Here is a 57,671-nt window from a genome sequence, read left to right as displayed (position 1 = left end):
TACCAGTACACATGACTGACGCTAACGCTTTAATGATTTTTCGTTTATAAAAATTTGAACAAACCACTCATCTGTTTAGACATCAGCGGTCTCACTCTTTAGTTGAGCCCGCCAGGGCAGACAGGCGTCCTGTCTCACATCCTATTTAGTCGGGTTCGAGTCTCCAGAAAGAACTGCGTTTCAGATTAAGTTGTAGCTGACTTCGCCATCTACTGCCTTAATCTTCCAACGTTCCTTTCTTGACGTCGACTCTCACACCCTATCCTATGACGTCGATGTTCATTTCTTCTGCTTCTTCTCTTGTGACTGTTGGTTTTTCGTCTTCGTCAATTCCAGATGAGGATACTTTGTCGAAGAGGATTTTAATGGTTTGTAATAAGATTTTGAAGTCCAAGAACATTGAGTATTGCTTGATGTAGATCAAGTCAAAGTTCAATTTAGAGTTAAAGTCAGTGGCATATTTACCGTAGACTTGTGCGTAACCCGTAATCCCTGCTTGTACGTTGTGACGTAAGTAGTAGTGTGGGTTTTCTTCTTGGAATTGGTTAACAAAGAATGGTCGCTCTGGACGTGGTCCAATCATGGACATGTCCCCACGCAACACATTCAACAACTGTGGTAATTCATCAATACGTAAGGCACGAATATATTTACCAACTGTTGTGACACGTGCGTCATTTTTCGTTGCAATCATTGGCCCTGATTTCACTTCAGCGTCCGTTGTCATTGAACGGAATTTCAAGATATCAAACTCTTCGCCACCTTTAGTTATACGTACTTGGCGGTAGAAGACTGGTCCTTTAGAAGTTAATTTAATAATAATCGCTGTAATCAACATGATTGGTGACGTTAAGATTAAACCAACTAAAGCCATCATAATATCTAAACCACGTTTGATTAAGGCTTGGTCCGCTGGAATCGCAAAGTCTGAGGTTTCAATAATAGATTCATCTTCAAAATTCATAATATTTGGATTTACCATGACCAGGTTTTCAAATTTAGAATTCAAGAACAGTTTTTTATTGGCACGCATCAACAAGTCATAAATTTTTAATTTTTCGCTTTCATCAATTTGCGATGCAAGATATACAATATCATATTCATCTAAACGACTCTTCACATTGCGGTAGTAATCTTCTAATACCACATGCGTTACGATATGACGAGTACTTTTCGAATTTTTGAAATTATATATTGCCGGAAAAACAGCTTCTTCAGATCCAACGATCATTACCCGTTTTGTAGACGCATAGCGTCGGTAAATATCGAAGACTAAGGCTCTAAAAATGTAGAGCATCACAACACTTACCACGAAGTCGATTAAGACGACTGAACGCGGAAAGGCTAACCATCTACCAGCAAAACTTAAGACCATAGCAACGACTGCTAAGATTCCTTGACTGATGATGGTGATGAAGAAGAGGTCGCCTTTGGTTTTATCATAAAGTATATAAACCCCAAATAAAATATTGATAAATACAAAGATAATTAATATCCAACCAATTGCCCCTTGGAAAGCTTCATAGTTTTTCAAAGGTACATATCGACCATACCGCAAAAAGAATGAAACAAGATAAGAAAGGAACAAGATTAACGCTTCTGTTGCCACGATAACAACGCGGTACCAGTTCGTCCATTCTCCGTTTTTTTGCATTTTTTCACCCATTTCATTATATCTATACTATAAGTAAGCACCTATAATCCCTAATATTCTACCATAACCCGACTGGATTATAAGCCTATTCTAGTTAAAAAAACTTTAAATTACCCTAGAAAAACTGAAAAAGCAGCTAGCTTTTACCCTAACTGCTTCAAACCACTTTAATTATTCTGGTGATCCATATGGAATTTGACTAGATTCAGTAACTGAATCACTTGCAACAGATGACTGAGGTCGTTCTGTTGTTGTTGATTCAACTGTTGATTGTTGTTGGGTGCTTGACGATGCACTTTCTTCGATAACCGAACTGCTTGATGATGATTCAGTTGATTCTGTCATTTGGCTGGATTCATTTTCTGACCCGTCTTCAATTTCTGAGTCATCACGTGATGATTCTGATTCACTTGATGATGTCGAATCGCTTGAAGTAGATGTTGATGCACTAACACTTGAACTACTAGTTGAATCACTTGAGCTTGCAACACTTGAACTTGAACTAGATACACTTGATGCATCACTCGATGATGAACTTGCTGAAGAAGGGATTTCTTCACTTGAGCTTGCGTCGCTTGAGGTGCTACTTGAAGAGTTGTCATCACTAGATACTGCACTCGATGACGAACTGCTTGATTCAGATGACGACGATCCGTCCGCTAATGAACTAGATGATACTGGTCTTTGTGACGATGAAGATGAACTTCCTCGACTTGATGACCGAGATGTACTTTGTCCAGATTGTTTAGCAGCTAAAACGCCTGAAGTAACGTTGGTATTTACACCAAATGATGGTTTATCAGATGTTTGACGTAATGTTAAGGTTGCTGAAGCATCGTTAGATGCCATGATTTCTTCACGTATGGCTGTTAAATCCGCAACGCGGCTCTTTGATGCTTTAATTGCCGCTTGACCTTCTTCACGAATTTTCGCTAATACCTCATCAGATTGATTAGCTGCCTCTGCCTCTTCTACCAAACGGTTGAAGATAGCTTGAGTTGCTTTCTCGTCACTTTTTGCGATCATTTCTAGTAACCGATCTTGAATACATGGGTTTTCGATTTCATTCACACGTTCAGTAACTGTCGTTAATTGATCTTCCAAAGTATCATAAGTCAGTGTTGTATCATTTTCGATTGCTGTTAAATCACTAGCGTATTCACTAATTAAATTGATTTGGCTTTCTGCCTCATCAATTAAAGTAGTGGCCGTGTTGTAGAAACCATCGTCTTCATTATCCAATTGATCGGCATAATTCTCACGAATTAAATCCAATTCATCGATAGTGACATCGTCGTCTACTAAGACATACTCTTGGATGGTTGCCCCGTTAATCACGGCTTGTCCGGAACCATCATCGTCTTCATCGAATAGTCCATTTAACTGACTTTGTAGGTCAAACCGTTGTTGGACTGATGTGATTCGTTCTTCAATAACTGGTTTTGCTTCACTGTCTCGTAAGTTGTCTACTTCTTCAGTTAATTCGGAAATTTCATCTTGTTGAATATCCGTTTTTAGGAAAGTGTAGGAGTTATCATAATAAAGCGCATTTACTGATGACGCCACTGCTTCAGTTTTCTCTTCTGCAGACATGCGGTTCGTATTGGTAAACGCACGAATGATGACAAAGGCTGCCACACACGCCACAATAGCCATTAATACATAGGCAATTTGTCGATTGTCTTTAAAAAAACGTTTGTGCACCTTTTCTCCCTCCCTTTTCTAGTTTGTCGATTGCTTGGTCTTAAGATTATCATGCAATCGCCCAAAAATAACCACCTGTTGTACTTTATCATATAATTTTTATATTAGTCATATTGATGTAATCATTCTGTAACAGCGTCAATAGTAGGATGCGAGAGCCGACTAAATAGGATGTGAGACAGGGCGTTTAGACAGGAGATGATGGAAGATTAGTTTGTAACACACAAGGTGTGCCGCAAACTAATCTGAAGCTGACACCTGTCTGCCCTGGCGAGCTCAACTAAAGGGTGCGAGTGGCGATTTTAAAAGCCAGCTTGAACGAGACCCTTAAATCTCTACAATACCAATCCTTTTTAACCATATGCCTCTTTCCCAAATGGCACTTTCTATACTTACCCTAATGATAACTGACATTTTCTCAAAGCCGAAATAATACCGATTAGAATTAAAAAAAGAGCCGCAACCAATCGTTACGACTCAAAAATTTATTGTTATTGGGCGTATCTCTCGTTCATCCGGCGTTCGTACACGTTCAACAATTTGGTTAATGTGAAGGTTAGGATGAAGTAGATCGCCATTGAGATGATTAATGGGATGATCCCGTTGAAGGTAATCGTTGATACGTTACGGGTTTGGAAGGTTAATTCCGCTACCCCGATGGTTGAAACGATTGACGATTCTTTGATTAAGGATACGAATTCATTCCCTAGTGACGGCCAGATAGACCTCAATGATTGTGGGAAAATGACTTTCCGCATAGTTACCCAGTAGCCTAGACCAAGTGAACGTGCGGCTTCAGCTTGCCCCTTATCAACCGATTTGATCCCACCACGGATGATTTCTGCGATATAAGCACCCGAGTTTAGGGACACGGCTACTAAACCAGAAGTCAAGGTTGACCAACCGAACGTGCCGGCGAAACCTAGGTAAATGAACAATACTTGAATCATCAATGGTGTCCCACGAACGATTTCAATATAAGCTTGCGCAATTAGATCGATTAATTTGTTTCCCGATAAACGCATTAAGGCTAAGGCTGCCCCTAAAATTAAACCGAAGAAGATAGCTGTTGCGGAAATCACTAAGGTTGTTTTCACACCATTCACAAAGTAAGGTGCGTAAGCTAGCCAAGTGGACTGACGGTTGTCTTCAATAATTTGGTAAGATTCGTCTAACCATTGGTCAATTAATCCTTGTTCTTGAGCGTCCGCAATGGATTCGTTGACTGCTGCCTGTAATGTAGGTTGGTCTTTTGGCATTGCTGCTGCCTTACCAGGATCTTGGATTGGTAAATTGGCTTCAATCACTGTTAAATTAGGATTTTCTGCCGCATACGCGCCGGCGACGTCCTCATCCAATAATACCCCGTCAACTAAACCAGAATCTAAAGCTGATATCGAATCAGTTGTCGTACGCATTACTTGTACTTCGGAATTAGGATAATATTCTTCAACTAATAACTGTTGTGTGGTCCCTTCTCCAATAGAGATTTTCCCACCTTCTGAAAAGTAGCTATCATCTGTAATTTCACTCACTTTGCTTTCTTGAATAACAAATGATTGACCAGAAACTTGGTAGATATCCGAGAAGTCCACTGACTTCGCTCGTTCTTCCGTTGCTGTCATTCCTGCTAATACAATGTCAATTTGACCAGTATCCAATGAGGTTAATAGGTTTGAGAACTCCATATCAACAACTTCAAGTTCAACCCCTAAGTCATCTGCGATTTTTTGTGCTAAGAAGATGTCTAGTCCAACAACCTGATTTTCCCCATCTTTTAAGATAGAAAATTCAAAAGGTGCGTACGTCGAGTTAGTCCCAACCCGTAGTACCCCTCGGTCTTGAATATCTTGGTATAAAGTATCTTCCCCTGGTGCTGTTGCTTCACTGGCATCAATGGTAGATGCCGCTGATTGACCACTTTCAGTTGCCAAAACGGGACTTTGACTCAAGCCAACCATGGCTAGAACAAGTGTCATACAAACCAACATGATTTGTTTCATATATTTCATGATTCTGCCTCCTTTAAAGCATTTTTCTGCTATCTCAATATTTGCTTCTAATCAACTATTTAATTAGCCAAACTCAACTAGCTAACTTCAACTTTTACTATTTTAGGCAATAAAAAAATCCCCGCCTCTATAACAGAGGCGGAGATCCACGGTACCACTCTAATTTTAGGGGCGGCCTTCACCTCCCCTTACTTGAAATGGTAACGTCATTAGCGAAATGACCTACTAACAAAGGTTCAGTCATTTTTCTCAACAATGCGGTTCAATTATCTATTCTGTAAGGCCTCACACCAACGCCCCTCGCTATACCAGTCGATAATTTACTCTTTGTTTCATTGAATATTTATTAAAATAGTATGTGGTTTAACCACGTCCACTACATTATATTGACATGACCGTGTATTTGTCAATCACTGTCGGTTGAAATGTTGAAAAAGTGTCAGTCGTTTTCAAACAGCAGAAAGCTTATCTGGTCTAGGTTTCCTTGCTTATAGCAGTTTTGCAGGTATTTTTTACATGAGATTTTCACGCAAAAAAGCTGACAAATTGAACGATCAAGTCAGCAATTATGCGTTTGGTCATCTATCACCGCGATGGCCTACAAAGAAGAGGAAGATGTTCCTTTCCAATAAAAAAAGACTAGCACGGGGCTAGCCTTCTTGGTTTGATTTATATATAAATTAGCCTACGAATTTAGCTGCGTATTCTGCGAATTGCGCACCAGCGCTTGCTAAGAATTGTTTAGAGTCTTCGTTAGTTACTTCACCAGTCTCCATATCAGAAATTTCAGCAGAGTTGATGTAAAGTTCTGGTTGAGCCATAGTTTGTAAGTCTAAGAATACTAGTGATTGACGTAATGAGTGATGCGCTAAAGTACCAGCAATACCAGAGATAGATTGAGATGCTACTAAAGCAGGTTTACCAGCCCATACGTTTTGACCCCAAGGACGAGAAGCTACGTCTAAAGCATTTTTCAATGCAGCTGGGATGTTACGGTTGTGTTCAGGTGTTACAAAGATGATAGCATCTTGAGCTGCAACTTGTGCACGGAACTCTTCGTATTCTGCTGGAGAGTTAGCGTCTAAGTCTTGGTTATATAAAGGTAAGTTTGCGATTTCTAAAAAGTTAACTTCTGAACCTTCTGGTAAACCAGCTACGATAGCTTTCGCTACACCTTCAGATAAAGAGTTTTGACGGATAGAACCTACTACTACACCAAATTTTGTCATGTTAAAAAATCTCCTTTTCAAATGTTCTGCGTTTTTTATCTTACATGATATATCATAACACCTCGAATTCGAAATATCAAAAGTTAGTGCTCCGTATAACAAGTTTTTTTATTGAAGAATGAAGATTTATGACCCTTGTGCTATGAAGAGGCCCACTATATCAAGGTTTCCACTTACAAAATGTAAGTCTAATAAAACAGGCTGTTTGCTCAACGAGTACAATTTTTGTGTTTTATAACTTTTATCTTATTTAAAACTCACTCATTTTGCGCAAAAGTACATTAGCTTGCTCACCAAAAACTCGCCAGATTGTGATCATGAATCCCGTAGAAAAATCCTGTTCGGCCTACTCTTTCTTTGGATGCTATTTTTATCTATATACAGGAAAAAGGACTGCACCAAAAGCACAGCCCCTTAACTTGGAAGAATATATACATTTTAAGCTGCAAACCGTCTTGCACTTAGTGGATATCCGGCTCGCCAAGTCAAACTTGTCACGTACTTAGTTATCTTAACCACTCATTATTTCTTGCGACATCCGAAAAGGCACCTGGTTCAGTTGTTTCACCTTTGGCCCAGATTTGTTCAGCCATTTTACGTGCTGATTGTGGTAAACCAAATAGTTTGATGAAACCTTCTGCATCGTTTTGGTTATAGATGTCATCTTCACCAAAGGTTGCTAATTCGTCTGAATATAATGAGTAAGGACTTGTCATACCAGCGTCGATAATGTTCCCTTTATATAGAACCATTGTCACTGAACCGGTCACAGTTTTTTGCGTTTCGTCTACAAAGACTTGTAATGCTTTACGTAATGGGCTGAACCACAAACCGTTGTAAACTAGATCTGCGTATTTCAAGGCCATGCTTTGTTTGTAGTGTTGTGTGTCACGGTCTAAAGCGATTTGCTCTAATTTCTCATGAGCGTGGTAAAGAATAGTGCCACCTGGTGTTTCATATACCCCACGTGATTTCATCCCTACTAGACGGTTTTCAACGACATCTAAGATACCGATACCATTGGCGCCACCAATTTCATTTAATTTTTCTAGTAACGCGATTGGTGCTAATTTTTCCCCGTTTACAGCAATCGGTATCCCTGATTCAAAGGTCACCGTGACTTCAACTTCTTGGTCAGGTGCTGATTGTGGTGATACCCCTAATTCCAAGATTTCTTCGTAGTTTGGTTTATTGGTTGGATCTTCTAAGTCTAACCCTTCATGTGACAAGTGGAATAGGTTTTCGTCCTTAGAGTAGTTGGTTTCACGTGTAATTGGTAGTGGCACGTTATGCGCTTCAGCATAGTCAAAGGCTTGCTCACGAGACAGGATATCCCATTCACGCCAAGGTGCGATGATCGTCATTGTTGGATCAAATTCACGGATGCCTAACTCGAAACGCACTTGGTCGTTTCCTTTCCCAGTACAACCGTGAACAATAGCGTCACAGCCTTCTAAATGCGCAATTTCAACCATACGTTTAGCAATTAATGGACGCGCGTAGGCAGTCCCTAATAAATAAGTCGACTCGTATTTAGCCCCTGCTTGAATTGCTGGGAAAATATAATCCGTAATGAATTCCTCACGCAAGTCTTCTACATATAATTTCGTCGCCCCGCAGGCTACCGCTTTTTCTTTCAAGAATTCAAAGTCTTCTTCTTGACCAACGTTACCAGTCATCCCGATAACTTCACAGTCGTTATAGTTTTCCTTTAACCAAGGAATAATCACTGAAGTATCTAATCCACCAGAGTATGCTAGTAAAACCTTTTTAATGTCTGCTTTTGTTTTTGCCATAATGAATGCCTCCTAAATTTCTATCTAAAACTTCTATATAAATTTCTGTTTAAAATTTTCTAATTAAAATCGTTAAGCGTATTTTTGGTTCATCTTTCTTTCATATACATTCAAGACTTGCGATAAGGCATAAGTCATGATGAAGTAGATGATCATTGAAATAAATAATGGAACCACTGCCTGGTAAGTAATACTAGTTACCGCACGTGTTTGGAAGGTTAATTCCGCCACCCCAATGGTCGATACAATAGAAGATTCCTTGATCAAGGTGATAAATTCATTCCCCAATGACGGCCAAATCGATCTCAATGATTGTGGGAAAATGACTTTCCGCATGGTTTGCCAGTAGCCAAGCCCTAGTGAACGCGCAGCCTCAGCTTGCCCCTTATCAACGGATTGAATCCCCCCACGGATAATCTCCGCGATATAAGCACCCGAGTTCATGGATACAGACACCAAACCGGCAGTCATTGTAGACCAGCCAAAGATCGACCCTACACCAAGGAACATGAACAAGACTTGAATCATTAATGGTGTACCACGCACAAACTCGATATAAGCAGTCGCTAAGAATTTTAAGATTGGGTTATTAGTCAAACGCATAAGGGCTAAGAAAATCCCCAAGATCATACCGAAGAAGATGGATACCCCTGCAATAATCAAGGTTGTTTTAATCCCGTCCCAAAAATATGGCCAGTAGGTAGTCCAACCTGTTCCCGCGTTTTCACCAGCGATAATATCAAATGAGGCTTCTGTCCAAGTTTCGATTAAACCTTGTTCATTCACATCGTCTAAAATATCGTTGATAGCTGTTTGTAAGGATGGTTGGTTTTCCGGGATACCAATAGATTTCCCTTGGTCTTCAACCATACCGTCTAAGTTAGAGTCAATAACGGTTAACCCTTCATTTTCAGCTGCATTGGCACCGGCAACCGCGTCATCTAGTAACACCCCATCTGCTTGCCCAGAAGTTAAGGCCGCAATGGCATCCCCTGATTTACGCATGATCAACAAGTCTGGATTTTCAAAGAAGTCTCTCACATAACCCTCTTGTAATGTCGCTTCAGATACCGCAATAGTATGCTCGCCATTTTCAAATGAGGTATAATCTACAATTTCATCTTCTTCGCCTTCACGAATAACGATTGATTGACCAGATAATTCATAAGCATTTGAGAAGTCAATGGATTGGTCCCGCTCTTCAGTCGCCCCCATACCGGCGATGATCAAGTCGATCCCTCCCGTTTCAAGCGAAGCGATCAATGACCCAAACTCCATATCAACAACTTCCAGTTCAACACCTAATTGGTCTGCAATATATTCTCCTAGGAAAACATCAATCCCAACGACTTCGTTTTGACCGTCTCTTAAAACGGTAAACTCATAAGGTGAGTAACCAGAAGCAGTCCCCATTCTAAGCACACCACGTTCTTGAATCTCCGCCAGTAATGTATCTTCACCCTCAACCTCAGCCGCTGCTTCAGGACCCGTCCAAGACGATGCTGAAACACTTTTGGCTGGTACAACAAGACTGATCAAAATGGCCAAAATAACCATCAAATTAAAACCCTTCAACTGCCATCCCACTTGATTTTTCTTCTTTACCTGACTAAACATTTTCTTCATCCTCCTAGATTTTTCCTATAAAAAAAGCCCACCTCTCCTAAAAAGAAGAGGCGGACGAATATCCACGGTACCACTCTACTGTCGCGATTTTTGTCTATGAGCTCCCCTTGTAAAAAACTAGACTTTCATCCAATCTTTATAAACAAGCTTTCATTTGTCGGCCCGGAAAATAAAAAATCCGCCCCTTCAAATGAAGAGGCGGTTAATATCCACGGTACCACTCTACTGCTGACAAAAATACATCAACGCTTGATGACTTAACGCGCCTAACGAATTGAGCTACTTTTATGATCTAATTAGCTTACTTCACTCAATTATCTCAGCAATGCGGTTCACAATTCTCCTGACATAGACCTTCCACCAATCGTCTATTCGCTTTAGACAGTACCCTTGTTACTCTTTGCTTCTATGATTTAATATTCAATTCTCATAAAAAAATGACATCTATCATTTGTTTTTAAGTTTTTATCATTTTCTTTTAATTATTCTAATCGGTAATTTATAGAAAGTCAACCGGAAAAGTAAAATTCTTTTTACAAAATTTTTGCCCTAGGAAATATTCGCTCGAACCCTTGCTATTGCTGCAGTCACGGCTTCTGGCGCTGGCCCACCAGCAACATTCCGGCGGTAAACACAATTCTTCAAATCGATGGCGTCATAAATATCGGCATCAAATAATTCTGAGAATTCTTGGTATTCAGCTAAGGTTAATTCTTCCAAGCTCTTGCGTTTTTCCGTGCAGTAACCCACTAAATCTCCGGATACTTGGTAGGCATCTCTAAAGGCCATCCCCTTGTTGGTCAAGTAGTCTGCACAGTCTGTCGCGTTTAAAAAACCAGTTCCACAAGCCGCATACATCACTTCTTTATTGACGATTGTCGCTTCTAACATGCCCGGTAATAGAGACAACATCGCTTTCACATGGTCAATCCCATCAAAAAGCTGTTCCTTGATTTCTTGCAAGTCTTTATTGTAAGCAAGCGGCAGGCCTTTCATAATGGTCAAGACACTCATCAGATTCCCGTAAACCCGGCCCGTTTTCCCACGCATTAATTCATGGATATCCGCATTCTTCTTCTGAGGCATGATCGATGAACCAGTTGAGAAGGCATCTTTCAGACTGATGAAACGGAATTCTTGGCTGGACCACATGATCGTTTCTTCTGCGTAACGGGACATGTGCATGGACATCATGGCTAAATCTGACAGGAATTCGATGGCATAATCGTTGTTGGATACCGCATCGATTGAGTTAACATACGGTGCAGTGAAACCTGCCACCTGGTCAGTTGTATAGAAAGGGTCAATTGGGTAAGTGGACGTTGCTAAGGCCCCCGCTCCAAGTGGCATATCGTCCGCTACCCGGTCAGAAAGGTCCGAAAACCGCGATAAGTCACGGCTCAACATCTGCGCATAGGCCAATAAATAGTGGGCATAAGTGATTGGTTGCGCCCGTTGTAAGTGGGTGTAGCCTGGCATAATCGTGTCTAAGTGCCCCTCAGCTTTAGTCAAAATAGCCTCAATCGCTACTCGTGTTTTCTCGATAAAATCTTGCAATTCATCCAGCACATAAATCCGCATAGCCGTCGCTACCTGGTCATTACGAGACCGACCAGTATGGACCTTCTTCCCAATTGTGCCAAGACGGTTGGTCAACTCAGCCTCGATGAAAGAATGAACATCTTCCGTTGTAAAATCAACGGCTAAAGTCCCATCCGCATAATCTTGTCGCATTTGCTCAAGCTCTTTTACCAAGCTATCCGACTCCTCTAAACCAAGAATCCCTTGGTGCCCTAACATGGCCGCATGGGCTTTTGAACCACGGAGGTCAGCGTCCAACAAGCGGTAATCTACTTGGATAGATTGGTTGAATTGATAAGCATCTTGTGACATTTCCTCGTGAAATTTATTAGACCAAATGGCCATAGCGATACACTCCTTTAATTTCTGGGCAATCTCCTGCCCGTTTCTTGTCTTCATTAATGAGAATATTAACAAATAATGAGGAAATGACAAGTTTTTTTTTTTTTGGAAAACAAATGCTGGACCTTTTCTAGGTGTGCTTGACTGGGAAAAATATTTCGTTTCAGACCCTTCACACCACCGTGCGTAAGGCTGGATGCATTGCAGTTCAGTACTTTTCGTAAGCTGATTCTTCTGATGGGGCTGGTCCAAAATTATTGTTATTCCCCACAAATGCACCCTTTTATTTTTGATTTGGTTTAGTTTTTTGCTGCCATGCTAATAATAAGTTTTCTGGATAGTTTTATTAGAGAGAGAAAAAAGAAGAGATAATGTAGAGCCCCCCTAAACACGAGATTGTTTTTTGATGTTTTTTAATATCTTCAAAAAGGTGATATTTACGTTTTAAAGGTTATAAAGCCATCCATTGGATATAACGACTTTCCAATCATTATATCGTTATTAGCCACCGGTTTAGGTACCCCTAAAAACCCTTTATCATTGATAATACTGGAACTTGGTATATCATCCGCTTATGTTAACTATAACAATTTTTAAAGACAGATATACTATAAAAATTTCAAAGCCCTCAAAATTGATTTTGAGGGCTTTTAGTCTAACTAACCAGTAAATAATGCTTTTTATTCTCACCTATGATTAAGATTCATATGAATATCTTTTTATATAAAAATATCTATTTTCGTTTTTTACAGGAGAATTTTCTATTGTCGCTAAAAGCTCAAATCCTCTTTTCTCATAGAAGGTTGGTGCATTAAAACTCATCGTCTCTAATAAAATATAGGATACTTTATTCTGTCTAGCTAGTTCTTCTATCTTAGAAAATAAACTTATACCAACTCCCTTGCCCCGAGAGTCCTTCGAAACAAAAAATAATTCTATTTGAATATGATCCCAATGTAAGAAACCAACAATCCTTCCTAAGATTTTCCCATTTTCCTCATAAAGAAAACTCAATTCTTTTGATTCGTTATCTAATTCAGGGAACATTTCTTTTGTATACTTATCAAGCGCTGTTTTTGTAATATTTTTATTTTCTATATAATTAACTTTTTTAATTTCCATAAATTATATCCTCACTTTCTTAAACACAAAAAAACCAGACAAGATAACTAATTAAACTAGTCATCTTATCCGGTTTGAATTTAAGAATTTATCTACTGACTTAATTCATCCTCCGATGTGAAAACAATATATCAAAGTTAGAATTTAATGTCAATCATTGACTATACAAACAGAACATTCAAAAATTCTAGATAAACACCGTATTAGCGAACACACAAAAATATCTAGTAAGTTTTATGCTTATATATGGTGATAATCATTTTCTATATTGTGGTAGATTTTTCTACAAATTGACAATATTTGTATCCAAAAAGTCAGCTGCTTCAATTTGCTTAGCCAATTGCAATAGCAGGTATTCGTTTCCTTTGTTAGCAATAAATTGCGCTCCAATTGGCAGTCCTTCTTCATTTTTAAACATCGGCAGGGAAATTGCTGGTTGGCCGATTAAGTTAACAATCGACACATATGGTGAATAAGGGATTGATTGGCCAAAATGATCCCAAATAAGCTGTTGCTGGTCGTCTTGGCTTAATTGGTCGATATCTTTTTCCGCTGCAAGAATTTTTTCATCAGCTTCAAAAATCCCTTGTTTAGGCGCTGGTCCATTCGTTGTGGGTGTCAGCAAGAGATCATAATGGTTGAACTCAGCTTCATAAATAGCTGACCATTGGTCCCAGTCGCCGATCATTTGACTTAATTCCACCCCAGAAATTTTGTAACCAGATCGGTAAATAGCCCAAGTCAAGGGTTCCATATCCGCATCCGTTAATTCACGACCAAGCGCTCGGGCAATTTCCTCCATCATCACCGTTGTTTCAACACTGTTCATTTTAAAGTAAGACTTCATGACTTGAATCCGGTTCACTGGGTCCGCAACTTGAAAGACATCATGACCCAGAGCTTTCAACTGATCGATTACCTGGTCTAAGACAGCCTGCCCCGCTTCACTTATGGTTAATTGGTCATTCAAATCAGTCAGATAACCGATACGTAAGGGCCGGTCTAAATCTACCAACTGGTCTTCTTCGATTGTTGGCATTGGGAAAGGCGCCTCGTATTGAGTCACCTGCAAAGCTTTCAACAAGGTCCAAGTATCACGAACTGATTTTGTTAAGGCAAAAGGTACCGCAGCACCTTGCCAGCTCCGATATTTACCGGGACCAACTGGCATACGCCCACGACTCGGTTTCAAACCAATCAACCCTGAATAAGACGCAGGTATTCGAATCGACCCGCCCCCATCAGAAGCATAGGTTAAAGGCACCATTCCTGATTTCAAAGCCGCAGCAGCTCCACCACTTGAACCACCTGGATTACGGCTGGTATCAATCGGCGAATTAACCAGGCCAAAAGCTTCCGAATCACTAATCCCTTTAAAACCAAATTCAGGCACGTTAGACCGGCCAACCGCGATAAAACCCGCCTTTTCAACAGCTTGAACGAAGTTGTCCGTCACCGTCGCCATGTTATCTTTGAGTAATTTCGACCCACTCGCAGCCAACTGACCAGCTTGTGACTGACCAAGATCTTTAATTAAAGTTGGCACCCCGAAAAACGGTGGTAAATCCGCTTTTTCCTGCGGGTTTAATGTCGATAGAAGCGCGTCATATTCATCTGCTTTTGCCAAGGCGTCTGAATCTTGACGCCAAACAACCGCATTTAAAGTCGGATTCAAAGCTGTCATATTCTCTAAAGCAGCAGTCACAACCTCCTTAACTGACAACTTGCCCTCTTTAATTTGTTCAGCATAGTAGCTCGCATCTTCCGTAAATAACATCATCAAACGCCCCTTCAACCCTTCGGTGTTTTTTCAGTTCAATAAATTCATAGCTCTATTATAATCAAAAGTCTTTTCAGAAAGATAGGTTGAACATTCAATCACGAAAGAGCGTAAAAAAATAGGACCGCGACATTACTGTCACAGTCCCATAGTTTGCTATATAGGGTATTCGATTTAATCAGCCAATAATCGGCAGATAAATATCTCTCACCCTAGTCGGGTTCGAGCCTCCAGAGAGGTCTGCGTTTCAGATTAGGTTGTTGCTGACTTTGTCAGCCACTGCCCTAATCTTCCATCGTTCCTCTCTTGGCGTCGGCTCTCTCACCCTGTTTTTTATTTTTAATACATACCTGCACTTGGATCCATTGCTGGCATTTGTGGTTCAGGTTGCGGTTGGCTTGCAACAGCTGCTTCAGTAGATAGGATTAATCCAGCTACTGAACCTGCATTTTGCAATGCTGAGCGAGAAACTTTTGTTGGGTCAACAATACCTTCTTCAATCATGTTTACCCATTCCGAAGTTGCTGCGTTAAAGCCAATACCTTCTGCTTGCTCTTTCAATTTCTCAACAATTACAGAACCTTCTAAACCTGCATTTTCAGCGATTTGACGTACTGGTGCTTCTAAAGCACGTAAGACGATTTGTGCACCAGTTTGCTCATCACCAGCCAATGTTTCAGCTAATTCAGCAACTGCTTTTTTAGCATTGACGAAGGCAGTACCACCACCAGCAACGATACCTTGGTCAACTGCCGCACGTGTTGCGTTTAAAGCATCCTCGATACGTAATTTACGTTCTTTCAATTCTGACTCTGTAGCTGCACCAACTTTAACAACTGCAACACCACCGGCTAATTTAGCTAAGCGTTCTAATAATTTCTCACGGTCATATTCAGAAGTTGTTTCTTCAATTTGACTGCGGATTTGGGCAACACGTTGTGCTAATTGCTCTTTGTCGCCCGCACCCTCAACAATAGTTGTTTCATCTTTTGTGATTACAACGCGGTTAGCAGAACCTAATTGGTCAATTGTCGTATCTTTTAATTCAAGTCCTAAATCTTCAGTAATGACTTGACCACCTGTTAGGATAGATAAATCTTCTAACATTGCTTTACGACGGTCACCAAAGGCTGGCGCTTTTACTCCAACAACGTTGAAAGTACCACGAATTTTATTCAGAACTAATGTTGGTAATGCTTCACCATCAATGTCATCAGCTACCAATAGTAATGCACGGCCTTCTTGAACAACTTGTTCTAGAACTGGCAAAATATCTTGGATATTAGAAATCTTTTTATCTGTTAACAAGATATAAGGATTTTCTAAAACAGCTTCCATCTTGTCATTGTCAGTAACCATATATTGAGATAGGTAACCGCGGTCAAATTGCATACCTTCGACAACGTCTAGAGAAGTATCAATTGATTGAGATTCTTCAATTGTAATGACACCATCTTGACCAACTTTTTCCATTGCTTCTGCAATTAAGTCACCAACTTCGCTGTCGCCTGATGAAATTGATGCAACGTTAGCGATTGCGCCTTTAGAATCTACAGGAACTGAAATTTCAGATAAACGATCTGAAGCTACGCGAATTGCTTTGTCGATCCCACGACGAACACCTACTGGATTAGCACCAGCAGTAACGTTTTTCATACCTTCAGTTACAATTGCTTGTGTTAAAACAGTTGCAGTTGTTGTACCGTCACCGGCAATATCATTTGTTTTTGAAGCTACTTCAGCAACTAGTTTTGCACCCATATCTTCAAATTTGTCTTCTAATTCAATTTCTTTGGCGATTGTTACACCATCGTTAGTGATTAGCGGTGAACCATAACTTTGGTCTAAAACAACATTACGACCTTTTGGTCCTAAGGTTACTTTCACCGTATCAGCTAGTATATCAATCCCACGAACCATTGATTGACGAGCGTCTTCTGAAAATTTAATATCTTTTGCCATTTATTCATTCACCTCATAAAATTTCATACTGTTATTACTCTGTAAATATTGATAAATTGACTAGTCTACAATTGCGATAATGTCGCTTTCTTTAATAATTAATAATTCTTGACCATCATATTCAAATGTTGAACCTGCATATTTTTCAAATAGAACGCGGTCGCCTTCTTTCAATTGTGATGTGAAATCTTCTGTATTCTCAGCAACTGCTTCAACAACACCTACTTGCTGTTTTTCTTTGGCAGCTGACGGTAATACAATACCTGAAACTGTTTGCTCTTTAGCTTCTTCAACTCTCACAACTGCGCGTCCGTTTAATGGTTTAATCATTTACATGTCCCTCCATTTACATAAAATATCTGTCAAATCCAAGCTAAATTACTTGGTTTTTTAGAGGTTAGCACTCTCTTTGGTTGACTGCTAACCTCTACATTTCCTATATTAAAACAATCAAATATGAATTGCAAGAGAAAGATTGACTTTTTTTGACCTATTTTTACCCACAAGTCGAAAACCTTGATTTTATGCGGAAATTAAGGTAATTTTATTAAGTGAAATCTAAGATTAACTTTGACTAAAATCAGACTAATCTTGAAGAGAGGAATGTAGTTGTTGAAATTAAAAGGACCAGTAATATTCTTATTACTATTCAAAGCCTTATTTATCTTTCTAGCGCTCAACTTTGCCATTCGTAGCGTAGAAGATACCGGTTGGGATTGGGCAGTATACCTAGCCATTGGTATTGCAGCCTATGAAATGATGGATTTATTCAAAACGATTGGTATAGTACGGCAGTTAAAATCTAAATAACGACCTGAATAATATCAATTTTTGATAAAAATTGCAAAGTATTTAACATCATTTTAGATCACATATGTGAAACTTAACAAACTTTCAGGCGATTTAAAACATACAGAATAGGCCGAGAAAAAACATCTCGGCCTATTCGCTTGTATATTTATATAGATTTTGAATCCTGCGACTATTTTATTCAACTGATTAATTAGTAAGGTAAAACTAAATTGCCAAAGGAGAATGCCATTCAGGTTACCTTGCTATAAATTTTCCAACTCAAACTTTTGTATAAATAAAGTCTTTAGCCACCGACACCTGCATCCTATACCGAATGCTTACATGATTGCATAATATACTAACAAGTAATTACGAATTTGTTGAGATGAAGTAGATCAATGTTTGTAATTCATTGGTGAAGTCTACATCCTGCACTCTGATGCTATCCGGTACATCTAACCTCACTGGCGTAAAGTTCAAAATCCCTTTAATTTCTGCTTCTTCTAACGCAGGAATCATACCTTGGGCAACTGCTTCAGGTACCGAAAGAATGACCACTTCAATATCCATTAATTTTAATTGCTCAGTTAAATCCTTCATGTCATAAACAGGTACCCCATTGTGGACTGTTCCAATGATATCTTGGTTGATATCGAAAGCTGCACCAATACGGATATTGTTTGATTTCTTGAAGTTGTAGTTTAATAAGGCATTACCAAGGTTACCAACCCCTACGAGGGCTACTGTTGTTAAACGGTCTTGGCTTAAAGTCTTACCAAAGAATTCTAATAAGGCATCGATATCGTAGCCGTAACCACGTTTACCTAAAGCCCCAAAATATGAAAAGTCACGTCTAATCGTTGCACTTTCAACTTTTACTGCTTCACTTAATTCTGTTGAAGAAACGCGTGTTTTCCCCATGTTTTTGAATACGCGCAGGTAGCGGTGGTATAGTGGTAATCTTTTGGCTGTTGCTTTGGGTATTTTACGCATGTTCAGTCCTCTTTCTTATTCTTGAAATGATTTCTTAGACAGTATAGCAAGTTTGTGAAACTAACACAAGAGTGCCTACTCACTAATTTTTAGACTATATTAAAATTTGCAACATTTTATAAAGAGTTTCCAGCGAATGCTCAAATCTTTTTGTGGTAAAATAATTAAGACTATAAATGAAAGGATCATGCCTATTATGATCATATTACAAGGTTCAAATCTATCTCGACGCTATGGCGTTGAAGTAATTTTTGAAAACGTACAAATGACTATCCAACACAACAGCCGAATTGCGCTAGTTGGCCGCAACGGTGCCGGTAAGTCGACATTATTAAAAATGTTAGCCAACATTGAAGCACCTGATGATGGCCAAGTGTCCTTGACTAAAGGGACAACTATTGCTTATATGGACCAACACACTGCGGTTTCTGGTGACCGGACTATTTATGAAGAAACGGTTTCTGTTTTTGAACCCGTTATTAAATTATTGGAAGAATCAGAAACAGCGGCCCTAGCCTTGGCGGACGAAGAGCTCATGCAAGATGCTGAAGCCTATGAAGCTGCCTTAAACCGATATGACAAACTTCAAGAGGACTTGATTCGTTTTAACGCTTATGGTTACGAATCAGAAATTCGGATGGTCTTACATGGTTTCAAATTCTTTGATGAGGACTACGACCGTAAGATTTCGACGCTTTCTGGTGGCCAACGAACTCGTCTGGCTTTAGCGAAAATCCTACTAGAAAAGAAAGATTTATTGATTCTCGATGAGCCGACTAACCACTTGGATATTGAGACATTAACTTGGTTAGAGAACTATCTACCAAAATATCCTGGTGCCTTATTAATCGTGTCCCATGACCGGTATTTCTTGGATGCTGTGACCAATGAAACTTATGAAATGGCCCACCAAGGTATTCATTATTACAAGGGGAATTACTCTTTCTACTTGAAGGAACGCGTACAACGTGTCACCCTGCAAATGAAGGCCTACGAGAAACAGCAAGAAGAGATTGCCAAATTAGAGGACTATGTAGCCCGTAATATCGTTCGCGCGTCTACCACGAAGATGGCCCAATCCCGTCGTAGGCAGTTAGAGAAAATGACCAAGATTAAAAAGCCATTGAACGATGAGAAATCAGCTCGTATCCAGTTTTCAGTAGCTGAACCTTCAGGGAACGATGTCTTACAAGCCAATAAGTTAGCGGTTGGTTATAGTCCAGACAATGTTTTAGCTGAACCCATTTCTTTCCAATTGCGGAAACAAGAAGCCATTGCCATCGTTGGGCCAAATGGTGTGGGAAAATCAACTTTATTAAAAACAATCATTAAACAAATCCCTGCCCTACGCGGTACCATCGACTATGGCGCTCATCTACAAATGGGTTACTATGACCAGGAATTAGGGAATCTAAATTCGAAAAAGGATGTCCTGCACGAATTGTGGGATGAACATCCGACGATGATGGAGCGGGATATTCGGACCATTCTTGGATCTTTCCTATTTACTGGAAACGACGTGACCAAGTCCGTTGCCACCCTTTCTGGTGGGGAAAAAGCCCGTCTTGAATTGGCTAAACTAGCACTTAAACATGACAATTTCTTGATTCTTGATGAGCCGACCAACCATTTGGACATCGATTCTAAAGAAGTCTTGGAAAATGCCTTGATCGAGTACGACGGCACATTGTTATTTGTCAGCCATGACCGGTACTTTATCAATCGAATTGCTACTTCCGTTTTAGAAATCAACCCTGAAGGTTCGACCCTTTATCTAGGCGACTACGATTATTACGTAGCCAAAAAAGCCTCTGAAGAGGAACGTTTAGCCCTATTAGAAGCTGAAAGTAACCAGGAAAAAGTTGAAAAAGCAGTAATTGAACCTGCTTCTGATACCAAACAAGCCTTCCAAATGTCTAAAGACAAGCAACGAGAAGAGCGTAAATTGCAACGGGAAATTGCCCAGTATGAGGAGACCATGGCCGAATTAGAGGCAACCATTGAAGGTATTGAACTGGATATGACCAAGCCCGAATTCTTAGATGACTTCGAGCAATTGAATCAGCTAAACCAAACGCTTCAAGAAAAAGAAGAAGCGCTAAACAAAGTCATGACTGCTTGGGAAGAAGCCGTTACTAAACTAGAAAACCTATAATAACTACAAATAAGGCACGCCACATTCATTATGATGGCTTGCCTTATTTTTTTTATTAGGTTTTTCATTACCTTTTTTCAGGAAAATCCCCCAAAATATAATCTATTTCAAGAATACAGCGTCGTCGACTTGGTATTTGTCCCCTTCTACCCCTTTACGGACATCATCAATTCGAGTCTTCGTGGCTTGACGGAAGAAGGCCAAGTCGTTCAATACCGTGACGAATTGGAATCCTTGTTGAATTCGGTTGATAGCGTCCTTCGCATTGGCTGTAAAGATTCCTGGAATTTTACCTGCATCTTTACATGCTTTAAGAACTTTTTGTATGTTGGCTTCAAGTTCTGGACTTGTTGATGGATCTTCAACACCCATCGCATGCGCTAGGTCAAGACGACCGATGTACACACAGTCAATGCCTTCAACACTCACAATTTCTTCAATGTTTTCGACCGCTTCTGGCGTTTCACATTGGACGATAACCATCGATTTTTCGTCTACTTCACCCTTGTTGTAGTTTTCATAGGCACCCCAAAGTGGTCCACGCCCAATCCCTTTACCGCGGATCCCGATTGGTGGCATTTTAGTGTTTTGGATAACAAACTCAGCTTGCGCCTTGTTGTTGACCATTGGAATCATCAATCCATGCAAACCGATATCCAACATTCGACCCATCATTGGACCGTCTTCAGGGTTGTAAACACGGGCATATGGGGCAGTACCGTATAACTCGGCTGCACGCACCATGTCTAAGGCTGTTTCTAAGCTTGTTTGAGCATGTTCGAAGTCAATCATCGCAAAGTCGAAGCCATTGACCCCTAGAATTTCCGTATTTAACGAAGAGCTTGATGCCACAAAAGCACCGATAGCATAGCCTTTTTCAGCAATTTTTTCTTTTACAAGATTGCGCATTTCCATTTATATCATCCTTTTCCCATCTTTAGTCCTATTCAAGTCAGTCCTAATGTCTCTATTTCTAATTAGTCAATAATGTTAAAGCCTTGGTAGCCTTGTTGTTTCAAGAATTGGCTGTAAGCTTCGTTGTAGTCTTCACGGGCTGGGGCGAAAATATCCACGTTCACCACTGTTTCTGGCGAATCGTACACATGAATGTAATGTTCTACACCCTTCGGCACAACTACCCATGAGCCTGCTGTCATGCGGAATGGCTCACCGTCAACGTAATAGTCACATTCACCTTGTAAGATCCAGGCGATTTGTTGGTGGTCATCATGCGTATGTGGGCGTAAGTCGTTGCCATTCTCTACTCGGTTCACTGTTACATTGACGCCGTCACCTGACATGGCGAACACGGCTTGGTCAATCCCCGGGCGTAATGGACGGTAGGGAATCTCATTGATGTTTCCAAAATCTACATTTTCTAGTGCCATGATGCATTCCTCCAATATGGATACTTTTTATTAAAACTTTATGAGTTTTTTGATTGGTGTCACCTTAACATCTCATTTTAGTAAAAGCAACAAGAGAAAGTATTTGCCAGCGAATCCTTTTGATATTGGCCTAGGAATCTCTGAAAAAACGGTTGACCACCTTTTCTGGGGTTCTTATGAAGGAAATGACATTTTTTGGTTAATTCTAGGAGCATAATTTGTGAAAATAAATTTCTTTCAAATATACAATTTTTGTTTTCGATTTATTTTTAGCTGACAAAGTGGTCCAGTTTACCCTCATAAAGCTCACCATTTTCTCATTTACAAAAATATTACAATCGACCAAATCCCTTGATACATATAACGTTACCCTATTTTTATATTTCAAAAATGAAGTTAAATTAAAAATAAATGTGGTAGAAGCTTGTTAAAATGAAAATATGATGATAAGATAACACTAACTTAAATCAAAGGAGTGAGACCAATATGACAATGCATACAGAATTTACAAATATGACCAATACATCTTGGTCAATGACCTCTACTGATCACCAGACACATACATCTTTATTATTATTATTAGCTAACTAGGATTGTTCCATCATATGGAAGAGTCCTATTTCTCGTGAATGCGGGCTCTTAGCTAGTAAGACTGCGAGCCGCATAAATGGTTCGCAGTCTTTTTTTGTTTCTGATGATTAGCTTTTAAGTGAATTTGATTAACATAACGCACAATATCTGGTTCTAAAAAGTCAGAATTATCCGACGCTCTCCAAAATCCGCCATTTACCTACAGTAATTGTTCAGATTTTGGTCCAGCGCATATATTCTAATCGACTTTTGCCACACCTCAACTTAACACTCGAAAGGAGTTTTCAAATGCAAGATGTCGTAATCGTTGCTGCACAAAGAACCCCCATCGGCTCATTCGGTGGCGTATTTAAAAATGTTTCCGCTGTTGACTTAGGTAAGGTAGCCGTTCAAGGTGCCCTGGCTAAGGCCAACATTGATCCAGCCATAGTAGATGAGGTCATCTTCGGTAACGTCTTAAGCGCAGGTTTAGGTCAAAACGTTGCCCGCCAAGTTGCAGTCGCTGCCGGAATCCCAGTTGAAAAACCAGCTTTTGCTGTCAACAAGGTTTGTGGTTCAGGTTTGAAAGCTGTCGCCCTTGCCGCTCAAAGTATTATGGTGGGCGAATCGGACGTCGTGGTTGCTGGTGGAACCGAAAATATGAGCCAAGCGCCTTACATTGTTGAAGATGCACGTTGGGGCATGCGGATGGGCGACCAGAAAGTGGTCGACACCATGATTAAAGACGGTTTAACGGATGCCTTCAACAACTACCATATGGGGATTACCGCAGAAAATATTGTAGATAAATATGGATTCACTCGTGAAGACCAGGATGCGCTAGCCGCTTCCAGTCAACAAAAAGCGGAAGCCGCCATCAATGACAACAAATTCCAAGATGAAATTACACCCGTTGCTGTGCCGCAAAGACGCGGCGATGATATCCAAATTGAAGTGGACGAGTATCCAAGAGCTGGTGTCACCCAAGAATCATTAGGCAAATTAAGACCTGCCTTCAAGCGCGATGGCGGAACCGTCACAGCAGCCAACTCCTCTGGTATTAATGACGGGGCTGCAGCCATCATCTTGATGTCCAAAGAAAAAGCCAAAGCGATTGGCGCTAAACCTTTAGCTACCATTAAAGCCTTTGCAAGTGCCGGTGTTGACCCTTCAATCATGGGAACCGGTCCAATTCCAGCTACCAGAAAGGCACTAAACAAGGCGCAACTAACCATGAAAGACATTGATTTAATTGAAGCCAACGAAGCCTTCGCTGCCCAAGCCTTATGTGTATTGCAAGATCTTGATGCAGATATGGACAAGGTCAACGTGAACGGTGGCGCCATCGCCTTGGGTCACCCAATCGGTGCATCCGGCGCCCGTATCTTAGTCACCCTGGTCCACGAAATGATCAAACGCCAGTCTACTTATGGCCTAGCTACCTTGTGTATCGGGGGTGGCCAAGGAATATCCATGATTATCGAAGGTAACTATTAATCGGCTATGACACTAACTAAGGGCTGAACCCCTTTTGGCAATTGAAAAATGACTCGTAATTAAAACCTGCTAACCAGCTAAGAGCAAAAGCACATCTATAAAGGAGTTTTTTATTATGATTGACACATATACTTTCCACGACATGACCCTATCTTGGTTGAACGGCGCGATGATTGGCACTGACGGTGGGACAATTTTCGGTCCGGTACCAAGAGCACTTTGGGGTCGCTACTATCCATATAATGATAAAAACCAAGTGGCTGAGGTTTGTGACCCGATTGTCATCCAATACCAAGGGAAAAACTACATCATTGATGCATCCTTTAACTTGGATAAATTCAATGAAAAAGGGAAACGAAATGTTGGGCTACAACAAGAAGGTAGCATCCAAGAAGACTTTGATACGCTTGGGATTACGCCTGAAGATATTGACGTTGTGATGATGACCCACATGCATAACGACCATGCCAGCGGTTTGACTTACTTTGAAGACGATCAATGGCAATCAACCTTCCCTAATGCTACGATTTATATCTCTGATATCGAATGGGATGCGGTGAGGCATCCAAACGTACGGACTAAGAATACGTATCCGAAAGAAAACTGGGAAGCCATCCAAGGACAAGTAGAAACCTTTACAGACAGCATTACCATTGCTGAAGGGATTACAATGGAAGTTACAGGTGGTCACAGTCCTGGTCATACGATTATTCGTCTTGAACAAGCTGGCGAAACCATGCTACATATGGCGGATATCCTACTTACTTTCGTCCACACAAACCCACTTTGGGTCGGCGGTCTAGACGATTACCCAATGGATTCGATTTCAGCCAAACAAGAATTGATGCCAGAAGCTCTAGCCAACAACTACCGCTTTATCTTCTACCATGACCCATACTACCGCGTGGTTGAATATACTGAAGACGGGAAAAACATCCAATATGCTATGGAATCGTCGCGCGATGTCTTTATCCCATTCACTGACCAACAAGACCGGGTCCCAAAACAAGTTGAAGCAGCAGTCGTTAAATAAAATAGTATTGCAGCTTTCAATTAGCTAGATAAGTTAAAATATCAATCATCCCTGAGCAAGTTTCTCCTATATATAAGAGGTGCCATTTAATTGCCCTATTATATAGAAGAAACTTGCTTTTTTAGATGCGAGAAAAGTCGCTTAGAATTGACGTGTCTAACGCATTTAGGCGCGTAAACACCAAAGCATAAACGCTCCCATAAGCTGGACCACAATTGGGTTTAAATTACTAAAATCAACCACAAAAAAACCAGCTAGATTAGGCGCTTTTCGTCCCCTACTAGCTGGATTCTATTTTGCCATTAGTTGGTCTTTAGTCTGCTTATTCGACTACTTCAAAGGAAATGTCATCCATGGTATCGAATTTCACTTCGACCTTGTCCCCAATTTCAATCTTGTTAGCCTTGGTCATGCCACCGGTCATAATCGGCACGCCGGCTTCTAAAGTCACACCCCGTTTATACAAGGCGTTGGCTAGGAATACCACTGCATTGGCTGGATGGTTGGCTACATCCTTTCCGATCCCTTCATCAATCTTCTCACCATTAATATAAACGACAGCCTTCTCATTCAAGATATCCACTTGGTCTAAGCTGAAGTGGGTATTTGAGTAAATAGCCCCCTGGCAAGAAGTGTTGTCAGCAACCACATCTTCCAAGGAGAAACGGAAACCGTGATAGCGAGAGTCTACTATCTCAACAGAAGAATAGACATAGTCAATCTTATCCATGACTTCTTCAAAAGTTACATTCTCTTGGTAGATATCCTCCTTCAAGACAATAGTCACTTCCGGCTCAATACGGGGGTGGATAAACCGTTCCATCGACAAAGGTTCGCCGTCATAAGAAATCATATACTCAAAAATGTGGGCATAAACTGGCTGATCAATATTCAACTGTTTAATCTTAGCCGGTGACGTCAAACCAATCTTATAAGCTGCCGTCTTCCCCTCTGTTTCTTTCTTCAAAGCTACGACCAAATCTTGGATATCATAGGCTTCTTGCTCATCAAAGGAAACATTAAACACCTCCGTCACATTATCAATCGCCGTCTTATTCTTCTCCGCATCATACAAATACTGCGCAATCTCCTGCATCTTCGACTCTTCCATACCTGTCAGCTCCTTTTAATTCATTAAAAAATAATGATAAATATTAACCCCATTGTATCAAAACTAACAGATAAAGCAATCTGAACTCTCATATATTTCTAATGAAAAAGGGTATTTGCCCCGATTGCTGGCAAACACCCTAAATCACTTCCCTCAATAATATCATGAAGCTTTAGTCTTCTAACTTGATAATGATTTTACCTAAATTTTTATTGGCTTCCATATATTCATGGGCCTCCGGTAAGCGGTCAAAAGCCATGACCGTGTCAATCACTGGTTGAACAGTACCGTCTGCAATTAAAGGCACGACCTCTTTATTGACGTCAGCTACTAGGCGAGCCTTGTAGTCGTCTGACCGCGGTGACAACAGGGTACCTTGGAGTTTCACCCGCTTAAAGAACAATTGCCCCATATCAAAGTCTGGAACCTCTGTGCCCCCAAGAACGCCGATTAAAACCCAGCGGCCGTCTTGACCAATAGCGGATGCATTTTTATTAGCATAGGACGCCCCAATGAAATCTAGAATGACATCGACACCCTCCTTGTCAGTTGATTCAGAAATCACATCAGCGAAATTTTCTTCCTTATAATTGATGATGGTTTGCGCACCTAATTTTTGCGCTAAGTCCAGCTTATCCTGACGGCCTGCGGTGGCAAAAATTTCTGCCTTGGACAGGTGGTTGGCCAATTGGATAGCTGCTGTTCCGACACCAGAACCCGCTGCATGGACAAGAATCCGCTCACCCTGCTTCAGGTCGCCAATCCAATACATGGTTTGGTAGGCCGTCATGAAGGCTTCTGGAATGGCGGCAGCGGTTGTAAAAGGCGTGTCTTTAGGGAAAACCATGGCACGACTTAGGGGAATACGGGCGTACTCAGCATATGCGCCGTGGGTAATAATCCCCGCTACATGATCGCCAATAGCAACATGACTAGTTTCCACGCCGTTTGGATGAATATCTACCACTTCACCAGCAATCTCAATCCCAATCACCCGGTCTTCAAAGCTGGCATCCGGCTTCAAACTGTGCCTAGACATGACATCATGACGGTTAAGCCCAATTGCCTTGACCTTAACTAGGGCCTCACCCGCTTGTGCTGTCGGCCTGTCGATTTCTTGCAGTTCAAAATTTTCTGGGCCACCTGCTTGATTGAGTATCCACGCTTTCATCCAATCCACTCCTTTTGTATGTGTGTTCGTCCCTATCATCATAAACCATTTGCGGGCAATTGATAAGTAAAGCAGTTTATGATCTTTCTTATTTGATGAGGGTCCGGTAAAATGATCTATATATTCTAGATGCGAGACAAACCGTAATTGATAGATGAGTATTGGAAATTTAGAGCAGTGGCTGACAATATCAGCTCAACCTAAACTGAAAAGCAATTATCTATGGTTTGTCGAACCCGATTTTAATGATAATAAAAAACAATTGAAAGGTGATACGAATGAAGGATATCTATGTTGTTGGGGCCATTTTGATTAAAGACCAGCGAATTTTATGTGCCCAACGCGGAGCCGAGAAGTCTTTAGCCTACATGTGGGAGTTTCCTGGCGGGAAGATTGAAGCTGGCGAAACTGCGCAAGTAGCCCTTAAACGTGAATTAGAAGAGGAGTTGAAGATTCAGGTTCAAGTATCCCCAGAGATCTTTGATTCATCAGCCTACGAATACGATTTCGGACGCGTTCACCTCACAACAATTATCTGCCAGCTTGAGCAAGGTGAGCCCTTTTTGACGGAACATAAGGCCATCAAGTGGTTGAAGCCTAGCGAATTGAAGTCTTTAGACTGGGCGCCAGCGGACCTGCCTGCTGTAGATAAGATATCACAAATGACGCTATAGGTTGAATTGTAGGATGTTTTGGAGGTATATATGGATTTATTAGCGCAATCTTTGCGGCATGCTTTTATTGATCAACGGCAGTTGGGGCATGCCCCGTATGACCCTGAGTTGATTATTAATCAGCCTGATGAGAATATCTTCCTATTAAATACCCTGCAGGAGGAACTGGCTACCAGCGAAACTTTTACATTTTCTGTGGCATTTGTGACGGAAAGTGGTCTCAATACGCTGAAAACCCACCTCTTTGATTTACACCAACGAGGGATAAAAGGTCGGTTAATTACCTCGAACTATTTGGACTTTAACTCACCAGATATTTTCAAGGCCTTGCTGAAAGTGCCTAATTTGGAAGTCCGCATTTCTGACAAAGAAGCTTTTCACGCTAAAGGGTATTTATTTGAACACAAGGACCACGCTTCCTTTATTATTGGGTCATCAAACTTGACCAACCATGCCTTGAAAACCAATTACGAGTGGAACGTTAAACTGACTACCTACCACCACGGGGCCATTATCCATCAAATGCAGGCCCATTTAGACAAGGAATGGGCGAGTGCGCAGCCTTTAACTGAAGACTGGATTCAAGCATATGCCAATTCCTTCCAACCGCCTAAATACCGTGATACTAGCATCTTACTGGATCCAGCCAAGAACTTTATCGTGCCTAATAAGATGCAACAGCCAGCCTTAGATAGTCTTATTGAATTAAGGCAAAATGGCGCCGACCGCGGCTTAGTAATCGCGGCTACCGGGACTGGTAAAACCTACCTAGCGGCTTTTGATGTCTTGGAAACCAAACCCGAAAAAGTCCTTTTTATCGTCCACAGGGAACAAATCTTACATTCCGCAATGGCCTCTTTTAAAAAAGTGATGCATGCAGAATCAGATGATTTATTTGGTTTTTATACAGGTAGCAAAAAGGATAGCCAAGCCAAGTATATTTTCGCCACCCAACAGACCATTACCCGCGACCAACATTTACACCAATTTGACCCAGAAGAATTCGATTATATCTTAGTAGATGAAGTCCACCGGGCCGGATCTGCGTCTTACCAACGGATTTTTGACTACTTTAAACCCAAATTCCTACTTGGTTTAACAGCTACACCTGAGCGTACAGATGGCTATAATTTATATGAACTCTTTGACTACAATATTGCCTATGAAATCCGTCTGCAAGATGCTCTTGAAGCTGACTTACTAGCCCCCTTCCATTACTTTGGGGTGACCGACTTCGAAAAAGACGGCGAATTGATTTCTGAAACCACCCAATTGAAGAACCTAATCCTAGATGAACGGGTTGATTATGTCATGGACAAGTTGACCTACTATGGTTTAGATAAAGACAAGGTCAAAGGCCTGGTCTTCTGTAGCCGTAACGAGGAAGCCAAGTCCCTATCCGACAAATTCAACGCCCGTGGTTATAAAACTGTCGCTCTATCTGGCAGCGATAGCCAAGATGTACGAACCAAGCAAGTCAATCGGTTAACTTCAGGTCTCTTAGACTATATTTTTACAGTGGATATCTTTAATGAAGGGATTGATATCCCAGAAATCAACCAAGTGGTCATGTTGCGTAACACCCAATCCAGTATCATTTTCATCCAACAAATGGGACGCGGGCTTCGTAAGCATGATGATAAGGAATTCGTGAATATCATCGACTTTATCGGCAACTACAAGAACAACTACCTGATTCCCGTAGCCCTGTCTGGTAATTCAAACCGTAGTAAAGATGCCATGCGTAAAACGACCGTCAACACCAACTTTATTTCCGGATTATCCAATATCAATTTCGAAAGCATCGCTAAAGAGCGGATTTTTGATTCTATAAATGCTGTGAAACTAGACTCCATGAAAGAATTGAAAGAAGCCTACCTTGGACTGAAAAATGAACTAGGTCGCGTGCCAATGTTGATTGATTTTGAAACAACCAACAGTTTCGACCCTTATTTATTAGCCAACAAAAAGGACAATTACCCCGCCTTCTTGGCCAGCATCAAGGAAAGTGACAATACCCTTTCTAAAGCTGCTAATGATATCTTGAAGTTTTTATCGCGGGAAGTTTTACCTGGCAAACGAGCGCATGAACTTGTCTTATTGAGTGAACTTGCTAAAGAAAATGTAGACACGTTAAGCTTTACCAACATTCAAACCATTTTGGCCAAACATGACTTAAAACATGACCCTCTTACTGTGCAGTCAGTGGCGCGAACCTTGTCCACCGATTATTACGCCGGTAGTTCAAAGAAAACTTACCAACCTGGGCAAGTCGTGACCATTGTAGACGAGGGGATCAGCTTAAGTCCTGGCTTCCAGTCAGCAAAGAAAGATTCGACCTTTTTGTATCATTTAAATGACCTAATCACTACGGCGACCTTATTAAATGACGGTTATGATAATTTGGCAGACTTAACCCTGTACCAAAAATACGGCCGTCGTGACGCCCTACGTCTGCTCAAATGGGAAACGCAATTGGTGGACCAGAATATCGGGGGGTATACTCAGGATAAGGCACGGAAAATTTTTACAATTTTTGTGACACTGGATAAAGGCGACGACTTTACTGGTGCCCAAGTCGCTTATGAAGATGCCTTGTTAGATTCACAGACGATGACTTGGTTCACGAAAGCACCAAGGACACTAGCTTCTCCTGAAGTGAAAATCTTACAGGATGCGGACGACTGGCAAATTCATATGTTCATTAAAAAGGACGATGATGAAGGCACCGAATTTTATTATTTGGGTGAAGTGACACCAGATGTTTCAACGATTACCCAACTTGAAAAACCGAGTGGTAATGGTGAAACCCGGAATGTTGTGGAGATGAACTTGCATTTTAAAGAAACTATTCCAAGAAATCTCTTTAACTACCTAAAGTAAACTACCCTTGTCTACCTATCCCTATTTTGATAGGATAGAGACACATTTATAGAACGACTATCACCGGATAGATATTCGAGTGCACATAGGTCCTTCAAATTGAAGGTGTGCTACTTGGGTGTTTGTCCGTTTTTTTAGAAGGACAGTCATGTTTGTGGTTTTCACAACGGCTTTGATTGCAGGCTTAATCGATGGCATTAATCCCTTTGCGCTCACCCAGCAATTGATTTTACAATCTAAAATTAAATCACCTTATCATATTTTGTACTTTATCTTCCCCATTGGGCTGGGAAACTTTTTCATCGGGCTAATCTTTTACTTTGGTTTTTCTGACTGGATTTTCCAAGCTCTCAATTGGGTGAACCACCACTATCCATACACCTGGTATTACCTAGCGTATGCAGCCAGTATTTTGATCATCGCTTATGTAATCTATACACACTTGATAAAAGACCATCCTGCATCAAGCCAGGAAGATGTGCAAAGGGACGCCTTTACCCAACTAGAAGTATGACACTTATCCTCTTTCTGATTAATTGCTGCTATTTTCTTCGGGTATGGCATACAAATTTTCTAAAATTGGGTATAAAAAAAGCCAAGCGTGAATGGACACACTTGGCTTTTGGCTTTTAGCCGTTTAAATTTATACTAACTTACAGCACAGGATAGACAATGCTTAGGGCTGCTTGGTTCCCCATCTGACCCGGTTCACATCTCTACCCTTGCCGCAAGGCCTTTCGGCAAATTCTATTATACCATTTTTATTGATACTTTGTAAAGGACTTCTTCCATATTATGGACCTCCCAAAGCATCTTCACATATGGAAAAGAGACCAAACCAATTGTTTGAATTGATTTGATCTCTCTTTGAAAACTATTTTGAATGACAAGTAAGTGCAAGTCGAAAGCTGGACAAGGTTACATTTAGACTGGCTAAAGTTATAAACATAGCGTTTCACACCCTCAGTAAAGCTCTCGCACCATTAGTCGGGTTCAAGCCTCCAGAGAGAACTGCGTTTCAGATTAGGTTGTACCTGACTGTGTCAGCCACTGCCCTAATCTTACAACGTTTCTTTCTTGGCGTCGGCTCTCGCACCTTGGTATTTAGCACCCTGGTGTTTACCCCATATCCTTCACTTTGATCATCCGCGTGATGGATGCACGTTCGTTTTCGTCTAGTTTCATTTGGATATACTTGATGGTTTCCTTGATGTTTGGAATCATCCGGTATTCTAAGGCGTTTACTCGACGTCTTGTGGATTCAATTTCCGTTGCCATTAATTGACACGTTTTTTCAATTTCGCTCAATTTTAACAGCTTAGGCATGACATCGTTCAAGACTTCGATGGCATCGTCTAATTCACTAGATGTGTTTAGGTAACCGTATTTCACTTCGTTGTCGCTGTTTTGATCGTCATCGTCATATGAGAATGACATCTTAGGTACGTCAACGCTCATGATATTTTTCCGGGCAATTTCCAAGTTGACTTGTTTAGTTGGTAAAGCCACGATTTCTTCCATAAAGGCGTCATTCATTGATGATGAGGCCAATACGAAGTTACCTAAAGCACCAGACAATTCGTCTTCTACTTCATTGCGCAGGCGGTTATTTTCTTTGATTAATTCAATAAACTGACGCATTAATTCGTCTTGTTTATCTTTTAGTAAGTCATAACCATTTTGAGCAACTTTTAAACGGTCTTTTAATGTGCTCAGTTCCATCCGTGTTGGTTTGACATTTAGCGCATTTGCCATTTAAAATCACTCTCCTTCAGTTGAAGGCATGTATGTATCGATTAAATCATCTTTAATACGTGTTAATTCTGTACGAGGCAAGATCGCTAGTAATTCCCAAGCTAGATTTAAGGTTTCTTCAATCGTACGGTTGTACTCAAAACCTTGGTCAACGTATTTATCTTCAAATGCTGTGGTAAATTCTACGTATTTCTTATCTGTTTCAGATAGGGCTGACTCACCCAATACTTGAGATAATTCTTTAGCTTGTTTACCTTTCGCATAAGCAGCAAATAGTTGGTTCATTGTCGCTGCGTGGTCTTTACGTGTTTTACCTTCACCGGTACCTTTATCTTTTAGACGAGAAAGTGATGGCAATACGTTGATTGGTGGCTCAATACCACGTGCATCAAGGTCACGGTCTAAGATAATTTGCCCTTCGGTAATATAACCTGTTAAGTCAGGAATTGGATGGGTAATGTCATCCTCTGGCATTGACAGGATTGGGATTTGCGTTACAGAACCTTTTGACCCTTTGATACGGCCAGCACGTTCATATAAGGTAGACAAGTTAGTATATAGGTAACCTGGGTAACCACGACGTCCTGGTACTTCACGGCGAGCTGCAGATACTTCACGTAAGGCTTCACAGTAGTTAGTCATGTCAGTCATGATAACCAATACTTGCATGTCTTTTTCGTATGCTAGGTATTCTGCTGCTGTTAAGGCAATTTTTGGTGTTGCTAAACGTTCAATTGAAGGGTCATCCGCTAAGTTGATGAACAATACTGAACGGTCGATGGCACCTGTTTCACGGAATGATTCCATGAAGTATTCAGCCTCTTCAAAAGTTACCCCCATTGCTGCAAAGACAACGGCGAATTGGTCGTCGTCACCTAGTACAGTGGCTTGACGTGCGATTTGGGCAGCAAGCTCTTTATGCGGTAAACCTGAACCAGAGAATACGGGTAATTTTTGCCCACGAACTAAGGTGTTTAAGTGGTCAATTGTTGAGATACCAGTTTGAATAAATTCATCCGGGTAGTCACGAGCCATTGGGTTAATGGCTTGACCATTGATGTCGCGGCTTTCGTCAGCGATGATTTCTGGACCGTTGTCGTTGATATTACCAAGTCCATCGAATACACGCCCAATCATGTCTTCAGACACGCCGAATTCAAGTGGTCGTCCTTGGAACCGTACTTTAGTGTCTTGTAAGTTAATACCAGAACCACCACCAAAGATTTGTACGACTGCGCGGCTTTCTTCTACTTGGAGCACTTGTCCTAGACGTTTTTCACCAGTTTGTAACTGTACTTCTACTAACTCATCAAAACTAATGCCTTCAACGTCCTCTACAATCATTAGGGGACCATAAACGTCGGAGATAGATTTATACTCTTTTAACATTATGCGTAGCTACCTCCTTTCAAGATTTCTGTCATAGCTTCTTTAATTTCATTGTTGATAGCGTCAATGCGGTCTAATTGATCTTCTGGGATAAATTTAGAACGCACGATTTTTTCGCGTAAGTCGACTGTGTTGTCAGCAATTTCTTGGTAGTAAGCACCTTTTTCCATTGCTTGGCGCGCTTCTTGGTCGAAGGTTAAAATGTTGAATAACATTTTCTCTTGTTTCTTCGCTGAAGTCGTTGTATCTACGTCATCAAAGGCATTTTGTTGTAAGTAACCTTCACGAATCATAGCTGCGATGAGTAGGGTCATTTTATCTTTTTCCGATAAGGCATCAATACCAACTAATTGCACAACTTCTTGTAAGCTGTCTTCTTCAGTTAGGATATTCATGGCTTTTTGTACCCATTGGCCCCATTCAACGCCTAATTCTGCCGCTACACCCTTGTAGATTTCTGAATCATACAATGAGTATGAGCTTAACCAGTTAATGGCTGGGAAGTGACGTTGACGAGATAGGTTGGCATCTAATGACCAGAATACTTTTACAACGCGTAAGGTATTTTGTGTAACCGGCTCAGATGTATCCCCACCTGGAGGCGACACGGCACCAACTGCTGTAACTGACCCTGTACGGCCTTCGCTACCTAAAGTACGGACGATACCAGCACGCTCATAGTATTCTGCAATACGAGAACCTAAGTAAGCTGGGTAACCTTCGTCACCAGGCATCTCTTCTAGACGACCAGACATTTCACGAAGTGCTTCCGCCCAACGAGAAGTTGAATCGGCCATAATTGCTACTGAGTAACCCATGTCACGGAAGTATTCAGCAATTGTGATCCCTGTATAAACAGAAGCTTCACGGGCTGCTACCGGCATGTTTGAAGTGTTGGCAATTAACACAGTACGCTCCATGATTGATTCACCAGTTTTTGGGTCAACCAATTCAGGGAACTCGTTAATTACGTCAGTCATCTCATTACCACGTTCACCACAACCAACATAAATTACGATATCAACATCTGCATATTTTGCAATTTGGTGTTGTACAACTGTCTTACCGGCACCGAATGGCCCTGGAACTGCAGCCGCTCCACCCTTAGAGATTGGGAAGAAAGTATCGATAACACGTTGACCTGTTGTCATGATTTTATTTGGTGAGTATTTTTCTGCAAAAGGACGACCTTGACGAACTGGCCATGTTTGCATCATTGTGAATGATTTCTCGCCTTGCTCAGTGTCTAAGACATACACGTTATTTTCTAAAGTGTAGTCGCCTTCTTGAATTGATTTCACTGTACCTGAAACGCCAACTGGCACCATGATACGGTGTTCAATTACGGGACCTTCTTGAACAGTACCCACAATGTCACCACCTGTAACTTGTGTGCCTGCTTCAACAGTTGGGGTAAAATGCCACACTGCTGAACGGTCTAGGGGTGCTACTTGCACACCACGTTCTAAGTAGTTTGATTCGGTTGAATCCATGAACTCTTGTAATGGTCGTTGGATACCGTCAAACATTTTCGTTAACATACCAGGTCCAAGTTCAACTGATAATGGTTGACCAGTTGTTTTTACTACTTGGCCAGGTTTAAGACCAGAAGTTTCCTCGTATACCTGAATTGAAGCAACATCGCCGTGCATTTCAAGGATCTCCCCTGTTAATTGTAGGTCACCTACTAAACAAATATCACGAACAGCTGCTTCTTCCATGCCACTAGCTTTAATCAGTGGACCGGAAACTTCAATGATTTTTCCGTCTTTCAAGACTGTTCCTCCCTCTTATCGTTTTCTATGATTTTTCATTTGCGTATTTTGATTCTTATAGAATATTTTGACCAACCGCTTTCTCAACGTTGTCATTTACACGAGACTGCCCGATACCCAAGCTCCCTTTGTGTGAAGGGATCAGAATGATTGCTGGGCTAACTTGTGTATCGTAAAAGGCAATGGTGTCTGGAATTTGCTGTGCGATTGTTTCGGTCAAATAGATCACACCATAGTGGTCGTCTGCCATTTTCCGGATTATTTCACGGGCTTGTTGGCTTGAAATCACTGGATAGGCGTCGAAACCAATCAATTGGAAAGGAACAACGACGTCTTTTTCACCGACTACACCGATTTTATAAGCCATAAATAGGTCGCATCCTTTCTTCAACACTTTTTTGGTCTAGATCATATTCTTTGGCGTTTAAAATAAGTCTTAGATTGGCTACTTCATTTTCTTTGAAGTAAATGTAAGCCAATACAGGCATTGGGCCAAATGGTACCCAAGCTGCCTGACGAATTTCTTCAGCCTCGATTTTCTTGATTTTCTTATCTAATTTCACCACATCAATTGGATCATTGGCGCTGATACGGTCATTGATTTTACCAGCGAATGGTAAGCTGGCAAATTTATCCAATACGCGGTTATAGTCTTTACTCGTTGCTAAGTCGACTAATTCTACCTCTTCAAAAGTCCCATCATCAGATAAAACTGCTTCTAAGAACCCACGAGAACGACCCTGTTTCATACCACGAACAACCATAGACAAGTTTTCTAAATCAATCATCATCAATAGGGTATTCGCCATATCTTGATCATCTGATTTGTCGGCGATGTCTCTTAAATGACCTAGGTAAGACTGGTCCAATAGGATCGAAATACCGTCTAGGTCATGGTATTCTTCGTAGTAATCACGTGCATGTTGAACCCCAACTTTCATCACTTCCGGGAACTGGTTACCTTCACCGGTTTGCATTAGGGTCCTTAAGGCTTCGATTGAAAAACGGCCGATGTTGATATACATGTGCGAGAAATCGCGTTCTGTATACCATTCTTTGAATAACACTTTTAAATTGTGGTAGCTGTAACGCAAGGCAAATACGTCTACCACTTCATCTACAGGCGTTTCTTCATATAAACCAGCATACATTTCACGTAAATCACGGGTTAGGAACCCTTCGAAATCATGTGTTTCTCCGATATTTTCAGGGATATGGTAGTTCATTTTACGTAGGGCAGCAAATACATCTTCAAGGGAGTTGGCACGTAAAAGTGCGTCATAGTCTTCTTTTGCTAGCAAACTACTTTCTTTTACACGAATGGTTGTATCCAGTTGTGCATATGTAGCGTTTGGCATTGCTATCACTCCCCTTTCTTAGAATGCTTGTTTCACTAATTTTGGCGCTAATGCTTTTTTCTTTTGGTCAATGATTGATTCAAAAGTAAAGTTATAGTCCACTTCTTCGTTACTTAAAATAAAACCTGAACGCTTAGGAAGGAAAGTGTCATCTAACTGAATAGATGGGTTTAAGGCTTTCACTTGATCAGCGTCGAATTGGTGTTGGCTGAATTCACCTACTGTTAACGTAAGGTTCTCAGTACCAGCTACTTGGTTTAAAGCGCCTTTGATAAAACCTGTAAACTCTTCGCTTGATAATTGTTGTAATTCAACAATAGCTTGGTTATAGACTTTTTCTAGTAAGGCTTGTTTGGCTTGTAATTTGTCATTACGTAAGACGTTTAAGAAGCTTTGTTTTTGTGTTTGTAATTTTTTTGCTTCAGCGTTTTCGATGTGTTGCTTTTCAGCCACAATTTGGGCATCGTTTTGCGCTTTGGCTTTGTTGATTTCTTCATTCATTTCAGCTTCAAATGCTTTTAATGCTTCTTTTTCTTCCTTTTCAGCATTGGCTAGCACTTGGTCGACTAAAGTTTGAATATCTGCCATTCGACTTATTCCTCCTTCTTTTGGTTTTTCTACTTGATTAGTGATTAACCAACAGAAAGTACTAATAATAGAGAAATAACGAATGCTAAGATTGCGTAAGTTTCAACCATGATAGAGTAGATGATTGCGTTAGATACGTTTTCAGGACGTTTGGCTAGAATTTGGATACCTGCTGTTGCAGTATGCCCTTGCCAACGTGCTGAAACTAAACCTACTAAACCAATAGGGATACCTGCTACAAAGTATTGTAGTCCTTGAGTTAAGTCTAATCCTGCACCTAATTGTAAGTAAATCATGATCCCAATAACGAAACCATACAAACCTTGTGTACCGGGTAATAGTTGCATGATTAATGTTTGGGCAAATTTTTCAGGTTGATCTTTAACCAAAGCAGCTGCAGCCGCACCAGTTTCACCAACACCTCGAGCAGAACCCATACCAGAGAATATTACGGCAATCGCAATTCCGACCATAGCAAAGATTTGGCCACCATTTTCTACAAAAAATTCAATCCATGTATTCATTATTTAAAAACCTCCATTTTGTTGTCTTTTTATTAATTTTCTTTTACATCTTTAAGAGAAACAAATTCTTGTAAGGTACGGATCGGTTTAAATGCACGACCGCCACCTTCATAAAACTTACCAAAGAACTCAACGAATACTAGACGCATACTATGAACATAGGCAGATAGTAACGATAAGAACATATTAAATAGTTGTAAAGCGATAATCATCAAGATACCAGCTGAAAATCGAACCGGCACTGGCAAGATGTTGAACAAGATATTAAAGGACATGGCGATTGCGCCACCTGAAATACCTAAAGCCATTAGTCGTGTATAAGAAACGAAATCCCCAACATATGAAGATACGCCGTATAAGTTATACAAACCAATCACACCACCAACGGCTTTGTTGTCGTTGGTAAACATGGGTACTAAGATAATACCCGCTGCTGAAGCGATGGCTAACCAAGTGGCTACTGTAATCAACATATCCACACCGGTCATAAATCCAGTAATACCAATAGCTAGCGCTATTAATAGAGCTAACCAACCCATACCGTCATTATAGGCTGAGGCATAGTCCTTACGACTAAGCTGTAATCTGATATTTAAGCATAAACCTACAAAGATGTGAATGTACCCAATCGCTAATGAAATAATCATCAAGGTTAAGGCATCCTCAGTTGGATTGATGACACCGAATGGTAAAGCTTCACCGAATAGGGATCCGTAAGCTAGACCAATTAACATCGTCGGGTAGGATAGAATATGTCCAAATTTTACAAAGCGTTTGGTACCCTTCCGTAAATCCATAACCTTCAAGGCAAAGAATGTCCCAATCCAAAGCAATAGACCGTAACCAAAATCACCCATCATCATCGCGAAGAATAACATGTAGAAGCCGGCTACCCAGTTTGTTGGGTCTTTCTCCCGGTAATTTGGTAATGAATACATTTCTGTAATCATTTCAAATGGTTCTACAATCGAAGCGTTGTGCAATTTAATTGGCACTTCATCTTCTTTTACTTCTTGCTCGGTGGTTTCTTCTAGAATCACTGCCACTGAATGTGGATCAAAGGTTTCCTCTAAAACCGATTGTAAGTTTTCAACCTGTGCTTCTTCAACCCAGCCACTAAATAAAGATAGCTGTTGGTTATCATATGAAAGTTGTGCTGCGTTGGCACGTTGACTACGGTTAAAAAATTCTTCTACCGCTAATTGAATAGTGGCTTTAGATCCTTGCATGCTTTTAATGTCTTTCACAACGGCTTCTTCATCTTTGATGAGTTGTTTCCGTTCACTTTCCAATGTTTGGAAGGTCTCTTCTGGGGTTTGTCCGTAATTGAACGCCACTTCAGAGAAATAATTTTCTGCAAGACTTGCTTGCAAGTTGTCGTGGTGACCTGGTAAAGCAACGACTGCGATACCAATTTCATTCTCGTTAGCAAACACTTCTTCAACGGCTACATCATCTATGGCTTTTAATCGTTGCCAGTAATGACGATTTTCGTCATTTGGAATCGTTCCTAGACGAACATCGAATAGTTTTAACTCTTTTAGAGATTTCGGATCGACATCTAAGGCCCGCCATTTAGCGATGGTTGTTTGTTCATCTTCAATCCGTTGGCGTTGGTCTTGAATGTCATTACGCTTTTGTCTTAGGGCTTCGACTTGTTCAATCAATTGTAAAGCTGCTGCTTCATCCACAGTTTCATGTAGTTCATCCATGGTCATTTGTGGGCGTTTAGCAGTAATTTTATCTTTTAAAGATACCTTTTGTTGGTATTGACTTAGATAATGTAATACTTCGCGTCCGCGTTCATAAATGACTTGGTAATCTTGATCACTTTGGTAGTTATTGTTGAAGGTAAAGTCTTGGCCGGTTACCTTTATGGAAAGGTCACTAACTTGTATATTTTGCATCGTTTGTAAGGTGTATAACAATTGGTCTTTGTTAGTTGGCGCCGTTACAATCGATACTTTTTGCATCTTAGCGATTGCCATAGCTATTTTTCACCTCCTCAATTACAAGTGAGACTAAAGATGGCAAAGCGCTTTGGAATTGATTTTCAATTTCCGCAATCTCTTGATCGTTCTTCGCTTTTTCTTCAGATTTGTACGCTTGTAAAACTTTCTCATTTTCGGCACGCTGTGCTTCTTGATAATCTTTTAAGATTGCATCTTTTTCAGACGCCATTTGGCTTAATTTGCGATTCTTGTCTTCTAATAAACTTTCTCGCTTGCTTGCATATTTATCACTTAATGCTTGTGTTGCTTTCTCAGTATCGACAATTTTTGCTAAAGTTTTGCTGGACACCCAATTCACCCCCTAAAACCGTTATAACAAGTTAATTATAACAAAAAAACGCTTTTTTTTAAATGTAAACGCTAAATAGCTCACAATGCCTTACTATTTAATATCTTGACATCTCGCTTGGTTTTCTACTTTTGGTTTACGACTTGAATTTTTGCGTTTCTTGCGTAATTCAATAAAAAAGTCTTGTAATAGTACCTGACATTCCTCATGCATGACACCACCAATGACTTCAACTTGATGGTTAAAACGACTATCATCCAGTAAATTCATCAAGGTTCCTGCCGTGCCACCCTTTTGATCGTAGGCGCCAAAATAGACACGTTTGATACGACTTTGTATCATGGCACCTGAACACATGGGACAAGGTTCTAACGTCACATACAAGTCTGCTTCTGCTAGCCGCCACGATGCCCGATTACGGTTGGCTTCTTGTATAGCGAGGATTTCCGCATGGGTAGTTGCAACCTGGCTGGTCTCACGTAAGTTATGGCCACGCCCGATGATTTCCCCCTGGTAAACGACAACTGCCCCAATTGGTACTTCACCAATAGCCGCTGCCTTCTTCGCTTCTTCAATCGCTGCCTCCATAAAAACAACTTGGTTCCCGTCAAGTATATTGAATTTTGTATCCTTTTCTTCTGACATTCCACACCTCTTTCCGGTCTAAAACATGCCATAATCATACCACTACAAAGGCTTGTAACCAACAGATAGCTAGGGCTTTCCGGCCTTTTTAACTACTTTCTTCCTATTAAGTATAGCCCTATAAAAAAATTTTTGATTGAGTGATTTGACTTGATTTGAAACCGTTATCATTATATAATGTTTTTGTAGATAACTTGTATAGACAAGTTTACAATTATTAGTTGTATATCATATGGCATTTTTTGTTATAAAGGAGGAAGAAAAATGAGTGATTTTAAACAGGATGCTAAATCCTTACTGGATAATATTGGGGGTAAGGAAAATATTAACGCCGTTACCCACTGTGCGACGCGTATGCGGTTTGTATTAAATGATCCTAAACAAGCAGATGTTAACGCTATTGAAGACATCCCTTCTGTTAAAGGGACATTTACCCAATCTGGTCAATTCCAAGTTATTATCGGAAACAAGGTGGCAGATTTTTACAATGATTTTGAAGCGGTTTCAGGTGTTTCTGGTACGTCAAAAGAAGCGGTGAAAGCTGCAGCAGCTGATCAACAACAAAACTGGATTCAAAAAGCCATGACGTTCTTGGCTGAAGTATTTGCACCAATTATTCCAGCAATTATCGTCGGAGGTCTTATTTTAGGTTTCCGTAACGTGCTTGAAGGGGTGCCAATGGAGTTCCTTGGTCAAAAAATTGTTGATGGTGTTGCGCAAACGATGGGTGATGGTTCACCTCAATACAACACAATTGTTGATGTTTCAACATTCTGGGCTGGCGTGAATAGTTTCCTTTGGTTACCGGGTGAAGCCATTTTCCACTTCTTACCAGTTGGGATTACATGGTCAGTAACACGTAAAATGGGTACCACGCAAATTCTTGGTATCGTATTAGGTATCACATTAGTTTCACCACAATTACTCAATGCTTATGCTGCACCAGACGCTATCTTAGCTGGTGAAGTACCACAATGGGACTTCGGTTTCTTCCAATTAGATATGATTGGTTACCAAGCCCAAGTATTACCGGCTATGTTCGCAGGTCTATCACTTGCTTGGCTTGAAAAATTCTGGCGTAAATACATCCCAGAGATGATTTCAATGATTTTCGTGCCATTCTTATCATTAGTACCTGCCATTATCTTGGCGCATACAGTTTTAGGCCCAATCGGTTGGACTGTAGGTACTTGGATTTCAAGTGTTGTGTACGCTGGTTTAACTGGACCTGTTTCTTGGTTATTCGGTTTAATCTTCGGTGCCCTATACTCTCCACTTGTAATTACTGGTTTACACCATATGACAAACGCGATCGATACGCAATTAGTGGCTGACTTTGGTGGTACTGGTTTATGGCCAATGATTGCCCTATCAAATATTGCCCAAGCATCTGCGGTTATGGCGATTTGGTGGACCACTCGTCACGACGAGAAAGAAAGTCAAATTACCATTCCATCAGCTGTATCGGCTTACTTAGGGGTAACTGAACCAGCAATGTTCGGTGTAACCATTAAATATGTATACCCATTTATTGCAGCGATGATCGGTTCAGGGTTAGCTGGTTTACTTTCAACAACAGTTGGCATTACAGCGAACTCTATCGGTGTTGGTGGTTTGCCTGGTATCTTAGCGATTCAATTCCAATACTGGGGTTGGTTCTTACTAGCTATGGCCATCGCCATCGTTGTACCATTCGCACTGACAATTGTATTTAAGAAAACTGGATTCCTAGCTAACAACAAAATCGATTTCAACATCAAGTTCTAGCATTAGCCAGATAGATTCAAGTTTCACGCTCGTCTTGGACACCCTGGACGAGCTTTTTTCAAAAAAGGAGGAAGACAACATGACAAATGATTTAGGAAAAAAGGTAATTTATCAAATTTATCCAAAGTCTTTTAACGACACGGATGGGGACGGTTTTGGTGATCTTAGAGGAATCATTGAAAAATTAGACTATCTGGAAACACTAGGTATCGACATGATTTGGATGAACCCCTTCTATCCATCGCCACAAAATGATAATGGTTACGACATTTCAGACTACACAGCCATCGACCCACGATTTGGGACTATGGATGATTTTGAGGAATTAGCCCGTGAAGGGAAAAAACGTGGTATCGATTTGATGTTGGATATGCCTTTAAACCACTCTTCTACTGAACACAAGTGGTTCCAAAAGGCCCTAGCTGGCGACGAATACTACCAAGACTTTTATTACATTCGACCCGCTCAAGAAGACGGGTCTATGCCAACAAACTGGGAATCTAAATTCGGTGGCCCTGCTTGGGAACCATTTGGCGACACTGGCAATTACTATTTGCACCTCTTCGACGTGACCCAAGCTGACCTAAATTGGCATAATCCAAAAGTGCGCGAAGCCCTATTCGATGTTATCCGCTTCTGGATCGACAAGGGGGTTGGCGGTATCCGCTTTGATGTGATGAACGTGATTGGCAAGAGCGAGATTTTGGAAGACTCAACTGGTGGCCCAAGTTCTACCCAAGAGAAACGTTTATATACGGATACGGAAAATTCACACGATTGGATTCAAGAAATGGCCCAATCTACCTTTGGCGATATCGAAGGCTTTGTCACAGTAGGTGAAATGTCATCTACAACAGTTGAAGATGGTGTCCGTTACACCAATCCTGAAGAAGAGAAATTAGCTATGATCTTCTCCTTCCACCATTTAAAAGTCGATTACAAAGATGGCGAGAAATGGTCTAAAGTTGATTTCGACTTCCAATCTTTAAAAGACATTTTAAACGAATGGCAAAAAGGCATGTCAGATGGCAACGGTTGGAATGCCTTATTCTGGAACAACCATGACCAACCACGCGCAAGCTCTCGTTTCGGTGACACCGAAAACTATCCATACGAAACAACCACCATGCTTGCCCAAACTATTCACATGATGCGCGGTACGCCCTACATCTTTGAAGGGGAAGAAATCGGTATGACCAACCCAGACTTCGATGACATCAACGACTACAACGACATCGAAACCTTCAACAACTACCGAATCTTATTAGATAAAGGTGTTTCTGAAGAAGAAGCGATGGCAATTATTAAATTTAAGTCCCGCGACACTAGCCGGACCCCAATGCAATGGGATGATTCAGAGAACGCCGGTTTTACAACTGGTACACCATGGTTGAAAGTTGCTGACAACTACAAAGATATCAACGTGAAGAAGGAACTTGAATCAGGTAAAATCTTCCCATACTATCAAAAATTAATTCAATTGCGCCATGAACTGCCGATTATCCAAGACGGTGCTTACCACGAATTATTGACCGACCATCCAGAAGTATTAGCTTACTACCGGACTTACGGCGACCAAGTACTGTATGTCTTCTCACATTTCTACCCAGGCACCAGTCAAGTTGTCCTACCAGAAGGTGTTGATTTAACCCGTAACTATGACAAGTTATTAGGTAATGGTGATTTAGACAAAATGACAGCCTCATTCGAGCTAGGACCATATGAAACAGTTGCATTTCTTTCGAAATAGGGTATATAACACCCCTTAAAAATGGGTAAATGAAAAAGGAGTTGGATTTTCCAGCTCCTTTTTTGCGACTATCATTACATGTATACTTTTAAATGCTTTTGCGCGTTCTCGGTTGAAAAAATAGCAAGTGAACCAACGTATACTGTCCATCATCATTAAAATAGAGACGATGGCAATCAATAACTTCAACTTGTACCATTTAAATGTTCGCTTATGGACTGCGGAAAATTTTTCATCAAATTTATCGGACATTAATTAGATAGTCAGCCAACGACTTCATTCGCCCCTCTTTCATTATACGAGCGTTCCCAACATATTTAGCATAGTATCTAGCATGCAAAAACTTGAAATCGAAGTCTAAACGTACGGCTCCATTGCTATATGAGTAGTCGCATCCATTGCAATTGAAGAAAAACACCCTCAATTTGGCCAAACCAGGCTGATTGAGGGTGTTTGTCCTATCTATCCCACTTTAGCGCACGGGTTATTGAGCTGTCCGGCGCGCGAATTCTGCAAATCTAAATTTGTCGATTCGGTGGTGGGATGAGGTATATTGAAAGAAGGTGGCATCTTCTAAGTATACATGGCTATTTACCTGGATGATAAAATCATCAGGGCCAATGGCCATTTGCTTTTGATCTATATCATCCGCCTTTTTGGCCACAATTTCCTTATTGGCAAAGGATATTTGTAAGTCCAATTCTTGTTCAAAGTATTGATAAATGGACACTTCCGCAATTTCATCTGGCACCCCGTCTTGGATAACGGATACGCGGAGGTAGTCGTGGTCAACAATGACCGTTTCCCCTTCCATTTCACGGGCCCGAATCAGGTGGATGAAGGGTTCGCCCGCTTCAACCCCGTCTTCACCCACCAGAAAGTCAGGTGCCGCAATCCGTTTATTACTCAAAACTCGGGTTGCTGTATGGAAGTGTTGGGATTCCTGCAATTCCTTGTAGGAAGTTAAACCGGATATGGGAAAAGAAAACCGGGCAAAGTCTAGGACGATAGCCCCTTTACCTTGTTTCTTCTGGATAAAACCGGTATCTTCCAATCTTTTCTGTGCTTTTCGAATAGTTTCGCGCGATACGTCGTAAGTCTTGGCCAGGTCATTTTCACTCGGAAGTAACCGGCCTACAGGGTAGATGCCCTGGTGGATTTTATCTTGAATGTCTGCGGAAATAAATTCGAATTTGTACATTTCCGTCACCTACTTATCTAGCTTCATTTTGTATGTCCTTTTCCCTAGAAGTTAAGCAAGCATATCTAGGTATTGATGGTATTTGTCTTCGCCAAATAGGGTTGAAATCACGTGGGCTTTATAGGCTTCCAGGTCGATATCCATTGCGATATAGACGTTTTTTGGTCGGTCAGTGCGCTCGTCAAAGTCAATGACGGTCTGGCCGTAAGTATACTCACCTTTGGTTTCAATGACCAAGTTCGTATGGTAGACTTCGGTCAAAATTTCTGGGTGCAGGTAGCCAACAACTGCTACTAGGTCATGGATGACGATCCCAATTTTCCCTTCGTTTTCAAATGAGTTCAGGACATAATCATCGAACATTTCACGGATCATCCCGCCTAGTTCACCGCCTGCTTGACGTATATATTCTAAGTCGTTCATATCTAATAGGGATGGTCCGGTAACATCTAAACCAACCATTGTAATCGGGACAGATTCGCCCAAGGCTTGATAGACGATATCGACTGAAACGGGGTCGAACCAGTAGTTAAATTCCGCTACCGGGTTTGTGTTCCCGTCAAAAGCAGCCCCACCCATAGACATGATTGACCGGACTTGTTTCATGGTCGCTGAGTCTTTTTCAACGGCCAAAGCAATATTCGTTAGTGGTCCTAAGGTAATCAAATCGATTTCACCAGGATGTGCTTTAATTTGTTCAAGAATAAAGTCCACAGCATGTTGGTCTTGAATCAAACTTTCATCATATGGAAAGTCGACGCCACCCATTCCGTTTGACCCGTGGATATTCCCGGTTGCATTTTCTCTTGGCGGCTTATTTTCTTTTAAAGATGTATAATCGTTGTCAGCGCCCGGATAAATCTTCACGCGACCATCGAAATAAGTAGACACTCGAACCGCATTCGTGGTGGTCATATCCAATCCCTTATTCCCGGCAACCGTAGTGAAACCTAAAATTTCCAAGCTATCATCCGATAAGGCCGTCATCAAGGCCGCTGCATCGTCAATTCCTGGATCCGTATCAATAATTACCTTACGTTTATCCATGAAAATTCCTCCTATATCCTATCTGTCTATACAAATTCATTATAACATGTAAGCGGTTTATTATATAATAATATAATTTTGGCAAAAGACACTTGTGTCGTGAATCTAACGATTTTGTTTAAATTGTGCTACCACTTGAATATGGGTTGATAATGCTTTTAAGATCTTCTCTAATGACTCTAAGTCCCCAATCATATTGCTTGGGTCTGCTTCAATAAAAAAGCCGTAACGGAAGGGTTTCATTGGGATTGGACGGGCATTTAATCCATCCAAGTTGATCCGGTAAACATCTAATACCTGCAGTAACTTGGCCAAAGCACCTGGTTCATGCGGTGTTTCAATATATAACATGATCTTGTCATGGGTATTGGTCATATCGATATTGTCGTATCGTTCAAAGACTAAAAAACGCGTCATATTGCCTGATTCGTCGTATGCGGCTGGTTCTAGCGCTTGTAAACCGTGCAATTCACCCGCACGAGGGCTAGCAATCGCTGCATTCGTTGGGTCATCTTCTTGCACAATAAATTCAGCAGAAACAGCTGTATCGATATAGGCCACCGGTGCCATGTTTGGATAGCGGTCAAATAATAATTTACATTGGGTCAAAGCTTCTGGATGAGAGTAAACTTTCGTCACTTGATGAATGTCAGCACCTGGTAACCCCCATAAAACATGGTTAACTGGTTGGTAATGTTCATATTTAGCCAGGACTGGTTGGTAACGGATAATATCCATTGTTCGTGCAATCAAGCCTGTTGTCGAATTTTCAATTGGCATGACAATGCGGTCCACTTTTTCAGCCACTAAGTCATCTACCATGGGTTTAAAGTCATCGTAAGAGATGATTTCTAAACGTTCATCATCAATCTCAACATGCAACTGTTCGCGTACAAAAGCAATCGTTGCTGCTTCGCTATAAGCCCCCGGTATACCTTGATAACCAATTCTCATCATTATTTCACCCTTCTTTTTTAAATCTCATATTCATCAGTGTACCAGTTTCAAGAGCTAATGTCATTCTGTATAAAATGAAAAATACCCCCAACCGCTATTAAGCATAGCAATTGGAGGCATTTATTTTCGGTTTATTTTTTTAATGATTTTGCTTGGCCTACAGCATAGTCGTAAGCATCTGCTGCTGAATCTTTCACACGATCACCGAATGAGCGGTTTGGTAAAAATGATACATCATCAGCACGACGAGCTAGGTCACGACGTGTGTGGCGTAATTGACGGCCAGCATCACCGATGAAATCACTGACTGCTGAGTTTCTATCTTCCTGGTATAATGCGACAGCGGCAATACCTGCGATTGCAGCAATTGCACCTAAAGCAATTAAACCTTTTTTAGTTGATTGTTCCATGATATCACTCCCCATAATAATTATTATATACATTATAGCATATCTACTATACCAGCGAAAATAATATGGCTACTAGTCAAGACTTTCATTAAGGCTAAATATCATACCTTTTGGTGAGTACTCCTAATTCACCACCATTAAGATACATGCCAAAAATAAACGAAAAAAAACGGACTGTATTAACATAACAGTCCGTTTCACACGACTTATTGTGAAAGCTTATCGACCTGCACTAATCAAGTCTTTGACGTCGTTGCTTTCTTCTTGGCCATCTGGGTGTTTTACACGGATGTATAATTCACCTTGGCGGGCACCGACAGTGACAACGTCGCCTTCGCTGATTTTATCAGCGATCAACATTTCAGCGATTGGATCTTCAACTTTTTGTTGGATTACACGGCGTAATGGACGTGCACCGTACTCTTTATCAAAGCCTTTACTTGCAATTTCTTTATTAGCGCCTTGTGTCACACGGAGTTTCACACCTTGCTCCGCTAATAATTTGGTTAAGGCTGTAGTAAATTTCTGTACGATTTCAACGATTTGCGCTTCCGCTAATGTATGGAAGACGATGATTTCATCCACACGGTTTAAAAATTCTGGTCTGAAGGCAGACTTCAATTCTTTACGGATACGACTATCCATTTCTTCATGACTATCTGTAGCTTGTTTGGCACCGAATCCGACGTTTTTATCGTCACGGATGGCAGTTGCCCCCAAGTTAGACGTCATGATCATGACTGTGTTACGGAAGTCTACTTTACGGCCTTTAGAGTCCGTAATATAACCATCATCTAAGACTTGTAGTAGCATATTGAAGACATCCGGGTGGGCTTTTTCAATCTCATCGAATAAGACCACTGAATATGGGTGTTGACGAACTTGTTCAGTCAACTGACCGCCTTCATCATAGCCGACGTAACCTGGTGCTGAACCAATCATTCGACTTGTTGAGTATTTTTCCATGTATTCAGACATGTCTAAACGGATGATATTGGTGTCTGAACCAAACATTTCACCTGCTAGAGCTTTAGCTAATTCAGTTTTACCAACACCTGTTGGGCCAAGAAACATGAATGAACCGATTGGACGATTTGGATCCTTAATCCCAGAACGGGCACGACGTATGGCACGAGCCACGCTCTTAACAGCTTCATCTTGCCCTTTGACACGTTTATGTAAGTGGTCTTCTAGTTTGATTAACTGTTGGTTTTCACTTTGGGTTAATTGTTGCATTGGCACACCTGTCCACATTGCAACGATATCCGCTACATTTTGGCTGTCGATTTCAAGATCGAACGGCCCATCTGAAACAACATGTGGGTTGTTTTGTAAGTTAAACAATTCTTGACTTAAGCGTTGCTGTTGTTGGTGGACGCCAGCAGCTTTCTCGAATTCTTGGGTATTCACATAGTGTTTCTTCAAGTCTTCTAAGTCCGTTAATTGCTTGCGGATACCAACAATTGTTTCTTGGGTGGCATCTTTATCGCCGTTGTCTAAACGAGCTGTGGCTGCAGCTTCATCCATAATATCAATGGCTTTATCTGGTAAGAAACGGTCTGCGACATAACGATTTCCTAATCGTACTGCGGCTTCAATCGCCTCATCTTTAATCGTTACCCGGTGGAATTTTTCGTAATCTTTCCGGATGCCTTTTAGAATTTCGATAGCATCCGCTTCGCTTGGTTCGTCAACTAGGACTTTGGCGAAACGACGTTCTAAAGCGGCATCTTTTTCAATGTATTTTTGGTATTCATTTAAGGTCGTTGCTCCAATTACTTGTAGGTGACCACGGGCTAAGGCTGGTTTCATTAAGTTGGAAGCATCAATAGCGCCTTCTGCTGCTCCAGCACCGATTAAGCTATGTAATTCGTCAATAAATAAGATGACATTCCCAGCTTTTTCCGTTTCCTCTAGTAGGTTTTTCACCCGGTCTTCGAATTCCCCACGGTATTTAGTACCTGCAACAAGGGACCCGACATCAAGAGATACGACACGTTTGTTGGCTAAGGTTGATACGACATCGTTGTTTGCAACTGCGATGGCAACTGCTTCAGCGATAGCTGTTTTACCAACACCTGGTTCTCCTACTAAAACTGGATTATTTTTAGTTCGGCGGCTAAGGACTTGCATGATCCGGCGCAATTCTTTCTTACGGCCGATCACTGAGTCTAATTGTCCGTTACGTGCTTGTTCCGTTAGGTCTCTAGTTAGTGAGTCTAAGGTTGGCGTCGTACTTTGTGGGCGTTTGCTACCGTGGTTTGATGGTTTGTTATTATTCTCGTTGCTCCGGTTGCGTACTGGTGGACGTTGGCCAATTGAACGGTAGATGTCTTTACGTAATTTCTCGATATCCACGTCCAGGTTTTTCAGAATACGAACAGCTAGTACTTGGTCAGCGATTAAAGATAGTAAAATGTGCTCTGTGCCGACTAAAGTGACTTGTTGGCGTTGTGCTTCTTCACCTGCAATATATAAGACTTTTCTTGAACGCGGTGAATACACCACGCGATTTAAGTCTAAGGGGCCGTCTTGGACTTCATCCTTACCGTATCCGATGACAAATTCAACTTCTTCTTTCACAGCCTCGTAACTTGGCAAGTGGTCAACTAACACGTTATGCGCAACACCCTCAGGCTCACGGTAAAGTCCTAGCAGCAAATGTTCTGTTCCAATGGCTTTATGACGAAATTGTTTGGCTTCTTCAGCAGCGTACAATAAGGCCTGTTTTGCTTTCTCTGTATAAATTTCGTTCATAAGGTCCTCCTATCTGGTTACCTATATTTCAGCTTCATAAGCATCGATCTTAAAATTAAGGACCGGACTTCATCAGCATTAACAATTTTACCTAGGGCATCCTTGTCGACCGCTGAGTGCATGATTTGCGCTTCATTTTCGGTAACAATCTCGTTGACTAATAAATTTTGAATGATGGCAGTTGCATCACGTAAGCTCATTTTTTGATGGACAAGGTCGACCATGGCATCGATTAATTCAGCCTCTTCGACAATTTCCAATTTCATAATGCGGATATATCCGCCCCCACCACGCTTACTTTCTACAATATAACCCTTTTGTGGGGTAAATCGTGTGTTAATCACATAATTAATTTGGGATGGGACACATTGAAATTGGTCTGCTATTTCGCTACGACTAATCTCAACATGCTCTTCTTGTTGTAGGATTTGCTTTAAATAAGATTCAATAATATCAGACATATTTCTATTTTTCACATTCATCACCTCAAGCCTGATTCTTATTTTGACTAATTTTGACTATTCAACCATATCATACGATAACCGACCTTAACTAGTCAATTCAAAAGCTCGGTAATTGGAGGTGTGACAAAAGTCGTTAAGACTCGATGCACTGGACCAAAAGCGTCTGACTTTTAGAATCTGATTTGAATACTTATCTTAACGATGATTATCTACTGTTATAGAAAAAATTTGACATATCGCATCTTTATATAGCAAAAAGGCAACGCAAAGGAATGTTGGTCAAATCCTTTACGCTACCCTCAAGTGGCATTGCGTTTGCCTCATTTTTTTAAATCAAAATCATTAGATGGTTTTAAGATACGCCACCTTATGCTAAGGCTGAGATCAGCTTGTCGGTGAAGGCTGCTGTTGTTAAATCACCGCCTAAGTCTCGGGTAAAGTTACCTGCGTCGGACAAGACCGAATTCAAAGCGTCACGCAAACGAGTGGCATCTGCCTGTAAACTGATGTGGTCAAGTAGGTCCGCAAAGGCCAATAAGATGGCTGTGGGGTTGGCAAGTCCTTGGCCGGCAATATCTGGTGCTGATCCGTGAACGGCTTCAAATATCGCCACGTCGTCCCCCAAATTAGCACCTGGCACTAAACCTAAACCACCAATTAAACCGGCCATCAAATCAGATAAAATATCGCCGTATAAGTTTTCGGTGACGACCACATCGTACTGTTGAGGACGCATCACCAATTGCATGGCCATGTTGTCGACCAACACTTCCGTTGCTTCAATTTGCGGATATTTAGTGGCAATTTCACGCGCCACTTTTAGGAATAATCCGTCCGATAGTTTCATAATGTTGGCTTTAGTGACGATAGCGACCTTTTTCCGGTTATTAGCCACGGCATACTCAAAGGCCGCTGTGACAATCCGTTCTGTCGCCTGTCTGGTAATGATTTTGATGGAATGGGCTTCGTCAGGTGAAATCTGCTCTTCTACGCCCGCGTATAAATCTTCTGTATTCTCCCGGAATAAAACGATATCCACATCCCGATGAAGGGCTGGAATTTGGCCTAGTACACGGATTGGGCGGATGTTTGTATGCAATTGATAATGTTTTCTAAGCGATACGTTGACCGATCTGAATCCCTCACCAATTGGTGTTGCAACAGGCCCTTTTAAGGCAACCTTGTGGGTATCGATGGCGTCGTAAACAGCTTGGGGGATCAATTCACCCGTTTCATCAATGGCGTCTTGACCAGCGACTACTTCGTCCCAGATAATTGGACTGCCTAGGGCTTTTGCCACTTGCTTGACCACTTGTGTAATTTCTTTTCCAATCCCGTCCCCAGGAATTAAGGCGATTGTATGTGTATTCGTCATGAAACCACTCCTTTTAAAGTCGATAATATAATAGCTTTAATTGATTCATCATTATTGGAAAACGGGTAACAAACCAAAGATGGCAGCAGTGATCACGTAGACAACGAAAATGCCAAGTGACACGACCAATCCTTTCTTCTGCCAGTCGCCCCATTCCACGCCAGTTAAACCAAGTAGTACGTACGAGAAAGGTACTAGCGGGCTGAACAGGTGGAAAGATTGACCGATTAACGATGCAAAAGTCAGTTGTAGCGGGGTAAATCCGTAAGCGTATCCGGCTTCTGACAAGATAGGCATCATGCCGTAGTAGAAGGCGTCATTATGTAGAAAATAAGTACCTGGCGCTGAAACAATGGCAACGATTAGGCCATAGAAACCACTTAATGACTCAGGAATGATCGTGATTAGGGAAGTGGCGATGGCGTCTGACATGCCGGTGGCGTTTAAAATCCCCATGAAAATACCGGCACCAAACACGGTCATCACTACCTGGTTGGCTTCAGATGCGTTACTGTCAATTCGTGCTTTTTGATCTTTAGGATTTGGATAGTTGACTAGTAAGGTGATCACAGTCCCTAACATAAAGATAATCGCTGAAGGCACAGACCCTTCAACCAATAAACCAATAGCTACAAGGACGATAATTAAGTTAATCCAGACATTTTTAGGTCGACGTAATTCAAGGGTTTCTGGGTCGTCGATAACCATCATGGCCTGCATTTCTTGTTCAGACAGGTTTACTACACCAAGGATCTTCCGTTCTTGTAAACCAAAAATCCAAGCGATGATAAACATATAAATCAAACCAGCTACCATCATCGGCACTAGTCCGCGCATGACATCATTGGTTTCAACCCCCATAACTGCGATAGCACGGGCAGTTGGTCCACCCCAAGGCAGTAAGTTAACGATTGAGTGTGACGTCATGGTTAAAACAGCTAAGTTCAACAAGGACATATTCAGTTTCTTGTAAATTGGCACCATAGCGGTACAGACAATAATCATCGTTGCTGTCCCATCACCGTTTAAGGAAACAGCAGCCGTTAAGGCAACAGTAGCCAAGGCCACTTTTAAGGGGTCCCCTTTGGCAAAACGAATCATCGCGTTAGACAATGGATCGAATAGACCTGCATCAATCATGATGGTAAACATGTATATTGCGAAGAATAACATAATTCCGGTAGATGACGTGGTCCCCAAGCCATCCATTGCCGCTTGGCCGATATCAATCTGCCACAAACCAAAGACTTGCCCAATCAGCGCCCATAACAATGGCAAGAATACTAAACCAATGAAGGGTGACATCTTCCTACGCATAATCACAAACATGAAAATGACAATCAGGGCATACCCCATAAATGCAATCATTAAAAAACACCTCTTATTTTCTCATTATTTTATATGTGTTTTATCATGTTCTAAATACAATCAATTGTCAATGAAATTTCCGCAAAAAAACCAAACGTGTCAAGTTATCTAACATTTTATGGAACCTATGTTTTATTTAATGCCAAATAAAAAAAGCCAACAAAATATAGGCTTTTGCTGGCTTTGTCAAAAATTGAATAGGTTACATCAATTTTTGTTTTTATGATAAATTAAAAATACTTTGTTTCACTCGGTAAATTGTCTTCCGAAATCCGTCATTCATATCAAGATAACTGACATGACAGGTTGGATTTTTTATAAATTCCCTAACAAGGTCCGCATTTCTAGAAAGTCGTCTGTTGTGCAGGTGGCTACTGTGTTTGGCACTTCTGTTTTACTGTAGTGGATAGCTTGCCATCCGGCTTGAATGGCCCCTTCGATGTCGTTTTGGTAGTCATCACCGACGAACAAGATTTCTTGAGGCGCAACATTTAAATCAGCAGCAATGGCGTCAAATACCTTGCGTTGTGGTTTTGACCCGCCCATACTTTCTGAAATATACCATTTATCCCGGTCGATCAATTGGTCGACGCCTAGGTTGGTCAATTTGTCGATTTGAGCCTCTGTTGTCCCGTTGGTTAAGACAAATAAGGTCATCCCCTTAGACAAGGCTGCTTCCATCAAGGCGACTAAGTCTTCGCTCAATCTTAATTGTTCTTGATAGTGGTTTTTCAGTTGATTGAATTTTTTAGCAGTTGCTTGGTCAATCGCATGACCGAAATGGGCGTAAGTCTCAATGACCCGGTCATTTTTGAAGGCAGATTCTATCTTTTCACCAGCCATAAAGGCTTGATATTCTTGCTCGGAGAATTCAGCGTAGACTTGATTGAAAGTTTCAAAATCAACGTCTAAATGGTGGTCTGTTGCCTGCATATCTCGGTAGGTTTCTTCATAGATGGTTAATCGGTTGTACAAGGTATCGTCTAAATCAAATCCAATTGCTTTCATATCTATCCCCTTTTCAATCATTTTCATATGATAACAAATAGCGGCCTTAAACGCACATATTACGAAAAAAAGACGACCCTATTCTGAAGTTAGATAGGGCCGTCAATTTGTCTACATTTTTTAGTAGATTTTGTCATTATATTTTAAAAGTTGAAAAAAGGATTTTGCTGAGTTTCTTATCGTTTTGCATTTCAAGCTGGCAAGCGCGGGCATATTGGTATTCATAAATGTACTGTTGGCCAATATTTTGAATACTTTTCAAGCTGGCCTGTTGGTAACCATTCTGACTCAAACTGGCTAAATTACCCTCTAAAAGACCATGCAATTGCGCTTTAAAATCTTCAAGTGAGTGCGCTTTATAAACATCCCGGCCGGCTTTTAAATAATCAAAGACCGGTAAGTCAGATACAATCGTGTTCACCTTGCTAGCTAATGCTTCAAGTAAGACGATTCCTTCTGTTTCCTCGTGGGTCATGAATAAATAGACATCTGCCATTTGATAGGCCACGCGGACCTGGTCACGCGGGATATAGCCGGCAAAAATCAAATTCGGCAACTTGGTAGCGATGGCTTTTTTGACATCTTTAGGCAAGGCATGAGGATTGGAATAACCAAACCAAATAAAGGTAACATCCGGCATTTGCTTGGCCAACTCGACAAATTCGATAATCCCCTTACGCTCAATTTGTAGACCCACTGAAATGGCTACTTTTTGGTCTGGACGCAAGTTAAACCGTGCCCGCATGTCGGCCACTTCTTCTTGACTAGCTTGCCAATAAGTTAGGTCAATCCCATTTGAAATGACATGTATAGGTTTATCGATGTCATATTTTTCAAGTAAGTTTTTAGCATACTGACTTGGCGTCAGGATCAAATCTGCCGAGTTGTAGCAGGTGTTGAGCCAGTATTTAAAACCGAGTGACGCTTGGTTAGAAAAGGTGTAGGAATTCTTGAAATCCTCCATAGTTGAGTGAGCATGGTAGATGACAGGTTTACCAGCGGCTTTTGCCTTTTTGGCAACAACAAGGGAATGCGGAAAGACGGTATTGATGTGAACCATGTCGAAGTCATCCTTGTAGTTGGTTGTATAAGCAATGCCCGCGGATTCAAGGGCCATTTCCTGGTGCAACTGGGCGCGTCCTACCCCACTTTGTTGAATTGATTTCTTCATATCACTATGCAATAAAATTTTCATCATAGACTCCTATATCCACTTACTCACTAGCTCAACTAAAAAGATGGTTGAATAGGAGTAAATCAAAATGGTAACGGGTTTCCCTACTGCCAAGACTTGAATGAAACGTGACAGAGACAAATTGGTTAAACCAGCCACATAGCAAATCACATCAGCCGGCATAAAGGGCAGGATCAAACCTAAAATCAAGACACGTTTAAAGCCCGACCGGTCATCTAGCCAACTTAAGGCCTTATTATAGTATTTGTCCCCCACCAACATATGGACCAAGCTCCGACCATATTTTCGAGCCAAATAGAAGTTGAATATAGACCCTAGGAAAATGGGCATCAAATTCCAAACAAAGCCCCATACATTACCAAACATGTATACGCCAAGTGGGATGGTAATTGATCCTGGTATGACGGGTACAACCGTTTGTATAAATTGAATCACTACGAACATCAGCGGTGCGGCAATCCCAAAGTGGCCCATAAATCTTAAAAAAGCCACCTTATCTGTCAACAAACCATTCCGCCATGCCCAAACAATAAAGATTACAGTCGCAATCGTACCCAGAATATTCAGTAAATGAATCAATCGCTGTACGAATTGTTTCCGATGCATATCCATAGTCAACCTCCCCTCAATAGTCTACGCTATTGTCTGAAATTCTAATCACCTTTAGTATAACGTATTTCTTCGATTTGTATTGTAAACTTTTTATAAGGAAGAATCATAGGTCAAAAGTACCATTACAGACATAGAAAATGAAAAAAGGCGCAAGCACCTAGGCCAAGATAGGAAGATGAACCCCTCTTTTCTACAAACGCCGAGTCTCGCTCCTTTTTAAAAATACACGAAATTTATAAATAAAAAAAAGATAGCCCTCTTGAGCTACCCCATTAGTCGGGAAAACAGGATTCGAACCTGCGACCCCTTGGTCCCAAACCAAGTGCTCTACCAAGCTGAGCTATTTCCCG

At 41.0% G+C, this 57,671-nt stretch carries 46 protein-coding genes, 1 tRNA gene, 1 other RNA gene and 2 other annotated features; of the genes, 9 read left to right on the top strand and 39 right to left on the bottom strand.

The window, feature by feature from the left end:
• Window positions 1-259: 259 nt before the first annotated feature.
• The 11 genes from B2V22_RS06975 to B2V22_RS06925 all read right to left on the bottom strand — a co-directional run bounded on the left by B2V22_RS06975 (window position 260) and on the right by B2V22_RS06925 (window position 17,138).
• Window positions 260-1,654, bottom strand: a complete 1,395-nt coding sequence (locus B2V22_RS06975) for a sugar transferase (protein WP_290491413.1) — start codon at window positions 1,652-1,654, stop codon at window positions 260-262.
• 171 nt (window positions 1,655-1,825) lie between these two features.
• On the bottom strand, window positions 1,826-3,358 hold the full coding sequence (locus B2V22_RS06970; protein ID WP_290491411.1) for a cell division site-positioning protein MapZ family protein: 1,533 nt from the start codon (window positions 3,356-3,358) through the stop codon (window positions 1,826-1,828).
• 491 nt (window positions 3,359-3,849) lie between these two features.
• Window positions 3,850-5,370: an ABC transporter substrate-binding protein/permease gene (locus tag B2V22_RS06965; protein ID WP_290491410.1), complete on the bottom strand. Its 1,521-nt coding sequence runs from the start codon at window positions 5,368-5,370 to the stop codon at window positions 3,850-3,852.
• A 131-nt stretch (window positions 5,371-5,501) separates the two neighbouring features.
• Window positions 5,502-5,715, bottom strand: a binding site (T-box leader).
• A 335-nt stretch (window positions 5,716-6,050) separates the two neighbouring features.
• Complete coding sequence (locus tag B2V22_RS06960) at window positions 6,051-6,599, bottom strand: NADPH-dependent FMN reductase (RefSeq protein ID WP_290491408.1); 549 nt, start codon at window positions 6,597-6,599, stop codon at window positions 6,051-6,053.
• Window positions 6,600-7,105: 506 nt separating this feature from the next.
• Complete coding sequence (locus B2V22_RS06955) at window positions 7,106-8,395, bottom strand: argininosuccinate synthase (RefSeq protein ID WP_290491406.1); 1,290 nt, start codon at window positions 8,393-8,395, stop codon at window positions 7,106-7,108.
• 72 nt (window positions 8,396-8,467) lie between these two features.
• Entirely contained in the window at window positions 8,468-10,012 is a 1,545-nt protein-coding gene (locus B2V22_RS06950; protein ID WP_290491405.1) for an ABC transporter substrate-binding protein/permease, read from the bottom strand.
• Window positions 10,013-10,212: 200 nt separating this feature from the next.
• Window positions 10,213-10,439, bottom strand: a binding site (T-box leader).
• A gap of 131 nt (window positions 10,440-10,570) precedes the next feature.
• A complete protein-coding gene (argH, locus tag B2V22_RS06945; protein ID WP_290491403.1) occupies window positions 10,571-11,947 on the bottom strand; it encodes an argininosuccinate lyase in 1,377 nt (458 codons plus the stop codon).
• A 693-nt stretch (window positions 11,948-12,640) separates the two neighbouring features.
• Window positions 12,641-13,066, bottom strand: coding sequence for a GNAT family N-acetyltransferase (locus B2V22_RS06940; RefSeq protein ID WP_290491401.1), 426 nt, complete (start codon window positions 13,064-13,066; stop codon window positions 12,641-12,643).
• A 283-nt stretch (window positions 13,067-13,349) separates the two neighbouring features.
• Complete coding sequence (locus tag B2V22_RS06935) at window positions 13,350-14,846, bottom strand: amidase (RefSeq protein WP_290491399.1); 1,497 nt, start codon at window positions 14,844-14,846, stop codon at window positions 13,350-13,352.
• Between the two features lie 339 nt (window positions 14,847-15,185).
• Complete coding sequence (gene groL, locus B2V22_RS06930; RefSeq protein ID WP_290491397.1) at window positions 15,186-16,808, bottom strand: chaperonin GroEL; 1,623 nt, start codon at window positions 16,806-16,808, stop codon at window positions 15,186-15,188.
• Window positions 16,809-16,868: 60 nt separating this feature from the next.
• The gene (locus B2V22_RS06925) at window positions 16,869-17,138 is read right to left on the bottom strand and encodes a co-chaperone GroES (protein ID WP_003143273.1); all 270 of its coding nucleotides are present in this window, start codon (window positions 17,136-17,138) and stop codon (window positions 16,869-16,871) included.
• A 279-nt stretch (window positions 17,139-17,417) separates the two neighbouring features.
• Between B2V22_RS06925 and B2V22_RS06920 the strand changes: the two genes are divergently transcribed.
• Entirely contained in the window at window positions 17,418-17,618 is a 201-nt protein-coding gene (locus B2V22_RS06920; RefSeq protein ID WP_290491395.1) for a hypothetical protein, read from the top strand.
• Between the two features lie 351 nt (window positions 17,619-17,969).
• Here B2V22_RS06920 and B2V22_RS06915 read toward each other — a convergent pair whose 3' ends face one another.
• The gene (locus B2V22_RS06915) at window positions 17,970-18,593 is read right to left on the bottom strand and encodes a redox-sensing transcriptional repressor Rex (protein ID WP_396159417.1); all 624 of its coding nucleotides are present in this window, start codon (window positions 18,591-18,593) and stop codon (window positions 17,970-17,972) included.
• A 196-nt stretch (window positions 18,594-18,789) separates the two neighbouring features.
• Here B2V22_RS06915 and B2V22_RS06910 point away from each other — a divergent pair, with 196 nt between their 5' ends.
• Window positions 18,790-20,748 (top strand): ABC-F family ATP-binding cassette domain-containing protein, encoded by a 1,959-nt coding sequence (locus B2V22_RS06910; RefSeq protein WP_290491394.1) that lies wholly within the window; start codon window positions 18,790-18,792, stop codon window positions 20,746-20,748.
• A 102-nt stretch (window positions 20,749-20,850) separates the two neighbouring features.
• On the opposite strand, the gene B2V22_RS06905 is transcribed toward B2V22_RS06910, so the two are convergent.
• Together B2V22_RS06905 and B2V22_RS06900 are read right to left on the bottom strand one after the other, a co-directional pair.
• Complete coding sequence (locus tag B2V22_RS06905) at window positions 20,851-21,663, bottom strand: HpcH/HpaI aldolase family protein (protein WP_290491392.1); 813 nt, start codon at window positions 21,661-21,663, stop codon at window positions 20,851-20,853.
• A gap of 62 nt (window positions 21,664-21,725) precedes the next feature.
• On the bottom strand, window positions 21,726-22,136 hold the full coding sequence (locus B2V22_RS06900) for a cupin domain-containing protein (protein WP_290491390.1): 411 nt from the start codon (window positions 22,134-22,136) through the stop codon (window positions 21,726-21,728).
• A gap of 879 nt (window positions 22,137-23,015) precedes the next feature.
• On the opposite strand from B2V22_RS06900, the gene B2V22_RS06895 reads away from it, so the two are divergent.
• Together B2V22_RS06895 and B2V22_RS06890 are read left to right on the top strand one after the other, a co-directional pair.
• Window positions 23,016-24,203, top strand: coding sequence for an acetyl-CoA C-acetyltransferase (locus B2V22_RS06895; RefSeq protein ID WP_290491388.1), 1,188 nt, complete (start codon window positions 23,016-23,018; stop codon window positions 24,201-24,203).
• Window positions 24,204-24,318: 115 nt separating this feature from the next.
• Window positions 24,319-25,236, top strand: a complete 918-nt coding sequence (locus B2V22_RS06890; protein ID WP_290491386.1) for an MBL fold metallo-hydrolase — start codon at window positions 24,319-24,321, stop codon at window positions 25,234-25,236.
• A 322-nt stretch (window positions 25,237-25,558) separates the two neighbouring features.
• Here the strand turns inward: B2V22_RS06890 and B2V22_RS06885 are convergent, their stop codons facing one another.
• Entirely contained in the window at window positions 25,559-26,347 is a 789-nt protein-coding gene (locus B2V22_RS06885) for a 2-keto-4-pentenoate hydratase (protein WP_290491384.1), read from the bottom strand.
• 172 nt (window positions 26,348-26,519) lie between these two features.
• Complete coding sequence (locus B2V22_RS06880; RefSeq protein ID WP_290491383.1) at window positions 26,520-27,518, bottom strand: NAD(P)H-quinone oxidoreductase; 999 nt, start codon at window positions 27,516-27,518, stop codon at window positions 26,520-26,522.
• Between the two features lie 278 nt (window positions 27,519-27,796).
• Here B2V22_RS06880 and B2V22_RS06875 point away from each other — a divergent pair, with 278 nt between their 5' ends.
• From B2V22_RS06875 to B2V22_RS06865, 3 genes are all read left to right on the top strand, one after another.
• Window positions 27,797-28,192 (top strand): (deoxy)nucleoside triphosphate pyrophosphohydrolase, encoded by a 396-nt coding sequence (locus B2V22_RS06875; protein ID WP_290491381.1) that lies wholly within the window; start codon window positions 27,797-27,799, stop codon window positions 28,190-28,192.
• A 30-nt stretch (window positions 28,193-28,222) separates the two neighbouring features.
• Complete coding sequence (locus B2V22_RS06870; protein WP_290491379.1) at window positions 28,223-31,075, top strand: DUF3427 domain-containing protein; 2,853 nt, start codon at window positions 28,223-28,225, stop codon at window positions 31,073-31,075.
• 148 nt (window positions 31,076-31,223) lie between these two features.
• Window positions 31,224-31,589, top strand: coding sequence for a hypothetical protein (locus tag B2V22_RS06865; protein ID WP_290491377.1), 366 nt, complete (start codon window positions 31,224-31,226; stop codon window positions 31,587-31,589).
• 125 nt (window positions 31,590-31,714) lie between these two features.
• Here B2V22_RS06865 and ffs read toward each other — a convergent pair.
• The 11 genes from ffs to tadA all read right to left on the bottom strand — a co-directional run bounded on the left by ffs (window position 31,715) and on the right by tadA (window position 41,410).
• An RNA gene (ffs, locus tag B2V22_RS06860) (signal recognition particle sRNA small type) lies at window positions 31,715-31,814 on the bottom strand.
• A 380-nt stretch (window positions 31,815-32,194) separates the two neighbouring features.
• Complete coding sequence (locus tag B2V22_RS06855; protein WP_290491375.1) at window positions 32,195-32,830, bottom strand: V-type ATP synthase subunit D; 636 nt, start codon at window positions 32,828-32,830, stop codon at window positions 32,195-32,197.
• A 6-nt stretch (window positions 32,831-32,836) separates the two neighbouring features.
• A complete protein-coding gene (locus B2V22_RS06850; protein ID WP_290491373.1) occupies window positions 32,837-34,219 on the bottom strand; it encodes a V-type ATP synthase subunit B in 1,383 nt (460 codons plus the stop codon).
• Window positions 34,219-35,994: a V-type ATP synthase subunit A gene (locus B2V22_RS06845; RefSeq protein ID WP_290491371.1), complete on the bottom strand. Its 1,776-nt coding sequence runs from the start codon at window positions 35,992-35,994 to the stop codon at window positions 34,219-34,221. Before B2V22_RS06845 ends, B2V22_RS06850 begins: the two co-directional genes overlap by 1 nt.
• Before the next feature lie 55 nt (window positions 35,995-36,049).
• Complete coding sequence (locus B2V22_RS06840) at window positions 36,050-36,361, bottom strand: V-type ATP synthase subunit F (protein ID WP_290491369.1); 312 nt, start codon at window positions 36,359-36,361, stop codon at window positions 36,050-36,052.
• On the bottom strand, window positions 36,351-37,352 hold the full coding sequence (locus tag B2V22_RS06835; protein ID WP_290491368.1) for a V-type ATPase subunit: 1,002 nt from the start codon (window positions 37,350-37,352) through the stop codon (window positions 36,351-36,353). Before B2V22_RS06835 ends, B2V22_RS06840 begins: the two co-directional genes overlap by 11 nt.
• 18 nt (window positions 37,353-37,370) lie before the next feature.
• On the bottom strand, window positions 37,371-37,940 hold the full coding sequence (locus tag B2V22_RS06830) for a hypothetical protein (RefSeq protein ID WP_290491367.1): 570 nt from the start codon (window positions 37,938-37,940) through the stop codon (window positions 37,371-37,373).
• A 44-nt stretch (window positions 37,941-37,984) separates the two neighbouring features.
• Entirely contained in the window at window positions 37,985-38,464 is a 480-nt protein-coding gene (locus B2V22_RS06825; protein WP_269104883.1) for a V-type ATP synthase subunit K, read from the bottom strand.
• Between the two features lie 32 nt (window positions 38,465-38,496).
• Window positions 38,497-40,452 carry a V-type ATP synthase subunit I gene (locus B2V22_RS06820; protein ID WP_290491366.1) on the bottom strand — a complete coding sequence of 652 codons (1,956 nt, stop codon included), beginning with the start codon at window positions 40,450-40,452 and terminating at the stop codon, window positions 38,497-38,499.
• Entirely contained in the window at window positions 40,439-40,765 is a 327-nt protein-coding gene (locus B2V22_RS06815) for a hypothetical protein (protein WP_290491364.1), read from the bottom strand. The genes B2V22_RS06820 and B2V22_RS06815 overlap by 14 nt, the downstream gene beginning before the upstream one ends.
• A 93-nt stretch (window positions 40,766-40,858) precedes the next feature.
• A complete protein-coding gene (tadA, locus tag B2V22_RS06810; protein ID WP_290491362.1) occupies window positions 40,859-41,410 on the bottom strand; it encodes a tRNA adenosine(34) deaminase TadA in 552 nt (183 codons plus the stop codon).
• Between the two features lie 264 nt (window positions 41,411-41,674).
• Between tadA and treP the strand changes: the two genes are divergently transcribed.
• Window positions 41,675-43,177 carry a PTS system trehalose-specific EIIBC component gene (treP, locus tag B2V22_RS06805; protein ID WP_313552102.1) on the top strand — a complete coding sequence of 501 codons (1,503 nt, stop codon included), beginning with the start codon at window positions 41,675-41,677 and terminating at the stop codon, window positions 43,175-43,177.
• A gap of 79 nt (window positions 43,178-43,256) precedes the next feature.
• Window positions 43,257-44,927 carry an alpha,alpha-phosphotrehalase gene (gene treC / locus B2V22_RS06800; protein ID WP_290491360.1) on the top strand — a complete coding sequence of 557 codons (1,671 nt, stop codon included), beginning with the start codon at window positions 43,257-43,259 and terminating at the stop codon, window positions 44,925-44,927.
• A gap of 484 nt (window positions 44,928-45,411) precedes the next feature.
• Here treC and treR read toward each other — a convergent pair whose 3' ends face one another.
• The 12 genes from treR to B2V22_RS06740 all read right to left on the bottom strand — a co-directional run bounded on the left by treR (window position 45,412) and on the right by B2V22_RS06740 (window position 57,671).
• Window positions 45,412-46,128: a trehalose operon repressor gene (treR, locus tag B2V22_RS06795; RefSeq protein ID WP_290491358.1), complete on the bottom strand. Its 717-nt coding sequence runs from the start codon at window positions 46,126-46,128 to the stop codon at window positions 45,412-45,414.
• Between the two features lie 51 nt (window positions 46,129-46,179).
• Window positions 46,180-47,175 (bottom strand): nucleoside hydrolase, encoded by a 996-nt coding sequence (locus B2V22_RS06790; protein ID WP_290491356.1) that lies wholly within the window; start codon window positions 47,173-47,175, stop codon window positions 46,180-46,182.
• Between the two features lie 105 nt (window positions 47,176-47,280).
• Window positions 47,281-48,132, bottom strand: a complete 852-nt coding sequence (locus B2V22_RS06785; RefSeq protein WP_290491354.1) for a prephenate dehydratase — start codon at window positions 48,130-48,132, stop codon at window positions 47,281-47,283.
• Window positions 48,133-48,263: 131 nt separating this feature from the next.
• Entirely contained in the window at window positions 48,264-48,542 is a 279-nt protein-coding gene (locus B2V22_RS06780; protein WP_290491352.1) for an arginyl-tRNA synthetase, read from the bottom strand.
• 219 nt (window positions 48,543-48,761) lie between these two features.
• Window positions 48,762-51,299: an ATP-dependent Clp protease ATP-binding subunit gene (locus B2V22_RS06775; RefSeq protein ID WP_290491350.1), complete on the bottom strand. Its 2,538-nt coding sequence runs from the start codon at window positions 51,297-51,299 to the stop codon at window positions 48,762-48,764.
• A 17-nt stretch (window positions 51,300-51,316) separates the two neighbouring features.
• Entirely contained in the window at window positions 51,317-51,775 is a 459-nt protein-coding gene (locus tag B2V22_RS06770) for a CtsR family transcriptional regulator (RefSeq protein ID WP_290491348.1), read from the bottom strand.
• A gap of 355 nt (window positions 51,776-52,130) precedes the next feature.
• A complete protein-coding gene (locus tag B2V22_RS06765; protein WP_290491346.1) occupies window positions 52,131-53,138 on the bottom strand; it encodes an isocitrate/isopropylmalate dehydrogenase family protein in 1,008 nt (335 codons plus the stop codon).
• A 51-nt stretch (window positions 53,139-53,189) separates the two neighbouring features.
• Window positions 53,190-54,506 carry a CitMHS family transporter gene (locus tag B2V22_RS06760; RefSeq protein ID WP_290491344.1) on the bottom strand — a complete coding sequence of 439 codons (1,317 nt, stop codon included), beginning with the start codon at window positions 54,504-54,506 and terminating at the stop codon, window positions 53,190-53,192.
• 315 nt (window positions 54,507-54,821) lie between these two features.
• Window positions 54,822-55,514 (bottom strand): HAD family hydrolase, encoded by a 693-nt coding sequence (locus B2V22_RS06755; protein ID WP_290491342.1) that lies wholly within the window; start codon window positions 55,512-55,514, stop codon window positions 54,822-54,824.
• A gap of 136 nt (window positions 55,515-55,650) precedes the next feature.
• Window positions 55,651-56,712: a glycosyltransferase family 4 protein gene (locus B2V22_RS06750; protein WP_290491340.1), complete on the bottom strand. Its 1,062-nt coding sequence runs from the start codon at window positions 56,710-56,712 to the stop codon at window positions 55,651-55,653.
• A gap of 6 nt (window positions 56,713-56,718) precedes the next feature.
• Complete coding sequence (locus tag B2V22_RS06745; protein WP_290491338.1) at window positions 56,719-57,321, bottom strand: TVP38/TMEM64 family protein; 603 nt, start codon at window positions 57,319-57,321, stop codon at window positions 56,719-56,721.
• A gap of 276 nt (window positions 57,322-57,597) precedes the next feature.
• A tRNA-Pro gene (locus B2V22_RS06740) sits at window positions 57,598-57,671 on the bottom strand.

The sequence above is a fragment of the Aerococcus sp. UBA6277 genome, from assembly GCF_002440555.1.
Classification (GTDB): domain Bacteria; phylum Bacillota; class Bacilli; order Lactobacillales; family Aerococcaceae; genus Aerococcus.
The sequence above is the reverse complement of the archived record's forward strand: the minus strand, read 5'-3'. Positions and strand labels throughout refer to the sequence as shown.

Bases quoted from the DNA above. Each gene is read 5' to 3' on its own strand.
- treR (WP_290491358.1), bottom strand. From the start codon at position 46,128: ATGTACAAATTCGAATTTATTTCCGCAGACATTCAAGATAAAATCCAC.
- B2V22_RS06750 (WP_290491340.1), bottom strand. From the start codon at position 56,712: ATGATGAAAATTTTATTGCATAGTGATATGAAGAAATCAATTCAACAA.
- treP (WP_313552102.1), top strand. From the start codon at position 41,675: ATGAGTGATTTTAAACAGGATGCTAAATCCTTACTGGATAATATTGGG.
- B2V22_RS06745 (WP_290491338.1), bottom strand. From the start codon at position 57,321: ATGGATATGCATCGGAAACAATTCGTACAGCGATTGATTCATTTACTG.
- B2V22_RS06955 (WP_290491406.1), bottom strand. From the start codon at position 8,395: ATGGCAAAAACAAAAGCAGACATTAAAAAGGTTTTACTAGCATACTCT.
- B2V22_RS06780 (WP_290491352.1), bottom strand. From the start codon at position 48,542: ATGGAACAATCAACTAAAAAAGGTTTAATTGCTTTAGGTGCAATTGCT.
- B2V22_RS06790 (WP_290491356.1), bottom strand. From the start codon at position 47,175: ATGGATAAACGTAAGGTAATTATTGATACGGATCCAGGAATTGACGAT.
- B2V22_RS06900 (WP_290491390.1), bottom strand. From the start codon at position 22,136: ATGGCACTAGAAAATGTAGATTTTGGAAACATCAATGAGATTCCCTAC.
- B2V22_RS06850 (WP_290491373.1), bottom strand. From the start codon at position 34,219: ATGTTAAAAGAGTATAAATCTATCTCCGACGTTTATGGTCCCCTAATG.
- B2V22_RS06885 (WP_290491384.1), bottom strand. From the start codon at position 26,347: ATGGAAGAGTCGAAGATGCAGGAGATTGCGCAGTATTTGTATGATGCG.
- B2V22_RS06910 (WP_290491394.1), top strand. From the start codon at position 18,790: ATGATCATATTACAAGGTTCAAATCTATCTCGACGCTATGGCGTTGAA.
- B2V22_RS06935 (WP_290491399.1), bottom strand. From the start codon at position 14,846: ATGATGTTATTTACGGAAGATGCGAGCTACTATGCTGAACAAATTAAA.
- B2V22_RS06775 (WP_290491350.1), bottom strand. From the start codon at position 51,299: ATGAACGAAATTTATACAGAGAAAGCAAAACAGGCCTTATTGTACGCT.
- B2V22_RS06840 (WP_290491369.1), bottom strand. From the start codon at position 36,361: ATGGCTTATAAAATCGGTGTAGTCGGTGAAAAAGACGTCGTTGTTCCT.
- B2V22_RS06940 (WP_290491401.1), bottom strand. From the start codon at position 13,066: ATGGAAATTAAAAAAGTTAATTATATAGAAAATAAAAATATTACAAAA.
- B2V22_RS06950 (WP_290491405.1), bottom strand. From the start codon at position 10,012: ATGTTTAGTCAGGTAAAGAAGAAAAATCAAGTGGGATGGCAGTTGAAG.
- B2V22_RS06890 (WP_290491386.1), top strand. From the start codon at position 24,319: ATGATTGACACATATACTTTCCACGACATGACCCTATCTTGGTTGAAC.
- argH (WP_290491403.1), bottom strand. From the start codon at position 11,947: ATGGCCATTTGGTCTAATAAATTTCACGAGGAAATGTCACAAGATGCT.
- B2V22_RS06825 (WP_269104883.1), bottom strand. From the start codon at position 38,464: ATGAATACATGGATTGAATTTTTTGTAGAAAATGGTGGCCAAATCTTT.
- B2V22_RS06865 (WP_290491377.1), top strand. From the start codon at position 31,224: ATGTTTGTGGTTTTCACAACGGCTTTGATTGCAGGCTTAATCGATGGC.
- tadA (WP_290491362.1), bottom strand. From the start codon at position 41,410: ATGTCAGAAGAAAAGGATACAAAATTCAATATACTTGACGGGAACCAA.
- B2V22_RS06855 (WP_290491375.1), bottom strand. From the start codon at position 32,830: ATGGCAAATGCGCTAAATGTCAAACCAACACGGATGGAACTGAGCACA.
- B2V22_RS06915 (WP_396159417.1), bottom strand. From the start codon at position 18,593: ATGCGTAAAATACCCAAAGCAACAGCCAAAAGATTACCACTATACCAC.
- B2V22_RS06905 (WP_290491392.1), bottom strand. From the start codon at position 21,663: ATGGAAATGCGCAATCTTGTAAAAGAAAAAATTGCTGAAAAAGGCTAT.
- B2V22_RS06960 (WP_290491408.1), bottom strand. From the start codon at position 6,599: ATGACAAAATTTGGTGTAGTAGTAGGTTCTATCCGTCAAAACTCTTTA.
- B2V22_RS06965 (WP_290491410.1), bottom strand. From the start codon at position 5,370: ATGAAATATATGAAACAAATCATGTTGGTTTGTATGACACTTGTTCTA.
- B2V22_RS06870 (WP_290491379.1), top strand. From the start codon at position 28,223: ATGGATTTATTAGCGCAATCTTTGCGGCATGCTTTTATTGATCAACGG.
- B2V22_RS06755 (WP_290491342.1), bottom strand. From the start codon at position 55,514: ATGAAAGCAATTGGATTTGATTTAGACGATACCTTGTACAACCGATTA.
- treC (WP_290491360.1), top strand. From the start codon at position 43,257: ATGACAAATGATTTAGGAAAAAAGGTAATTTATCAAATTTATCCAAAG.
- B2V22_RS06875 (WP_290491381.1), top strand. From the start codon at position 27,797: ATGAAGGATATCTATGTTGTTGGGGCCATTTTGATTAAAGACCAGCGA.
- B2V22_RS06765 (WP_290491346.1), bottom strand. From the start codon at position 53,138: ATGACGAATACACATACAATCGCCTTAATTCCTGGGGACGGGATTGGA.
- B2V22_RS06975 (WP_290491413.1), bottom strand. From the start codon at position 1,654: ATGCAAAAAAACGGAGAATGGACGAACTGGTACCGCGTTGTTATCGTG.
- B2V22_RS06835 (WP_290491368.1), bottom strand. From the start codon at position 37,352: ATGCCAAACGCTACATATGCACAACTGGATACAACCATTCGTGTAAAA.
- B2V22_RS06925 (WP_003143273.1), bottom strand. From the start codon at position 17,138: ATGATTAAACCATTAAACGGACGCGCAGTTGTGAGAGTTGAAGAAGCT.
- B2V22_RS06895 (WP_290491388.1), top strand. From the start codon at position 23,016: ATGCAAGATGTCGTAATCGTTGCTGCACAAAGAACCCCCATCGGCTCA.
- B2V22_RS06830 (WP_290491367.1), bottom strand. From the start codon at position 37,940: ATGGCAGATATTCAAACTTTAGTCGACCAAGTGCTAGCCAATGCTGAA.
- B2V22_RS06820 (WP_290491366.1), bottom strand. From the start codon at position 40,452: ATGGCAATCGCTAAGATGCAAAAAGTATCGATTGTAACGGCGCCAACT.
- groL (WP_290491397.1), bottom strand. From the start codon at position 16,808: ATGGCAAAAGATATTAAATTTTCAGAAGACGCTCGTCAATCAATGGTT.
- B2V22_RS06760 (WP_290491344.1), bottom strand. From the start codon at position 54,506: ATGATTGCATTTATGGGGTATGCCCTGATTGTCATTTTCATGTTTGTG.
- B2V22_RS06880 (WP_290491383.1), bottom strand. From the start codon at position 27,518: ATGAAAGCGTGGATACTCAATCAAGCAGGTGGCCCAGAAAATTTTGAA.
- B2V22_RS06785 (WP_290491354.1), bottom strand. From the start codon at position 48,132: ATGATGAGAATTGGTTATCAAGGTATACCGGGGGCTTATAGCGAAGCA.